This is a genomic window from Geodermatophilus sabuli, assembly GCF_900215145.1.
GTDB lineage: Bacteria > Actinomycetota > Actinomycetes > Mycobacteriales > Geodermatophilaceae > Geodermatophilus > Geodermatophilus sabuli.
In genome coordinates, this window is record NZ_OBDO01000016.1 from 1 (window position 1) to 55750 (window position 55750).

Below are 55750 nucleotides of genomic sequence, written 5' to 3' on the forward strand. Positions count from 1 at the left end.
AAGCGCCTCCTGCAGCAAGCCCACGACAACCTCCCGTCCACTGCGGAAACGTCGTCAGGACGTTCCCGCGGAAACGGGGTCAACGGCTATCAGCTAGGGGTTCGGCCGCCCCGGCGCCGACCACTCCGCGAGGAAGGCGTCGGGGTCCAGCCGCTCCAGCTGCCCCTGGACGAAGCGCAGCATGTCCCCGGGCACGGTCGGGTCGCCCGCCTCGACGCGCAGCACCTCGCCGCCGTCGTCCCGCCGGCGGACGACGACGTCGCTCACCGACGGCGACGGCAGCAGCCCCCACGCCAGCTCCGACACGAACGCGGCGAACAGCCGCGCGCTGCGCACCAGCCGGCCCCCGGTGCGGGGTTCCAGGCCTGCCACATACACCTGCGCGGCCCGCGGCGGCTCGGTCACGTCCGCCACGGCCCCTTGCAGGGGCCCGCCGCGAGCCTGCGAGTGGTGGGGGGCACGGGGTCCTCTCTCAGACGAGCCCGTGGGCGTGCACCGCCTCGGCCACCTGCAGGAAGCCGGCGACGTTGGCACCCAGGACGAGGTCCCCGGGGGACCCGTACTCCTCAGCGGTGGCGTGGCAGCGGGTGTGGATGTCGCGCATGATCTCCTCCAGCCGGGCCTCGGTGTGCTCGAAGGTCCAGCGGTCGCGGGAGGCGTTCTGCTGCATCTCCAGCGCCGAGGTGGCCACCCCGCCGGCGTTGGCGGCCTTGCCGGGCGCGAAGGCGACGCCGGAGTCGCGGAAGACCCGCACCGCCTCGGGGGTCGCGGGCATGTTGGCGCCCTCGACGACGTACCGGCAGCCGTTGCGGGCCAGGACGGCGGCGGCGTCGCCGTCCAGCTCGTTCTGCGTCGCGCTGGGGACGGCGACCTCGCAGGGGACGTCCCAGATGCTGCCGGCGTCCACGAAGGAGGCGCCCGCCACCCGTTCGGCGTAGTCGGCGATCCGCCCGCGCTCGACCTCCTTGACCTGCTTGAGGACGTCGAGGTCGATGCCCTTGTCGTCGACGACGTAGCCGGTGGAGTCCGAGCAGGCGACGACGGTCCCGCCGAGCTGGTGCACCTTCTCGATGCCGTAGACGGCGACGTTGCCCGAACCGCTGATGGTGACGCGCTTGCCGTCGAAGGACTCCCCGGCCGTCTCCATCATCGCCTGGGCGAAGAAGGCCGCGCCGTAGCCGGTGGCCTCGGTGCGGACCAGCGCACCGCCCCAGCCCAGGCCCTTGCCGGTGATGACCCCGGACTCGTAGCGGTTGGTGATCCGCTTGTACTGGCCGAACAGGTAGCCGATCTCCCGGGCACCGACGCCGATGTCCCCGGCGGGGACGTCGGTGTACTCGCCCAGGTGCCGGTAGAGCTCGGTCATGAACGACTGGCAGAACCGCATGACCTCGGCGTCCGACCGGCCCTTGGGGTCGAAGTCGGAACCGCCCTTCCCGCCGCCGATCGGCATGCCGGTGAGCGCGTTCTTGAAGACCTGCTCGAAGCCGAGGAACTTCACGATGCCCAGGTCCACCGAGGGGTGGAAGCGCAGGCCGCCCTTGTACGGGCCGAGCGCGGAGTTGAACTCCACGCGGAAGCCACGGTTGATGTGCACCTCGCCGCGGTCGTCCTGCCACGGCACGCGGAAGATGATCTGCCGCTCGGGCTCGCAGATCCGCTGCACGGTCTTCATCTCGGCGTACTCGCTGTGCCGGTCCAGGACGACCGCGAGGGACTCCAGCACCTCGCGGACCGCCTGGTGGAACTCGGTCTCGCCGCGGTTGCGCCGCAGCACCTCGTCGTAGATGCCCTGCACCGTGGCAGGAACCTCACCGCTCACCCTGGTCCTCCTCCGGTCGGGTCCGACCGGGGAACGCTACGGAACCGGTCCGGGCGGGCTGGACGCCGGGGGCATCCGGGAGCGACGATCCCGCCCGTGACGCTGCCGACCGACCTGCCGGTGCGGGCCTTCCGCGACCGGGCCGAGCTGGAGGCGTGGCTGGAGGCCGAGCACGCCACGGCACCTGGGCTCTACGTACAGCTCGCGAAGAAGGGCGCCGGGGTGCCGTCGGTGACCCGGGACGAGCTCGTGGAGCTGCTGCTGTGCTTCGGCTGGATCGACGGCAAGGCGCAGCGGCTCGACGACCGGTTCCACCTGCAGCGGATCACCCCGCGCCGGCCGCGGAGCATCTGGTCGCAGAAGAACGTCGCGGCGGTCGAGGCCCTGATCGCCGCCGGGCGGATGCGCCCGGCCGGGCTGGCCGCGGTCCAGGCGGCGCAGGCCGACGGGCGCTGGGAGCGGGCCTACGCCGGCCCGGCGACGGCCACCGTGCCCGACGACCTCGCCGCCGCCCTGGCGGCCGAGCCGGCGGCGCAGCGGCAGTTCGAGTCGCTGGACGGCCGCAACCGCTACGCCGTCCTCCACCGGGTCACCACGGCGGCGACGCCGGCCACCCGGGCGCGGCGGGTCGCGGCGCTGGTGCAACTGCTCGCCGAGGGCCGCCGCCTCCACTGATCGGTGCCGTGCGCCCTGGCAAGGCGGCCACGCGCCCCTCCCGGCTTCCGCTCCTGGGACCGGAACGGACCGGGCCGATGCCGGGTCGGCCGACATCGGCCGCGCCCCGGGACGGCTCTGCGGTCAGCCGGAGCGAGGGTCGCGCGGTACCTCGTCGAGTCGGCTGAGCGGGAGCAGCGGGACAGCCGTCCCCGCCCGCAGGCGACCGACGAGCCACGCCAGGTCCCCGTCGTCGGCCCTCGACGGGCCCTCGGCGTCGGCGTAGTAGTCGAGCACGAAGTCCTCGAGCACCGACGCCGTGACGCTGCTCCCGGCGCCCACGTCTGTGACCACGGACGGCTCGGCGTGGAAGACCAGGAGCAGGAAGTGGCGCGCACGGCCAGCACCGCGTCGCACCTCGGGCTGGACGAACGGCAGGGCGAGCGCACGAGCCCCCATCTCGTCGTACAGCTGCACCCGGCTCCACGCCCAGGGGTCGGTGCTCGCGTGGTACCGCGGGTCGTGCACCTCGGCCAGGATCAGCTTCGCCTCGAGCCCTGCCCATCGCAGTCGCGCCTGATCCACGAGGTGCCTGCCGAGGCCCCCCTGCCGCAGATCCGGTCGAACGGCGAGATAGGCGACGAGGAGCACCTGCGAGCGAGCGAACAACGTGGCCACGACGCCGCCGATCGCCCGACCGGTCTGTGTGTCCACCGCGACGAGAGCGTGGAGCTGGACACCATCGAGCCGCGCGAGCCCGTGGGACAGATCGGACTCGGGACTGAGCTCTTCGGGAGAGAAGGACGGGACGAGAACGCTGCTGTAGAAGTCGCCGAGGACGTCCGGGTCCGGGTGAGCGCGCAGGTCATGCAGGACGGTCGGACGCATGTTCCGCCTTTCCCGGGTGGGACCGCTGCCATGACGCGCGGCTGAGGACCACGATGAGGACGATCCCCAGTCCGATGACCGCGAGCTCCGCCCACGGAGCCCACCCCCACCTCGTCCGGACTCCGAAGGAGTTGTCCAGCCAGCCGAACAGCTCTGCTAGGGCGGTCACACCCACGAAGGCCAGCAGGACGTTGAGTCGGCCCTGTTGCACCCTCCGGGCCTCCTCCTCCCTCTGGCGGTCCAGCGCGTCCTGGCGTTCTCGCTCCTCCCTACTATGCTGCTCCTCTCGTCGCCGACTCGACACGACGGCGTCGACCACCCGCGTCAGCCGGTCGTGCTGATGGCTGAGGACCGCGAGCTGACGGTGGAGGTCCGACTCCATCCCCCGCACCACGGCTCGGTCCATGACCGCGTCGAGGAACTGCCGATGGCTGCTCGACTGGCACAGCCGAGGCGACTTCAGCAGCGCCACCAAGCGTTCGGACTCCGCCTCGAGGTGGTGCACCTCGAACTGGCGCTCATAGAGCGGAGTCAGGTCCGGGCCCGGCAACTGGTGGAGGCGCTGTCTCAGGTCGGGGACCTCCTTGTCGAGTCGCTCCGAGAGGTCGACGAGCCGGGACTCCAGGCCCGCGAAGAGCGGGGGGAGTGCGGCGACGAACTCGGCCATCTCCTCGTATCCGAGGTGCACCCAGCTGGGGGCGTTGGGCATGTAGAGCACGGTCGTGTTGGAGGTACGTATGCCGAGGTCCTCGCAGAACCCGATGCCCGCGAAGAGGTTCTCGGGTTCCTTGAAGTCGTACATCACCCATTCCTCGAGTGCGACGGCGGCGGGACGCAACGGCGAGCTCAGCAGCGAGTACCCCGTGGCGTCCGGGAGGTCGCTGCCGGTGGCCCGGACCCGCCCCCCGTCGGGTGCGACCAGGACGATGCTCCTGGCAGACAACAGGACCGTGAAGAACCGTTCGACGTCGACGACGAGCTGCGCACCGTACTGAGCTGTCGGACCCTCGTCTGAGCCCCGTCCGTCCGCCAGAGCGGTGAGAGCGACGGCGCACTCGCGGATGACCCGGTCGGCATAGTCGCCGCACTTCGTCCAACGGAGGCCCGCACTGTCGATGTGCTCCTCTCCCATGAGCATCGACGCGCGGCGGAGCGTCTGGTTGACCACGTGGATGTCGGCGTCCAGCAGGCGCGTCTCCATGCGGAGGTAGTGGTTGCCGAGCCTGCTGATCCTCATCTCCACGTCGTACTGCACGACCTGGCCGGCGAGTGTGGTGACTCGAAGAGGCGCGAGGACCAGGCGGACGCCACCATGCGACCGGCCGCGCTCGTCGTTGCTCCGCCAGACATCGGTCAGCTTGAGGTCGTCCACCTGCTCGACCTGGACGCCGCCGAACGATCGTCCACCCAGCGATCCGGCCAGTTCCACAGCCAGGCCCGGGCTCATCCGCGGGAGGCTGAACGGATAGCAGTAGGTCACGGTCGCGTCCTCGACGTGGATGCGGCGCCGGCCGAGTTGTCGGTGCAGGGCCTCGAGCGCGAGGCGGTGCGATCTCGCCTCCGTGCCGTACACGTCGTTCCGCAGGACTCCCTGCTCGGCGTACCGGATGGCCTCCTCGGCCTGCGACAAGCGTTCGTCGATGTCATCCGCGCCGCCGATCCACGCCTCGACGACGGCGGCAGCCCTCTGCACACAGTCGAAGTAGGCGGCCAGCACCCTGGCGTCCTGGGTGAGGAGGTCGGCGACCGGCCTGAGCTCGGGGTCACCCGGCTCGCGCCGGCCCAGGACGTCGAGGACCGGCCGCACCCGATCGAGGACGGCTGCGCCCTCCTGCTGGGCGGTGACCGGGCACGAGCAGTTGAACGCGTTCTCCGTCGCCATGCTCGGTTCCTGCGCCTCGGCGAGGGCGACCGCCGCGCGCAGCAACGCGTCCCCGGCCTCGGACCCGGAGACGACCGGGGCCTCCTCCGCAAGCGCGTCGAGGACGACGGTGATGCGCGCGTATCCGGTACTCAGCTCCCAGGTCTCGAGGCAGAGGCTGTAGGTGTAGAGCGTGAGGAGCAGTGCGCCGTGCGGTTGCTCCGCGACGACGGTGAAGAGGTGGCCCATGCGTCGGCGCGCCTCGTCCTCGTTGACGGCCCCGGATGCGGATATCCGGAGCATCTCCTCCAGGAGGTCGAGATCGGCCGGGGACAGGTACAGGAGCAGCGCCCCCCGCAGGGTGTCGTTCTTGCGCACCCGCCACTCGTCAGCGACCTGCTCCCAATCGACCGTCAGGGCGGCTGCCACGGCTCTCATCCCCCGGGTACGAGCAGCTGCTGGAGTCCCGTCGACAGTACGGCGCTGCGGCGCCGTGCGCTCCCGCGCACGGGCCCGTCAGAGGATGCGGCGGGCTCCGGCGTAGCCGCGCTGGTCGACGCTGGTGACGGCCACCGGCTGGCCGAAGGTGCGGGCGTGCACCATCTTGCCGTCGCCGATGTAGATGCCGACGTGGCTGACCGGGGAGTAGAAGTACACGATGTCGCCGGGCTGTAGCTGGGCCCGCGGGACCTCCTGGCCCATGCGGGACTGCGCGCGGCTGGAGTGCGGCAGCGAGACCCCGGCCGTCTGGTAGGCGAAGCTGGTCAGGCCCGAGCAGTCGAACCCGGCCGGACCCGACGAGCCCCACACGTAGGGCTTGCCCACCTGGGCCAGCGCCGCCTGGAGGATCGACGCGACGGCCTCGCTGGGGGCGGCGGCGATCACCGCCGAGGTGGACGGCGCCGCGAGCGCGGGCCCGGCCAGGCGCGCCGTGACGGCGGCCTGCTCCGCGGCCGAGAGGCGCTCGAAGTCGGCCTCGTAGGCGTCCACGCGCGCCTGCACGTCGGCCTGCTGGCGCTCCAGCTCGGTGAGGGCGGCGGTCGCCTGTGCCGAGGCGGCGTCGGCCTGCGCCTGCGCCTCCTCGGCGGCGGAGTGGGCGGCCGCGACCTCGGTGAGCAGCCCCGCGGTGTGGCTGGCGATCAGGTCCAGCGTCGTCATCTGCTGGACGACGTCGGCCGCCGAGTCACTGGTCAGGAAGGCGGCGACGCGGGATTGGGAGTGGCTGGTCCAGCCGCTCTGCGCGAAGGCCCGCAGGCGCGGCTCGTACTGGGCGACCGCGGCGTGCGCCTGGGCGGCGGTCTGCGCGGCCGCGGCGGCCACCTGCTGCTGCTCGGCGACGAGGAGGCGCGCCTGGTGCACCTGCTCGTCGAGGTCGGTGAGCTGCTGGGCGGTCTCGGTCACCAGGCGCTGGGCGTCCGCGGCCGACGTGGGCGCGGCGCCGGCGGTGGCCGGGGCCAGGACGACGGCCGCGGCGGCGCCCAGGGCGAGGGTGGCTCCGGACCAGCGTGCCCTCGTCGTCCGGTTGCGCCGCATCGCCGGCCCCCTCTCGCCGCGCGCCCCGCCCCCGGAAAGTGGGCGGTGTTCCACGCGCGTCTGTACGCACGGTAGGGAGACGGTGCCGGCTGGTGAGGGGTGGCGCGCGGGCTGTGGGGCAGGAGGCGCGGCTCATCCGTCACACGGACCCCAGCAGGCCCCCGCGTCCCGCCGCGAGGCCGGAACTGTCAGCAGGAGGGGTCAGCGGGACGGGCACGCCGTGCGGGCAGTGGGCTGCCGGTGCGGGACTGCGACGAGGGGGATGGGCCGGCGGCTACCGCCGACGGGGCGGCGCGGCCCCGGAGCGGTTGCGGTCGGGCGCGAGGGGGACCAGCCGGTCGGCGACGGCGCCGGTGACGAACGAGTAGAGGGCCTTGCCGCCGAGGTCGACGACGCGGTCGCGGCGCGACCAGGTCCACGGCGGCGCCCCGACACCGGTGGCGTTCTCCAGCGTCTGGTCGGTGGCCAGTCGCACGGAGGTGTGCCAGGCCGAGGCCCGCCAGCCGCGCAGCCCGCTGGCCGACCAGATCCCGCGGAGGGCGCCGACGGCGGCGCCGGTCCCCCAGTGCATGACGTGGTTGCGCACCGGCGGACGTTCGGTGCCCGGCAGCCGCCGCCGGGTCGCCAGGGCGGTCAGGGTGCGCCCGGGGACGTAGGAGTCCGGCCGGTGCGTGAACGACTGCTCGACCTTCTCGCCGAGCGTCATGGCGGCGGTGCCGGCCAGCCCGGCCAGGGCACCGCGGAGGGCAGCTCGTCCCAGCATGGGTGCGGCCCTACCCGGCTCGGGCCGGCCCTACCCGCGCCGGCCCACGGGACGACGGGGGTGCCGGCTCAGCCGGCGAGGGGCTCCTGCGCGTCGAGGCTGGTGACCATCTGCAGGTCGTTGAGCACGGCGCTGAGCTCGGCGGCGGTCCACGGCTCGCAGCAGTCGCAGCCGCCGTCGCGGTAGCACTCGAGGCCGAGCAGGCCCGCGGCGTGGTCCTCGGCGATCGAGAGGTGACCGGCGGAGGGGTGGCGGTGGCAGGCGCAGGCGGCGGCACACAGCCCCAGGCCCCAGCCCGAGACGACGACGGTGTCGCCGTCGTCCCAGACCTGACCGACCTGGAACACCGACGGCTTCTGACCTCTGGCCATGGGACTCCCCTCACCGGCCCCGGAGTTCCACGGGACCTGCCTGCGGCCGGACGGTGAAAGCGCCCGAGCCACGTCTCGTCAGTTGTGCGGGGAGGTACCTGGCGGTGTTGCGGTCCGTGCGGCCCACCCGACAGGACTCACGGTATTGGAGCGTTTGCAGAACGTCACGGTCACGATCCGCCAACACTGTGACGGAACGGTTGTCACACGACCACTGACCGTGGTTGCCCTGGCGCCGCCACGCCGGAGGCCCGTCGACCGGTCAACTGGCGGGCGACACGCTGCTCATGTTGAAGTCCGGCACCCGCACCGGCGGCATCGCCGCCCGCGTGAACCAGTCGTTCCACTCCCGCGGCAGCGTCCGCTGCGTCCGGCCGGCCTCGGTGATGCGGGCCAGCAGGTCGATCGGCGACTCGTTGAAGCGGAAGTTGTTCACCGCGCCGGTCACCTCCCCGCCCTCGACGAGGAAGACGCCGTCCCGGGTGAGCCCGGTGAGCAGCAGCGTCTGCGGATCGACCTCGCGGATGTACCAGAGGGTGGTCAGCAGCAGCCCGCGCTCCGTGGCGGCCACCATCTCCTCCTGGCTCGCGGTCGCCCCCGGCACCTCCAGGACCAGGTTGTCGACGGCGGCCGTCGCCGGCGCCGTCGTCCTCAGGGCCCAGGCCCGCGGCCGGATCAGGTTGGTGAGGACGCCACCGGAGATCCAGTCGACCGCCGGCGTCGCCATCCCGTTGTCGAAGACCGAAGCCGACCCCGACGACCCGCTGACCACCTGGAACGGGCACGCCTCCAGCCCCGGCTCGAACGGGTCGCTGCGCAGGGTCAGCGGGAGTGCGGCCAGCCGCTCGCCGACGCGGTTGCCGCCACCGGGCCGGGCGTAGACGTTGCGGCCCTCGTCGGCGTCCCGGGCCTCCATCGTCCAGTAGGCGTAGATCATCAGGTCGCTGACCGCGGACGGCGGCAGCAGCGTCTCGTAGCGGCCGGCCGGCAGCTCCACCCGGCGCCGCGACCACTCCAGCTTGCGGGCCACCTCGCCGGCCAGCGCCTCCACCGAGACGTCGGCGAAGTCGCGGGTGCCGGTGCCGGCCCACACCGAGCGGCCCATGTCGGCGCTCTTGCCGTTGAGCTCCACCCGGCCGGTCGGCTGGTCGTGCCGCAGCCGCAGGCCGGTCGACGTCCCCAGGTACGTGGTCGACATCGCGTGCTCGGCGTAGCCGAAGAGCAGCTCGTCGCGGCCGCGCGCCTCCCCGAAGGCCTGCCCGAGCGCCGGCGCGAAGTCGGCGAACACGTCGATCGAGGTCTGCGCGGGGTCGGCGTCCCAGTCGCCGGAGCCCGGCGGGGTCTCCGACACCAGCGGCATCGCGTCCTCGGCGGGGCCAGCGTCGCGGGCGGCCTGCTCGCTGGCCGCCACCAGCTCGTCGATGTCCGGCTGGCCCGTGCGCGCCACCGTGCCCGCGGCCATGCCGGCGCCGCCGTCGACGAAGGAGACGACGACGACCTGCCGGGAGCGCATCGCCCCGTTGGTGGTCAGGCTGTTGGACGCCCAGCGCAGGTTGGCCTCGGAGCTCTCCACGACGAAGGCGACCTGCCCGTCGGCCGTCGAGGCGGCCAGCGCCTTCTCGACGACGTCCTGCGGCGTCCACTGACTCATCGCTCCGCTCCTCGCTCGCTGGCGCTCGCTGCGATGCTCACAGCCCGCTCGCTGGCGCTCGCACCGCTCATCGCTCCGCTCCTCGCTCGCCGGCGCTCGCTGCGATGCTCACAGCCCGCTCGCTGGCGCTCGCACCGCTCATCGCTCCACTCCTCGCTCGCCGGCGCTCGCTGCGATGCTCACAGCCCGCTCGCTGGCGCTCGCACCGCTCATCGCCCGGCCTCCTGCACCGTGTTGAGGATGGTGACGTTCTCGAACAGCGCCACCGGGCAGCCGTGGCTGACCGGGGCGGCCTGACCGGGCTGCCCCTTGCCGCAGTTGAAGGCGCCGCCGAGGACGTGGGTCTGCGGCCCGCCCACGACGGCCATCGAGCCCCAGAAGTCCGTCGTCGTCGCCTGGTAGGCGACATCGCGCAGCTGGCCGGCGAGCCGGCCGTTCTCGATCCGGTAGAACCGCTGGCCGGTGAACTGGAAGTTGTAGCGCTGCATGTCGATCGACCAGCTCTTGTCGCCGACGACGTAGATGCCGCGCTCGACCCCGGCGATGACCTCGTCGGTGGAGGGGCCGTCGGGTGCCGACTGCAGCGAGACGTTGGCCATCCGCTGCACCGGCACGTGCCGCGGCGAGTCGGCGAAGGAGCAGCCGTTGGAGCGCGGCATCCGCCCGAGACGGGCCGTGTTGCGGTCGACCTGATAGCCGACGAGGACACCGTCGCGGACGATGTCCCACTGCTGGCCGGCCACGCCCTCGTCGTCCCAGCCGATGGTGGACAACCCGTGCTCGGCGGTGCGGTCCCCGGTCACGTTCATGATCGGCGAGCCGTAGCGGAGGGTCCCCAGCTTGTCGACGGTCGCGAACGACGTGCCGGCGTAGGCCGCCTCGTAGCCCAGCGCCCGGTCCAGCTCGGTGGCGTGGCCGATGGACTCGTGGATGGTCAGCCACAGATTCGACGGGTCGACGACGAGGTCGTAGCGGCCGGCGTCCACCGAGGGGGCCTTGGTCTTCTCGCGGAGCAGCTCGGGGATCCGGGCCAGCTCACCGCGCCAGTCCCACCCCGTGCCGGTCAGGTACTCCCAGCCCCGGCCGGCCGGCGGCGCGAGGGTGCGCATGCTCTCGAACGCGCCGGTGCCGCGGTCGACGGTGAGCGCGGTGAGGTCGGGGTGGATGCGGACGCGCTGCTGGCGGGTGCGGGTGCCGGCGGTGTCGGCGTAGTACTTCTGCTCCTTCACCGCCGTGCAGCCGGTCTGCACGTGCTCGACGCCGTCGGCGGCCAGCAGCTGCTCGGAGAACTCGGTGAGGAGGCCGGTCTTCTCCGCGTCGGGCACGGTGAAGGGGTCGACGTCGTAGTCGGAGACCCAGACGGCATCGCCGTACACCGGCTCGGGGGCGAGCTCGACGCGGTCGCTGTTCACCGCGGCGGACACCTTCGCGACCGCGACGGCCTCCTCGGCCAGCCGCACCGCCTCGGCGGCGGTCAGGACGACGCCCGCGGCGAACCCCCAGGTGCCCTCGTGGACCACCCGCACGGCCAGCCCGAGGTCCTCACCATCGGCCAGGGCCTCCAGCCGGGCGTCGCGCAGGCTGATGGTCTGCGTGCGGATCCGCTCGACCCGCAGGTCGGCGTGCTCGCAGCCCAGGTCGAGCGCGCGGGTGAGCGCCGCGTCGGTCAGCGCGGAGAGCGGGAGGTCGAGGAAGGACGCGTCCACGTCGCGGGAACCGGCCACCGGCCTTGTCTACCAGCCGCGCCTGACACCGCCCCTGCGCCGGTTTCCGCGGAAACCGTCGGGAGGGGGCGGCGGTTCCCGCGGAAACCGGCGGTCGGCGTGGGGGCGGAGGGGCCCGGGTAGTCGCGGGGCATGGCCTCGCGCGCGCCGTCCGACGACGTCACCCTCACCTTCGGCGGGAACGCCACCACGCTGCTGCGGATCGGCGGGTTCACCCTGCTGACCGACCCCAACTTCCTGCACCGGGGCCAGCGCGCCTACCTCGGCAAGGGGCTGTGGACCAAGCGGCTCACCGAACCCGCCCTGCTGCCCACCCAGCTCCCGGTGCTCGACTCGATCCTGCTGTCCCACCTGCACGCCGACCACTGGGACCGCATCGCCACCCGCACCCTCGACAAGGACACGCCGGTGGTGACGACGCCGTCGGCGGCCGCCGCGCTGGGCCGCCGCGGCTTCCGTTCGACCCTCGACCTGCGCCCCTGGCAGCGGCACGAGCTCACCCGGGACGGCGAGACGCTGCGGATCACGTCGGTGCCCGGCGTCCACGGGCCGGGGCCGATGGCGAAGGTGCTGCCGCCGGTGATGGGCAGCGTGCTGGAGCTGGTCCGCGGCGGGGAGGTGAGCTGGCGCGGCTACATCAGCGGCGACACGATCTTCCGACCCTGGCTCAGTGAGGTGCTGCAGCGCTGCGGCCCGCTCGACGTGCTCATCCCGCACCTGGGCGGCACCCGGGCCCTCGGCGTCACGGTGACGATGGACGGCCGGCAGGGCGCGGACCTCGTGGAGCTGCTGGAGCCGCCGGTCACCGTGCCGGTCCACTTCGACGACTACGACCGCTTCAAGTCCCCGCTCGGCGACTTCGTCCGCGAGGTCGCCGAGCGCCGAGCGCCCGGGGAGATCCGCACCGTCGTCCGCGGGGAGACCATCTCGCTGCGCCCGTAGCGGTCGGTGGTCACGCGCCCAGCGGCCGCGCGGCCGCCCAGCCGGCCCGCACCGAGCGGGCGGCCCGCTCCTCGCGGTCGCCGGCGGCGACGCACAGCGCGGTGACCATCGCGGGGGCGTGCGCGTCCAGGGCCTCGACGGGGAGCGCACCGGTGAGCACCAGCATGGCCAGCCCGTGTCCGGCCGCCCAGATCCGCGTCGCGACGGCCTCCGGGTCGCTCTCCCCGGCGAACCGCCCGCCGTCCCTGGCCCGCGCGGCGCTGGCCACCAGCGTCCGGAACGGCGCCTCCGCGGCGCCCGGGTCCTCGAGGTCGGCCGCGGCGTCGAACATGGCGCGGTAGAGGGCCGGGCCCGCGAGGGCGTTGGCCACGTACGCCGCCCCGAGGGCGGCGAGGTCCTGGACCGGGTCGGACCCGGCCGGGACGGTCGAGAGCCGGGCGGCCAGCCGGGTGAAGCCCTCCTGGCGCACCGCCCGCCACAGGCCCGGCATCCCGCCGAAGTGCGTGTAGACGGCCATCGTCGACGCGCCCGTGCCCTCGACCAGCGCGCGCAGCGTCACCGGCTCGCGGCGGGCCAGCATCTCCGCGGCCCGCTCGACGAGCTGGGCCCGCAGGGCGGGCGAAGGAGTCCGTGGCACTTGACCATCGTGCCATAGCGGCGCTATACATAGCAGCGTCATGCATCGATGGAGGAGGACGGGATGAGCATCGAACTGATCGACCCGCCGGGGCTGCCCACGCCGGTCATGTACCGCCAGATGGCCGTGGCCTCGGGGTCACGGACGGTCCACCTCTCCGGCCAGGTGGCGCGCACCGCCGACGGGGAGCCGGTCGGCACCGGCGACCTCGCCGCCCAGGTGGAGCAGGCCTACCGGAACGTCGCGACCGCGCTGGCCGCGGTCGGGGGCAGCTTCGACGACATCGCGAAGCTCACCGTCTACGTCGTCGACTGGGCGCCGGAGAAGCTGGCCGACCTCGGCGCCGGCGCCGCCCGGGTCGCCGAGTCGCTCGGCGTCGACGTCGTCAAGCCGGTGACCCTGCTGGGGGTGACCGCCCTGGGCGAGCCGGACCTGCTCGTCGAGGTCGAGGCGATCGCCGTGCTCGACTGACCCCCCGCCTCCACCCGGAGGACGAGGTGCCGACCGGCGGAGATCATCCCGCCGGCGGACGCCCGCTGACACCCGCGTGCCCGACGCTCGTCCGGCCACCGACCGGTGGCCGGCGAGAGGGAGGTCCACGGTGGTCAGCAGGGCGGGGAAGGCGGTCCTCGGCGCGGTCGGAGGGGCGGTCGCGGTGGCGGCGACGGCGGTCGCCGGCGTCGTCGTCGCGATGCCGGACGGCGTCGACGGACCCGGCGCGGTGCTGGCCGAGCTCCAGGGCCACACCGACACCACCGCCTACGCCGACGCCGACCGGGCGCCGGTCGACCTCGTCCCCGGGTGGACCCGTGCGGTGGGGCACGACGTGGTGGTCGTCCGGCCCGGGGACGCCTCGGGGGACGACGGCGGGAGCGTCCGCGCGGACATGGCCCTGGACGCCGGTGTCGGCCTGCCGGCGGCCTGCACCCCGCTGGACGTGCCCGGCATGCCGTGGGACGGCGGCGGTTCGTGGCCGGACCTGGGATCGGAGCGGCAGCTGTGCGAGGGGTGGGTCACCGTCCGGCTGGGGGAGCACCTGTACGTCTGGACCGACGACGCCCTGCGCGGCTGAGCCCGGGGTCGACGGCGCCGCTCAGCGGCGGGCCAGCTTCGCGGCGCGCTCGGCGACCTCGGCCCGCAGCGCCTCGGCGTCCACCGTGGTGCAGACGCCGTCGCGCACCACCTGCCGCCCGCCCACCCAGGTGTCGCGCACCAGCCGGGAGGCGCCGGACCACACCAGGTGGGTGAGCACGTCCTCCACGTCGCCGACCGGCTCGAACAGCAGGTCCCGGGTGTCGACGTGCACCAGGTCGGCCCGACGGCCGGCGGCCAGCTGCCCGAGGTCGGGGCGGCCGATCGCGTCGGCGGCGGCGCCGGTGGCCAGCCAGAACGCCTCGGCCGCGGTCAGCGCGGTGGCCGAGCCGGTCGACAGCCGGGCCAGCTGCGCGGCCAGCCGGACGTCGGCCAGCAGGTCCAGCCCGTCGTTGGACGCCGGTCCGTCGGTGCCCAGCCCGACCCGGATGCCGCGGTCGAGCATGGCCCGCACCGGCGCGATGCCGCTGGCGAGCTTGGCATTGCTGGCCGGGCAGTGCGCGACGGCGACGTCGTACTCGCGCCACAGCTCCAGGTCGCCGTCGTCGAGGTGCACGCAGTGCGCGGCCAGCACCCGGCCGCCGAGGACGTCGTGGGCGGCCAGCAGCGCCGGCGTCGACAGCCCGTGGGTGGCCAGCAGGTCGGCGTCCTCCACGACCGTCTCGGCCACGTGCAGGTGCAGCAGCAGCCCGTGCTGGCGGGCGGCGGCTGCGGCGTCGCGCAGCACCGGCAGCGGGATCGTGTAGGCGGCGTGCGGCCCGAGGCCGTACTCGACGGTGCCGTCCCCCGGTCCGCCGGCGGCCAGCGCGACGGCGTCGGCGAGCTGCTCGGCCAGCGGCGGCATCCCGGGCAGCGGCAGCAGCGGGGTGGCGACGACGGCCCGCGCGCCGGTCCGGCCGACCGCGGCGGCGATCCGCTCGGGCGAGAAGTACATCTCCACGCTGGTGGTCACCCCGCCGCGCAGCATCTCCGCCGAGGCCGCGGTCATGGCGGCCTCGACGTCGTCGGCGGTCAGCCGGGCCTCCCGCGGCCAGATCACCTCACGCAGCCAGCGCTCCAGCGGCAGCCCCTCGGCCTGCCCGCGGAAGAGCACCATCGGCGCGTGCGAGTGGGTGTTGACCAGCCCGGGCACCAGCACCCCGGGAACGGCGACCACCTCGGCGTCCCCGGCCGGCGGGGCGTCCGCCGCCGGGCCGACCCACGAGATCGAGCCGTCGACGACGTCGACCACGGCGTCGGGGACCACCGTCCCGGCCCGGTCCCCCACGACGACGGCCCGAGCGGTGAAGCGCTGGCGCATGAGTGGCGAAGCTACCCTGCCACCGGCGGCTCCCCCGTGACCGCGCCGTTACCGTGGACCGCATGTCGTTCCTCGCCGCCGCCGCATCCGACGAGGGCGGGATCACCGGCTTCCTGCTCGATCTCGTGGAGAAGCTCGGGCCGATCGGCGTGGGGTTGTCGATCCTCGCCGAGACCGTCGTCCCGCCCATCCCCAGCGAGGCCGTCCTGGGCGCGGCGGGGGTGCTGATCAACGAGGGCCGGATGTCGGTCGTCCCGGTCGTCCTGTGCGCCACCATCGGGTCGGTCCTCGGCGCGATCTTCTTCTACTACGTCGGCCGGGCACTGGGCCCGCGTCGCTCGCACGCCTTCCTCGACCGGCTGCCGCTGGTGGAGACGGCCGACGTCGACAAGACCTTCGCCTGGTTCGAGCGGCACGGGCGGTCGGCGGTCTTCTTCGGCCGCATGGTGCCGATCGTGCGCAGCTTCATCTCGGTGCCCGCCGGCGTCGTCCGGATGCCCTTCGGGCAGTTCCTGCTCTTCACCGCCGGCGGCAGCCTGATCTGGAACAGCCTGCTCATCGGGCTCGGCGTCGCGGCCGGCGACTTCGTCCGGGACAACCTCAGGTACCTGGACTACGCGGTGGTCGCCGTCGTCGTCCTGGGGCTGGGCTGGCTGGTCTACAAGCGGTTCCAGGACGTCCGGCGGCACCGGCGCGCCCGCACGGCGACCGGCCGCACCACGGCCGACCGGGCCGCGGACGACGACGCCGACCGGCGGCAGGTGTGAGCGGGCTGCGCCGTCCGGAGGTCATCGCCTTCGACGTGAACGAGACCCTGCTCGACCTCGCGCCCGTGCGGGCCTCGCTCGTGGAGCTCGGCGAGCCGGCCGACCTGCTCGGCACCGTCTTCACCCGCACCCTGCTCACCGGGTTCGCGAGCGCGGCCGCCGGCACCTGGTGCCGGTTCCGGGACGCCTTCGACGCCGCCCTGACCCAGGTCAGCGACCTCTCGGCCGCCGACCGCGGCCGGGTGGCCGAGGCCTTCCTCGAGCTGGCGCCGCACCCCGACGTCGAGCCCGCGCTGCGGCGCCTCACCGCCGCCGGCGTCCGGGTGGTGACCCTCACCCACGGCTCCCCCGGTGTCGCCGAGGCCGGCGTCGAGCGTGGCGGGATCGCGCCGCTGGTCGAGCGGTCGATGTCCAGCGAGGTGATCCGGGCCTGGAAGCCCGCCCGGGAGGTCTACCTGTGGGCGGCCGGGGTCTGCGACGTCGCCCCCGAGCGGATGGCGCTGGTCGCCGCCCACGGGTGGGACGTGCACGGGGCGCTGCGGGCCGGCCTGGGCGGGGCCTGGTTCCCGCGGACCGAGCGCGCCTACCCCGGCGTCTACGACCCGGCCGCGCTCGTCGCCGGTGACCTGGCCGGTGCGGTGGACGCGCTGCTCGCCCTCCCCGCATGACCGAGTTGGACACCCCGCTCGGCCCGGCCCGGGTCACCGCCACCGAACCGGCCGACGGCACCGTCGGCACCCTGGTGCTGGGGCACGGCGCCGGCGGTGGCATCGAGTCCGCCGACCTGCTGGCCGTCACCACCTCCGCAGCGGCCGCCGGCTGGCGGGTGCTGCGCGTGGAGCAGCCGTGGCGGGTCGCGGGGAAGCGGATCGCGCCGGCCCCGGCACGGCTGGACGTCGCCTGGACCGCCGTCCTGGACGCGCTGCGCGACGACGGCCGGCTGACCGGCCCGCTGGTGCTCGGCGGCCGCAGCGCGGGCGCGCGCGTGGCGTGCCGGACGGCGGCGGAGCACGAGGCCGCGGCGGTGCTGTGCCTGGCGTTCCCGCTGCACCCGCCGGGGAAGCCGGAGAAGAGCCGGGCGGACGAGCTCGCCGCCGTCGGCGTGCCGCTGGTGGTGGTGCAGGGCGAACGGGACGCGTTCGGCCGCCCGGACGAACTGGCCGCGGTGCTGTCGGGCCAGTCGGGCGCGTCGCTCTACGGCGTCCCCGGGGACCACGCGCTCACCGCGAACCCGGACGTCGTGGCCGCCGCGGCCGTGGACGGGCTGGGTGGGGTCGCCGGCTGACCTGCCCGGCGACCCCACCCGACGAGCTCAGCGGCGGCGACGCCGGCGCACGATGAGCGCCACCACGAGCAGCGCCGCGGCGACGCCGGCGAGCGGCGCCGCGTAGCGGGCCATCGCCGCACCGCCGGCGACCTCGAGCAGGTCGATCGGCTCCGGCTCCGCGGCGGCCGAGCGGGCCGGCGTGCTGGCCTGGGTCGCGGCCGGCCCGGCCGGCGTGGTGGTCGTGCCGGCGGTGGTCGGGGCCGCCGCGCCCGGTGCCGCGGTGGCCGGCTCCGCCGGGGTGGAGGCGGGCGTCGCCGCAGGACCGGCCGGGGTGGTCACCGACGCGCCGTCCGCGCTGGCCGCGGCGGACTGCCGGGTCGCGGCCGCGGCCTTCTTCACCGGAGCGGGCGCGCCCGACGTCTCCGCCGACGCCGCGATCTCCTCGACCGCGCCCGCGGCGGTCGCCGCAGCACCCGGCGCGGGCGGGGTCGTCGCGGCAGCGGCGCCGGCGGGCACCAGCCCCTCGTCACCGGCGCCGAGCTGGGCGGCCAGCTTGTCGGCGAACTGGCCGAGCAGCTTGTTGCCGACGTCGGTCATGACGCCGCGGCCGAACTGGGCGGGCCGGCCGGTGATGTTGAGGTCGGTGAGGACGTCGACCCGCGTGGTGTCCCCCTCGGCCTTCAACTGGGCGGTGATGAGCGCGGACGCGGTGCCGTTGCCGCGCTGGTCCTTGCCTCGACCGTCGATGACCGCCTTGTGCGCGGCCTCGTCCTTCTCGATGAAGGACGCCTTGCCCTGGTAGGTGAGGTTGATCGGGCCGAGCTTGACCTTCACCCGGCCGGTGAAGTCGTCGCCGGTCACCGAGTCGAGCGCGGCGCCGGGCATGCACGGCGCGATCCGTTCGATGTCCAGCAGCACCCGCCAGGCCTCGTCGATGGGCACGGGGACGGTGAACGAGTTCTCCAACTGCACGGTGCGACCTCCTGGGTCTACGTGGCTCGGCCGGTCCGCCCCGAGGGGGCGGGCCGGCCGAGTGGACTGGGCGGTACCGAGGGGCTGGTGACCGACGCTACAACCCGGCGGCGGCGGTCACCGCACGACGAGTCAGCACCTGCGCAAGGTGCCGGCGGTAGTCGGCCTGGCCGTTGAGGTCGCTGCTCGGGCTGGTGCCCTCCGCGGCGGACTGCGCGGCCGCCGCGATGGCGTCCGCGCTGGCCGCCGCCCCGGCCAGCGCGGCCTCGGCCGCGCGCGCCCGCAGTGGCGTCGGGCCCATGTTGGTCAGCCCGATCCGGGCCTCCGCGATCTGCCCGTCCTCCCGCCGGACGGCCGCCGCCACCGCGACGATCGACCACGCCTGCGCCACCCGGTTGAACTTCTCGTAGTGCATGCCCCACTCGCCGGCCAGCTTGGGGACGCGGATCTCGACGAGCAGCTCCCCCTCCTCCAGCGCGGTGGTGAGGTAGTCGACGAAGAAGTCCGCCGCCGGCACCGTCCGCCGGGCGCCACCGGGCCCGGCGATCACGAACTCGGCGTCGAGGGCCAGGGCCACCGCCGGCAGGTCACCGGCCGGGTCGGCGTGGGCCAGCGCCCCACCGAAGGTGCCCCGGGCCCGCACCTGCCGGTCGGCCACCGTCTCGGTCGCCTCGGCGATCAGCGGCGCGTGCTGGGCGATCAGGGGATCGACCAGGACGTCGTGGTGCGTGGTCATGGCGCCGATGACGATCGCGTCGCCGTCGTCCCGGACGCCGCGCAGCTCGGCGACCTTCGACAGGTCGACGACGGTCTCCGGCGCGGCCAGGCGCAGCCGCATGACGGGGATCAGCGACTGGCCGCCGGCCATGATCTTCACGTCCTCGCCGCCGTCGGCGATGGCCTGCAGGGCCTCGTCGACGGTCGTCGGCCGGGCGTACGCGAACGGGGCGGGGATCACGGCGCTTCTCCTTCGTCGAAGCTGGTCATGGCTGGTCTCCCCTGTCGCCTCGGCGCGATCACCGGTCACCTCCGAGAGAGGACTGCGGGGTGGAGACGCCGGCGGTGGTCTCGGTCTGCGCCCCGCCGTAGGCGTTGGTGCCGGCGGTCGCACGGGCGCCGCCGTCCCCACCCTCGTGGAGAGCCCGCCAGACCCGTTCCGGGGTCAGCGGCATGCGGATGTCGCTGACCCCGAGGTGGCGGACGGCGTCGAGCGCGGCGTTGACCACCGCCGGGGTGCTGGCGATGCAGCCGGCCTCGCCGACCCCCTTGGCGCCGATGGGGTTGCCCGGTGCCGCGTGCACCGTGTTGCCGGTGTCGAAGTGCGGCAGGTCGGCCGCCGACGGGACGAGGTAGTCGACGAACGTGCCGGTGGTGAGGTTGCCGTCGGCGTCGTAGACGGCCTCCTCGTACAGTGCCTGCGCGATGCCCTGGGCCAGCCCGCCGTGGATCTGGCCCTCGACGATGAGCGGGTTCACGATCGTGCCGACGTCGTCCACGCAGGCGTACTTGCGGATCTTCACCATGCCGGTCTCGGTGTCGACCTCCATGGCGCAGATGTGCGTGCCGTGGGGGAAGGAGAAGTTCACCGGGTCGAAGGTGGCGTCGGCGTCGATCGAGGGCTCGACGTCCTCCGGGTAGTTGTGCGCCGCGAAGACCGCCAGGGCGATCTCCTGGATGCCCATGCTCGTGCCGGGCGTGCCGCGCACCGAGAACTTCCCGTCGGCGAACTCCAGGTCGTCCTCGCTGGCCTCGAGCAGGTGCGCGGCGACCTTGCGGGCCTTCGCGACCACCTTCTCCGCGGCCTTGACCACCGCCGTCCCGCCGACCACCAGCGACCGGGAGCCGTAGGTGTCCATGCCGCGGGGCGACACCGCGGTGTCGCCGTGCAGCACCTCGACGTCCTCGAACGGCACGCCCAGCTGGTCGGCGACCAGCTGGCTCCACGCCGTCTCGTGCCCCTGGCCGTGCGGCGTGGAGCCGGTGACCACCTCGACCTTGCCGGTGGGCAGCATCCGGATGGACGCCGCCTCCCAGCCGCCGGCCCCGTAGGACAGCGAGCCGAGCACCCGGGACGGCGCCAGGCCGCACATCTCGGTGAAGGTGGAGAACCCGATGCCCAGCTGGACCGGGTCGTTCGACTCGCGGCGGCGGCGCTGCTCGGCCCGCAGCTCGTCGTAGCCGATGAGCTCCAACGCCTGCTGGGTGGCGGCGTCGTAGTCGCCGCTGTCGTACTCCAGCCCCGCGACGGTGGTGAACGGGAACTCCTGGGCCTGGATCCAGTTCCTGCGGCGCAGCTCCAGCGGGTCCATGCCCAGCTCGACGGCGAGCTCATCCATGATCCGCTCGATGGCGAACGTCGCCTCCGGGCGGCCGGCGCCGCGGTAGGCGTCGGTGGGCACCTTGTTGGTGAAGATGCCGTCGCACTCGAACCGGTAGGCGGGGAACTTGTAGATCGCCGGGAACATGAAGGCGCCCAGCGCCGGCACACCCGGGGTGATCAGCCGCAGGTAGGCGCCCATGTCGGCCAGCAGCCGCACCCGCAGGGCCTTGACGTTGCCCTCACGGTCGGCGGCGACGTCGATGTACTGGATCTGGTCGCGGCCGTGGTGGGCGGTCATCAGCGACTCGCTGCGGGTCTCGGTCCACTTGACCGGCTTGCCCAGTCTCCGGGCCACCAGGAGTGCGATGACCTCCTCCGGGTTCACCTGCAGCTTGCCGCCGAACCCGCCACCGACGTCGGGGGCGATGACGCGGAGCTTGTGCTCCGGGATGCCGGTGACCATCGCCAGCATCACCCGCAGCACGTGCGGGATCTGGGTGGCCGACCACATCGTGAAGTTGTCGCCCTGCGGCTGGACGACGACCGAGCGCGGCTCCATGAACGCCGGGATCAGCCGCTGGTTGACGAAGCGGCGGCTGACCACGACGTCGGCGTCGGCGAACGCCTGCTCGGTGTCGGCGCCGGTGCCGGCCTCGCCCGCGTCGAAGACGAAGTGGTAGGCGGTGTTGGACTCGATGTGGTCGTGGCAGAGGTCCGCCTCGCCCTTGACCGCCTCCTCCATGTCCAGCACCGGGGGCAGCAGGTCGTAGTCGACGTCGACCAGCTCGAGCGCGTCCGCCGCGGCGGTGCGGCTGCGGGCGACGATGACGGCGACGGCCTCACCGACGTGGTTGACCTCCTCGACCGCGATCGAGGGGTGGCCGGGGTTCACCATGTCGGGGGTCACCGGCCAGGCGCAGGGGATGGAGCCCTGCTCCTCGGCGAAGTCCGCGCCGGTGTAGACGGCGATGATGCCGGGGGCCTGCTTCGCGGCCGAGACGTCGACGTTGGTGATCTTGGCGTGCGCGACCGGGCTGCGGACGACGGCGATGTGCAGCATCCCCGGGAGGACCATGTTGTCGGTCCACGTCGTCCGGCCGGTGATCAGCCGGGCGTCCTCCTTGCGCCGGCGGGCCTTGCCGACCTCCTTGGCGGGGGCCAGGTCGGCGGCGTCCTCGGTGACCGTCATCGCGCCTCCTCGCCGGCGCTCGTCGGCGCGATGCCGGACCGTGCCGTGCCCTCTCCTGACCTCGCGAGCTCGGTCACGACTGCGCTCCCGTCGTCTCGGCGGCCGGCGCGGAGCCGGCCATCTCACCGGCGGCCTGCTGGACCGCGCGGACGATGTTCTGGTAGCCGGTGCAGCGGCAGAGGTTGCCCTCGATGCCCTCGCGGACCTCGGTCTCGCTGGGGTTCGGGTTCTCCTTGAGCAGGTCGATCGAGGCCATGATCATCCCCGGGGTGCAGTAGCCGCACTGGAGGCCGTGCATCTCGTGGAAGGCCTTCTGCACCGGGTGCAGGACGCCCTCCTGGGCGATCCCCTCGATGGTGGTGACCTCCCCGCCGTCGGCCTGGACGGCGAGGACGGTGCACGACTTCACGGCCGCACCGTCGAGGTGCACGGTGCAGGCACCGCAGTTGCTGGTGTCGCAGCCGACGACGGTGCCCACCTTGCCGAGTTGTTCGCGCAGGTAGTGGACGAGCAGGGTCCGCGGTTCGACGTCGTCGGTGTTGGACACCCCGTCGACCCGCACGTTGATCTGTGTCACGGATCCTCCGCTTCGTTGCAGGGGTTCGTGTGGCAGAGCCACCTGAGGCGGAGTCTGGCAACGCGGGAGTGACTTAGGCCACGCTTACCTGCGCGGATGGGGTACCCCGCTCCGTGGATGCGGTCGAGAAGATCGTGCTGACCCGCATCTGCGCACGTCGGGCAGGCGTGTCGTCCGGAGCCGCACCCGCGGGCAACGTTGCAGCGCCGTTGCAGGTCGCGGCGGCGACCCCCGTGGCCTGGCCGCGACGACGCCGGTGTTAGGTGAGCCTGCCCTACCGCTCGTCCCCGAGGAGTCCCGATGCGTTCCCGTCCCGTCCTACGTGGCGCCGCGCTGCTCGCCGTCGCCGTCCTGGCCACCAGCTGCGGCTCCGACCCGGCCGACGACGGCGCCGACGCCGCGACGTCCTCCGGTGGGTCGTCCGGCGCGTTCCCGGTGACCGTGCCGACGGCGTTCGGCGAGGTCACCGTCGAGGAGGAGCCGGCCCGCGTCGTCGCGCTGGGCTGGTCGGACGCCGAGACGGCGCTGGCGCTCGGCGTCCAGCCGGTCGGCGCCAGCGACTGGCTGGGCTTCGGCGGTGAGGGCGTCGGGCCGTGGGCGGAGGGCCTCTACGACGAGGCGCCGGAGCTGATCGACACCCTCGAGCCGAGCCTCGAGGCGATCGCCGCGCTGGAGCCCGACCTCATCCTCGACACCCGCTCGGCCGCCACCCAGGACCGCTACGACCTGCTCAGCCAGATCGCGCCGACGATCAGCCAGCCCGAGGGGGTCGGCCCGTACCAGACCACCTGGCAGCAGCAGCTGGAGCTGGTCGGTCAGGCGCTGGGCAAGGAGGACGAGGCGGCCCAGCTCGAGGACGACGTCGAACAGCGGTTCGCCGACGCCGCCGCGGACCACCCCGAGTTCGAGGGCACCGAGGTCGCCGTGGCCGCCTACACGTCGGAGGGCTTCGGCGCCTACGTCCGCGGCGACTCGCGGGTGGACTTCATGGAGCAGCTGGGCTTCGTCAACAAGCCGGCCATCCAGGAGCTGTCCGGGACCAACTTCTTCGTCCCCGTGAGCGACGAGGAGGTCTCGCTGCTCGACGCGCCGCTGACCGTCGTCTTCCCGATCTTCGTGGAGGTCAGCGCGATCACCGCCAACCCCGTCTGGGGGACGCTGCCGTCGGTCCAGCAGGGCCACGCCCTCGTCCTGGAGGACCAGGACCTCGTCAGCGCCTTCTCCAGCGGCACCCCGCTGGGCATCGAGTACGCGCTGGACAACGCCGTCCCGCTGTTCGCCGATGCGCTGTAACGGGCGCCTCCGCGGGGAGGCATCTCCGTCGGCCCCCCTGCAGGGTCCCGCCGCGAGCCTGCGAGCGGAGGGGGCAGGGGGTCCTTCTTCAGTGCAGGCGCAGCGGCGCGCGGGGCGCCCGGCGGAGCCGGTGCAGGTGGGCGGCGACCGCCGGCCGGTGCGGGGCTCCGGGCGGCAGCCACTCCAGGCAGGTCTGCCACACCGCGACGTCGTCCTGGGCCTCGGGCAGCCGGCTGTAGCGCAGCAGCAGCTCCGGGCGGCGGCTGGCCAGGACCGCCTGCCGGACGAGGGCGGCGACCCGCTCGCGGGCGGTCACGACGCCGGGGGCGGTCGAGCGCGGCAGCACCGCACCGGGATAGCGCTCCAGCGCGGCCCCGACGGCGCCGCGACCGAGCAGCCGCCGCACCTGGTCCAGGTCGGTCTCCAGGGGCGCGATCAGCCGGTAGGGACGCGAGCCGACCAGGTCGGCGCCGACCAGCCGGCGCAGGCGGGACAGCTCCGCCCGGACGGTCACCGGGGCGGCGTCCCCGCCGTGGTACTCGGCGGCCAGCTGCTCGGCGGTGCGCCCGCGACCGGCGACGGCGGCCTCGGCGAGCAGCAGCAGGAGCTCGGAGTGGCGCAGCGACAGCTCGACCGGGCCGGAGGGCAGCCGGAGCCGGGCACGCTCCCGGCCGAGGACGTCCAGCCGCGGGGCCGCCGGGCGCGGAGCCGGCGGGGTGGGGCGCCGGGCGAGCTGCTCGCGGTGCAGCCAGCGCAGCTCCGACTCGACCGCCGCCACGGTCGCGCGGACCAGGGTGAGCACGTGCGGGCTGGCCACGTGGTCGCCGCCGGTGACGTCGATGGCGCCGAGCAGCAAGCCGGTCACCGGGTCGTGCACCGGTGCCGCCGAGCAGCTCCAGTTCTGCACCGGACGGCGGTAGTGCTCGCTGCCGTGGATCTGGACGGCGTGGTCGAGGGCCAGGGCGGTGCCGGGGGCGTTGGTGCCGGCGACCTCCTCCGACCACCGCGCGCCCTCGACGAAGTTCACGCCCTCCGCCCGGGACCGCAGCCGGCGGTCGCCCTCGACCCACAGCATCCGGCCGGCGGCGTCGGTGACCGCGACGATCATCTGGTCGGCCTCGGCGTCCTCCACCAGCAGCCGGCGGATCACCGGCAGCACCGGGGCGAGCGGGTGCGCGGCGCGGTAGGCGAGCAGGTCGTCGTCGAGCAGGTCCACCGGGGGCGCGCTCCCGTCGGGGTCCACCCCGCTGCCGAGGCTGCGGCGCCAGGACTCCCAGACGACCGCGCGCACCTGCTGCCCGGCCGGCGGGCGCCCGCGGGTGACCAGGGCCTCGTGGGCGGCCCGGAGCCGGTGGGTGTGGGCGGGGTCGGGGCGGCCGTCGGGCAACGCGAGCCATGGGTTGACGGTGGTCACGGCGTCGTCCGGGTCCTCGGGCTCATCGCTCGCCCATCGTGGCCCTTCCTGCACGTTTCCACCAGGCAGGGCGCTCAGCGGGCGGCGGGACGGCGGGCCGGCCCCAGCGGCGGCGGGGTGGCGGGCAGGAGGGCGCGGGGGTCGCGGGCGCGCAGGGCGCCGGCCCACAGCCCGGTGCCGTAGGCGAGGTCCTCGAGCCGGCGGGCGGCGGCGAACCGGAGCGGGCCCACCTCCCGCCGGTGCGGCCACCAGGCGAGGACGGCGTCGACGGCAGCGGCCGCGAGCACCGTCCGGCGGGCGCGCCGGGAGACCACCGCCGCGGCCAGCGCGAGCGGCCAGTGGTGGCGGGTCGCGCTGCGGGCGAGGGTGCGTCCGGCCGCGGCGCTGCCCCGCAGCACGAGGGCGGCGGCCAGGCCGAGCGGCGGGCGCTCCCCGGGCCGGGCGAGGCGCCGGGCCAGCCGGCCGGTGGCGACGGCGAGCGCCGCACCGGCGGCGGCGACCGCGGGCCGCCGGCCGGTCAGGGCCAGCCCCCAGGCCAGCGCCGACCAGGGCGAGACGACGACGGGGGCGACCGCGGCGCCGTGCCGGGCGGCCAGCAGCGCCGCCCCGGTGCCGTAGAAGGCGCGGCGGCGCAGCCACTCCCCGGTCGCCGACGGGTGCTCGTGGGCGACCTCGGCCGCGGGCTCGTAGCGCACCCGCCAGCCGGCCGCGGCCAGCCGCCAGACGAGGTCGACGTCCTCGGCCACCCGCATGGTCTCGTCGAAGCCCGGGCCGAGGGCCGCGCGGCGGGCCAGCAGCGCGGCGCTGGGCACGTAGGAGACCGCCGTCCCGGCGGCCACCGGCGCGGGGTGCGGCCCCATGTCCAGTGCGCTGACCGCCGCCTCGTAGCGGTCCACCCACCCACCCGGGGCCGGGGACGGCCGGGCGTTCCCCGGCCGGAGGGCGGTGATGCGCGGGGCGACCAGGGCCAGCCGCGGGTCGGCCGCGTGCCGGGCGAGCACCGCGGCCCACCCGGGGCGCGGCACGCAGTCGGAGTCCAGGAAGGCGACCAGGTCGGTGGCGGCCGAGTCCAGCCCGGCGTTGCGGGCGGCCGCCGGGCCCCGGCTGGCCTCGTGCCGGAGCACCCGCGCACCGTGGCGCGCCGCGACCGACGCGAGCCCGGCCGCGTCGGCGGAGCCGTCGTCCACCACGACGACCGGCGCCGCAGCGGTGGCCGGGTCGGCCCGCAGCGCGGCCAGCAGCCGGTCGACCTCGGCCGGCCGGTCCTTGACGGGGACGACGACGGTGAGGTCGACCGCCCCGTCCCCGGGGAGGTCCGGGTGGGCGAGGCCGGCGTCGAGCAGCCGGGCGGCCAGCGCCGCGGTGGCCGCGTCCCCGACGACGATCCGGTCGCCGCGGAGCAGGTCCCGGGCCCTCGGCAGCAGGCGGAGCAGCCGCAGCGGGGAGCCGCCGAGCAGCGCCGTCCCGCCGTCCCGCCGGCGGGTTCGCGGGTCGAGCCGGACGGCGAAGCCGTCGGGGAGCCGGTCGGGGGGCGGCGCCGGGATGGCGGGCGTCATCCCTCCGCGAGGACCTCGGCGGTCGTGGTCACCTCGACCAGGGGCGCGTAGCAACCGAGGATCCGCATGGTGTCGTCGTGGGCCTCGTCGCTGGCGCCGGCGCACGCGTCGGAGACCACCCGCACCGGGACGCCGGCGTCGGCCGCGGGCAGCACGGTGGACAGCACGCAGCAGTCGGTGGCGACGCCGGCGACGGTGACCGGCCCCTCGCCGACCAGCTCGGCGACGTCGGGCACCCACTTGCCGAAGGTCGGGGCGTCGACGACGGGGTGCTCGCCCGGGTCCTCGGACAGCTGGAACAGCGGGATGGCGTGCGCCTCGGTGAAGTAGGAGTACTCCTCGTAGTAGTCCACCCACGCCCCGACCGGCTTCTCGGGCACCACGAACCGGGTGAAGACCACGCGCTCGCCGAAGGCCTCCACCAGCGTCCGGATGCGCGGCCGGATCTCGTCGAACCGGGGCGTGGTCCACGGTGAGGTGGTGTCGCGGAAGACCTCCTGGTAGTCGACGACGACCAGCCATCCCTCGGGCGCTGCCATGCTCTCGACACTAACGACCGCCCGGAGGACACCCGCCGAGGAGGCCTCGTGCCCGAGTACCCGCAGTCGCTCGTCCCCGCCGGCTCCGTCGCGCCCGCGCCGCGGCGCGTCCGTGCCGTCCTCGCCGGCCGGACGGTCCTGGACACCGTGCGCGCCCGGTACGTGTGGGAGTGGCCGCCCTACCCCCAGTACTACGTCCCGCTGGCCGACGTCGACACCTCGCTGCTGCTCGACGAGGGCACGTCGGAGCAGACCCCGCGCGGAACGGCCCGGCACGCGGCGCTGGTCGTGGGCGACGTGCACCGGCCCGGCGCGGCCGCACTCCACGGTGCCGACGCCCCGGAACAGCTCCGGGACACCGTGCGCTTCGAGTGGTCGGCGCTGGACGCATGGTTCGAGGAGGACGAGGAGGTCTTCGTGCACCCCCGCAACCCCTACGCGCGGGTCGACGCGGTGCGCTCCACCCGCCACGTGCGCGTCGAGCTCGACGGCGTCGTGCTCGCCGAGTCCGGCGCACCGGTCATGGTCTTCGAGACCGGGCTGCCCCCGCGCACCTACTTCCCCCGCTCGGCGGTCGACTCCACCCACCTCGTGCCCAGCACGACCCGGACGCAGTGCCCGTACAAGGGCCACACCAGCGCGTACTGGTCGGTCGAGGTCGGTGGCACCGTCCACCCCGACCTGGCGTGGTCCTACGACTTCCCCACCCGTGACGTGCTCCCGATCGCCGGGATGGTGGCCTTCTTCGACGAGAAGGTCGACGTCGTGGTCGACGGGCAGCGCCAGGAGCGGCCGCACACCCCGTTCTCCGACTAACCGCGCAGCCGCCCCGCGGGGTCGACGTCCCAGGTCCGGACGGCGGCGGCGAGCCGGGCGGCCATGGTCGCCAGCAGCTGCGCGCCCTCCGCGGCCGAGGCCCCCGCCGGGTCGCCGAGCACCCCGGTCGGGCTCACCCCGCGCACCCCCTCGGCCCGCAGCCGCGGCAACAGCTCGGCGATGGGGGTCGTGTCCCCCGCGACGGCCCGGCCGGCGCGGACCAGCGCTGGTTCCACGTGCAACACCAGTGAGGTCTCGGTGCGCCCGGCGTGCGCGTCGGCCCCGGGGACGCCGCACGGGAACCAGGCGACGTCCCGCCCCTCGGAGCGCAGCTGCCGCCCGGCGGTCCGCAGCGCGTCGAGGTTGCCCCCGTGACCGTTGACCAGCACCAGGCGGCCGGCCCACCGGCAGGCCGAGCGGCCGTACTCCACGAGCAGGCCGGTGAGCGCCTCGGTGCCGATGGAGATCGTCCCGGGGAAGCCCTCGTGCTCGCCGCTGGCGCCGTACGCGAGGGCAGGGGCGAGCAGTGCGCCGTCCAGGTCGCCGGCCGCGGCCTCGGCCACCGTGCAGGCCACCGTGGTGTCGGTGGCCAGCGGGAGGTGGTGGCCGTGCTGCTCGACCGCGCCGAGCGGCACGAGCAGCAGTGGACGCTCGGGGAGCTCGGGCCACACGGCACCGGCGAGGGACGTCACCGGCCCCACCCTATGGGCGGCCCGGGCGGGGTCCGCTCACTCCGTCGTCCTGAACACCCGCGCCGCCAGCGTGACCAGTCCCAGGGTGATGACGGCGACGGTGAGCAGCTGGACACCCACCGGCACCTCCCAGCCCCACCAGGTGAGCACCGGCAGCAGCCGCTGCTGCTCCTCGGCGGTCAGCGACAGGTGCGACAGCGTGAGGTGCCGCATCGGCTGGACGACGTAGGTCAGCGGGTTGAGGCGGGTCAGGACGGCGAGCCAGTCCGGCAGCCCGGAGACGGGGAACAGCGCCCCCGACAGGAACATCATCGGCATGATCAGCAGCTGGCTGACCGGCATCGCCGTTTGGATGGTCTTGATCCGGGTGGACAGCAGCACGCCGAGCGCGGTCAGCAGCAGCGACCCGAGGAACAGGCACCCCACCAGCGCGAGCAGCAGGGTCGGGGAGTAGGGGATGCCGACGGTGCCGACCAGGGCCAGCAGGACCAGGCTCTGCGCGGTGGCGACGACGGCCCCGCCCAGGCACTTGCCCCAGATGATCGCGCTGCGGGAGATCGGCGCGACCATCATCTCGCGCAGGAAGCCGAACTCCCGGTCCCAGACCAGCGAGATGCCGGCGAACGCCGCGGTGAACAGCACCGACGTCGCCAGGACGCCGGGGAACAGGAAGGTCTGGAAGCTGACGTCGCCCCCGGTGTCGACGATGCTGGCCAGCCCGGTGCCCATCACGAAGATGAACAGGACCGGCTGCAGCAGCATGGTCAGCATCCGGGCGCGGTCCTGGCGCAGCCGGGTCAGTTCGCGACGCATGACGACCCAGGTCGCCCGCAGTTCGTGGGCCAGGTCGCTGCGCACCTCGCCCAGCGGCGCGGGGGCGGGGGTCGCCGTGACGGCGGTCTCGCGGGTCGTCATGTCTCATCGCCTCCCGGCGAACGGGGACCCCGCCGGGCCGGCGCCCTCGGAGTCGCGGATGGTGCGGCCGGTGTAGGTGAGGAAGACGTCGTCCAGGCTGGGCCGGGTCACGGTCACCGAGCGGATGCCGACGCCGAGCTCGGTGAACAGCCGGGGCACGACCTGGGCGCCCTCGGCGACGGCGAGGGTCACCTGCCCCTCGTGGACGCCGGCCTCGACACCCAGCCGCTCCCGGATCCGGGCGATGGCCAACTCGTCGTCGTCGGTGCGCAGGGCGATCCGGTCGGTGCCGATGCTGGACTTCAGCGCCTCCGGGGTGTCCTCCACGACGACCTCGCCGTTGTCCATGATCGCGATCCGGTCGCAGTGCTCGGCCTCGTCCATGTAGTGCGTGGTGACGAAGACGGTGATCTCCGTCGTCCGCCGCAGGTCGTGCAGGTAGGCCCAGATCGCGGCGCGGGTCTGCGGGTCCAGGCCGATGGTGGGCTCGTCGAGGAAGAGCACCTGCGGGGCGTGCACCAGGCCGCGGGCGATCTCCAGGCGGCGCTTCATGCCGCCGGAGAACTTCTGGACGGTGTCCGAGCGACGGTCGGCCAGCGCGACCATCTCCAGCACCTCGTCGATCCGCCGGTCGGCGTCGGCCCGGGACAGCCCGTAGAGCTCGGCGTGGAAGCGGAGGTTCTGCTCGGCGGTGAGCTGCAGGTCCAGCGTCTGCTGCTGGAACACCAGGCCGATGCGCCGGCGCACCTGGTCCCGCTCGCGGACGACGTCGTAGCCGGCGACCCGGGCGGTGCCGGAGGTGGGGTTCCGGATGGTGCACAGCATCTCGATGGTCGTGGACTTGCCTGCACCGTTCGGGCCGAGGAAGCCGTAGGTCTGCCCCGTCTCCACCCGCAGGTCGATGCCCTTGACCGCCTCGACCACGGTGTCGCCGGTCTTGTAGCGCTTGGTCAGCCCGGTCACCTCGATGGCGGGCCCGTTCACGGCGTCAGACACGGCGGGAACAGTTCTCTAACGGCGTTAGAGTGTCAAGCGTGAATCCCGAGGCGGCGACGGAGCGGGCGCCGGTGACCCGCGAGGCGGTGGTCGACGCGGCGCTGGCGTTGCTCGCCGACGGCGGCCTGGAGGCGGTGTCCTTCCGGCGGATCGCCGCCCGGCTGGGCGTCTCCGGCCCGACCCTGTACTGGCACGTCGACAACAAGCGCCAGCTCATGGACCTCATGGCCGAGGAACTGTTCCGCCGGGCCGGCGTCGACCACGCAGCACCGGCGCCCGGCCAGCCGTGGTGGGAGTGGCTGCGGGAGGACGCCCGGGCGATGTTCGCCGCGCTCGTCGGCACGCGCGACGCGCCCCGCGTGCTGGCCGGCAACCGGCCCGGGCGGGAGAGCCTGGCGCGGATCGAGCGGTCCCTGGGCGTCCTGGTCGAGGCGGGGCTCACGCCGGGTGGGGCCCAGCACGTGCTGTTCGCGATCGGCTCGTACGTGATCGGCAGCGCGACCGAGTGGCAGGCGGAGGCCGAGCGCAGCCGCACCACCCCGCTTCCCGGAGCCGACGACGAGGACGCCAACGCGCGGCGGGCGGAGGTCCTCGCCGACCAGCCCGTGCTGCTCGCCGCGATCACCGAGGTGCTCGGCCAGCCGCACGAGACGACGTTCGAGTTCGGCCTGGACCTGATCATCGAGGGGCTGCGGGCCCGCTACGCGCCGGACGCCTGACCCCGGCGATCACAGCGCCGCGCCCACCCGCTCGCCGTCCAGGGTGGCCGCCGAGGCCCGCCGCGGCGCCAGGCAGTCCCCGACCCGGTGCACCTCCAGGCCGCTGTCGGCCAGGGCGCGCCACAGTTCGTCGTCGGCCCGGGCGGGCGTGGCCGCGACGACCCAGTCGACGGTGCGCTCCTCCCGCGTGCCGGTCGGGTGGTGCAGCAGCCGGACGACCCGCCCCTCGACGCCCTCGACCACGCGGTCGGTGCTCTGCCGGATGCCGAGCTCGGTCGCGCGCCGCCGCCAGCGGGGCGCGTCCAGTGTCAGCCCGAGGTCCTGCCCGACGACCATCGCCGCCGTCGTCACCTCGACGGTGCAGCCGCGGCCGGCCAGCAACTCGGCGACCGACGGCGCCGCGGAGGCACCCAGGTCGTCGACGACGAGGACGTCGCCGGTCGGGGCGACCCGGCCGGCCAGCACGTCCCGGACGTCGACCACCCGCTCGCCCGGACCCGCCCACGCCGGACGGGCGGGGCGGGCACCGGTGGCGAGCACGACGGCGTCGGGCGCCTCGGCTCGGACCAGCTCCGCCGTGGCGCGGACCCCCGTGCGGACCTCCACCCCCGCCCGCGCGCACTCGGCCGCCAGGTCGTCCACCAGGGGCCGCAGCCCGTGCCGGCCGGGGGCGGACGCCGCGAGCACGACCGCGCCGCCCGTCGCGGCCGCCCGCTCCAGGAGGGTCACCGCGTGGCCCCGCTGCGCGGCGGTGGCGGCCGCACGGAGCCCGGCCGGGCCGCCGCCGACGACGAGCACCCGCCGCCGCCGGACCGGGGTCGGCAGCGGCGCCTCGCGGCCGGCGCGCGGGTTGGTCACGCAGCCCAGGGGTCGGTTGAGGCCCACCCGGCCCACGCACTCCTGGTTGCAGCCCAGGCAGGTGCGGATCTCACCGGCCCGCCCGCCGAACGCCTTGGCCGCGAACTCCGGGTCGGCGATCTGCCCGCGGGCGACGCCGACCAGGTCGCAGTCGCCGTCGGCCAGCGCCCGCTCGGCCTGCTCCGGCGTGAGGAACCGGCCGACGCCGATGACCGGCACCCCGGCGGCGGCGCGGATCGCGGCGGAGACGGGACGCGCGTAGCCGGGCGGGGTGGTCATCGGCGGGATGACGCGCTCCAGGGTCGCCGTCGCGACGCCGACCGTGGTGCTCACGTAGTCGACGAGGCCGCGGCCGCCCAGCAACCCGGCGGTGGCGGCGGCCTCGGCGAGCGTCGTCCCGCCGTCCACGGCCTCGTCGCCGGCGAGGCGGACGCCGAGCGCGCGGCCGGGCCCGATCGCCTCCCGGACCGCGGTGAGCACCTCCACGAGGAAGCGGGCACGGCCCGCCAGCTCGCCGCCGTAGCCGTCAGTCCGCCGGTTGGTGGCGCGGGAGAGGAACTGGCGGGCGAGGGAGGACTGCGAGGCCTGGACCTCGACGCCGTCGAAGCCGCCGAGGACGCAGCGGGCGGCGACGTCGGCGTAGCCGGCGACCAGCCGCGCGATCTCCGCGGTGGACACCTCGCGCGGGACCTCGCGGAACAGCGGGTCGGGCACCGCCGACGGCGCGCTGACCGGCGCCCGGGTGTGCCGGCCGTCGGACTGGCCGCCGTTGTGGTTGAGCTGGGCGAACACCAGCGCCCCGTGCGCGTGGACGGCGTCGGTGACCCGGCGGTAGCCGGGCACGACCGCGGGGTCGTACCCGCGGAGGAGCTTCTCGTAGGGCCGGTCGGCGGGGTCCGTCGACGACTCCTCGACCACGACCAGCCCGGCTCCTCCGGCCGCCCGCGCGCCGTAGTAGGCGGCGTGCCGCTCGGTGGGCAGTCCGTCGACGGCGTAGTTGGTGAGATGGGCAGGGAAGACGACCCGGTTGGGGAGGGTCACCGGCCCCACGCGCAGCGGGGCCACCAGCCGCTCGAAGCCCACCCGCACCTCCTCGTCCGGTCTCCCGCGCCCGCGCCCGCCGAAGAGTAGGCGGCCGGGGAGACTCGGCCCATGGCTCCTCGACGCTGCCCCTGCGGAACCGGGCTGCCGTACGCCGAGTGCTGCGGCCGGCTGCACGACGGGACGACGGCCGCGGGCACCGCCGAGCAGCTGATGCGGTCGCGGTACAGCGCGTTCGCCGTCGGGGACGCGGCCTACCTGCTGGCCACCTGGCACCCGGCCACCCGGCCGGCGTCGCTGGAGCTGGACCCGTCGGTGCGCTGGACCGGCCTGGACGTGATCGGCGTCACCGGCGGTGGGCTGCTGGCGCGGGAGGCGACGGTGGAGTTCCGCGCCTGGTACCGGCACGACGGGGACACCGGCAGCCGGCACGAGGTGAGCCGGTTCGTCCGCGAGGACGGCGCCTGGCGCTACGTCGACGCCGTCTGACGGCCCGCCGCCGCGGTTCCGGACCGACGGCGTCCGCGACGTCCGGTGTCGGCGCGCCCCCGGCGGGGCAGGGAGGGAGGGACACCCGTTCCCGCCCGACGAGAGGACGCCATGACCACCGAGGACACCCGCAAGGTCGCCGAGCTGATCAAGGGGGAGCGGTTCGCCTTCCTCACCACCGTCGCCCCCGAGGGGAAACTGACCAGCCGCCCCATGACGCTGCAGGAGGTCGAGTTCGACGGCGACCTGTGGTTCTTCGCCGAGCGCGGCAGCGACTGGCTGACCCACATCGCCACCTCCCCGCAGGTCAACGTCGGCGTGGGGTCCGGAGGCACCTGGGTGTCGCTCACCGGGCACGCCTCGGTCGTGGACGACGTGGCGAAGAAGAAGGAGCTGTGGAACAGCGGGGTCGAGGCCTGGCTGCCGCAGGGTCCCGAGGACCCCTCCGCCGTGCTGATCAAGGTCGACGCCGACTCGGCGGAGTACTGGGACACCCCGGGTGGCCGCCTGGCGACCGCCTTCAGCTTCGTGAAGGCCAAGGCCACCGGGGAGCGCATGGAGGCCGGCGAGAGCCACAAGGTCGACCTCTAGGCCACCGGCGGCCGCGGCTCCTCCGGCCGCCGCTCCCCCGGCCACCCCTCCAGCACCGCCCGCGCCGCGCGCCGGCCCTCGAGCACGGCCTCGAGCACGGTGCGCGGCGCGACGACGTCCCCGGCGGGGACCGTCGCGTCCGGCGCCGTCCCGGGCAGCGGCGGTGCGGCGTCCACCACGACCGCGCAGGGCACCCGGCGCTCGGCGCCGGTCCAGCGGTCGGCGAGCACCGCGACGCCGCCACCGGCGGCGCGGAGGACGCACCCGGTCTCGCGCCGGACCCCAGCGCGCAGCAGGCGCGTGTTGGCCGGCGCGAGGTCACCGGCCAGCCGCACGCCGACGACCTCGTCCGGCGTGACCACGGTGACCTCGCGACCGGCCGCGGCGAGCAGCTCCGCCACCCCCGTGCCGGCCGGCCCGCCGGCGGGATCGTGCACGACCACGGGCCCCGGCGGTGGGTCGGTGCCGGCCAGCACGTCCGCGGCCAGGAGCAGCCACGCGTCGTCGGCGACGTCGAACCCCGGCGGGCGGGGCCGGGCCCCGGTGGCGACGACGTCGCCGTCGTCCGCCGTGACACCCAGCTCGACACGCACCCCGAGCCGCCGCACCTCCCCCTCCAGCCAGTCGGCGAGGTCGGCGAAGCGCGCGCGCCCGGGCAGCGCGGCGACCAGCCGCAGCCCGCCCCCGAGCCGGCCGGAGCGCTCGACGAGCCGGACGTCGGCACCCGCCCCGGCCAGCACGCGGGCGGCCTCCAGCCCGGCCGGGCCCCCGCCGACGACGGTCACCCGCCGCCCGGCGCCGGCGGGGACGCCCGCCGGCTCCCCGGTCTCGTGGCCGCTGCGGGGGTCGGCCACGCAGCTGACCGGCGGGTTGCGGACGTCGAGCACCTGGCAGGCCTGGTTGCACAGCGTGCACGGGCGCACCGGGACGCCGGCCCGGGTCCTGGCCACCAGGTCGGCGTCGGCGATCTGGGCGCGGGTCATCTCCGCCGCGTCGGCGACACCTCCGGCGAGGGCGGCCTCCGCGGCGGCGACGTCCACCACCGAGCCCTGCAGCACCACCGGCGTCCCGCCGGCCGCCGCCCGTACCGCCGCGGTGAGCTCGCGGTTGGAGCCGGGCGCGGTGTGCCCGTCGGGCCGGTACGCCGAGGCGGCCAGGCCGCTGCCGCGGACCACGACCAGCAGGTCCACCAGCGGGGCCAGCTCGGCCACGGCGGTGACCGCGGACGCCGGGGTGATCCCGGCCCACGGTGCCTGCTCGTCGCAGGACAGCCGCAGCGCCAGCACCCGGCCGGACCCCAGGTCCGCGCGGACGGCGGCCAGCACCTCGCGCAGCAGCCGCAGCCGGTCGGTGCCGTGGACGTCGGTGCGGGTGTTGGTGAGGCCGGAGGCGAACTGGCGCAGCAGCGCCCGTGGGCCGGCGTCGACCTCCACCCCGTCGAGGTCGGCGGCCACCGCGGTGCGGGTCGCGGCCCGGAACCCGGCGACGAGCGCGGCGATCTCGGCCGGCGCCATCTCCGCGGGCACCTCGCGGGTGACGACGTCCGGCACCGCCGACGGCCCCCACAGCGCCGCCCGGGTGTGCGCGCTGGTCCCCTGCGCCCCGGTGTGCCCCAGCGAGGCGAGCACGAGCGCACCGGAGGGCCGGCACGCGGCGACGACGTCGGCCCAGCCCGGGCCACAGTCGGCGGCCAGCGGCGCGCGCTCGTAGGGGTGGTCCGACTCGTGCACCGACGCGGTCTCGGTGACCACGATCCCGCAGCCGCCCACGGCGCGGCGGGCGTAGTAGGCGACGTGCCGCTCCGACAGCGACCGGCCGTGGCCGAGGTTGGTCTCGTGCGGGCCGAACAGCACCCGGGAGGGCGCCGTCCGGCCCGCCAGGACCAGCGGCTCGAGCAGCCTCAGCGCAGGTCGAGCCCGGCCAGGGGGGACTCGTCGCAGATCTTCGCCGGGATGCTGGGCATGCCCAGCAGCGTGGGCTGGCCGCGGACCGGCCCCTTGTGCGAGTGGTCGATGTGGCTCTTCGGCGTGACCAGGTCGAGGTCGCGGGCGGCCAGGGCGCTCTCGCCGTAGCCCTGCACGCACTCCGGGTCCGGGCCGTCCAGCGGCAGGCCGGTGAAGAACTTGGCCGCCATGCAGCCGCCCCGGCAGGCGTCGAAGTGGGCGCACTTGGTGCAGGCGCCGCCGGTCTGCGGGCTGCGCAGCTCGGCGAAGAGCTCCGACTGCTGCCACACCCGCTGGAAGCCGCCCTCGTCGCGGACGTTGCCGGCGAGGAAGTTCTCGTGGATGGCGAACGGGCAGGCGTAGACGTCACCCACCGGGTCGATCAGGCAGACGACCCGGCCCGCGCCGCACAGGTTCAGCCCGGGCAGGGCCTCGCCGAACGCCGACAGGTGGAAGAAGGAGTCACCGGTCAGGACGTTGTCGCCGTTGGTCAGCAGCCAGGAGTAGAGGTCCTTCTGCTGCTGCTGGGTCGGGTGCAGCTCGTCCCAGACGTCGGCGCCCCGGCCGGACGGGCGCAGCCGGGTGATCCGCAGCTGGGCGCCGAAGGAGTCGGTCAGCGCCTTGAACGCGTCGAGCTGCCCGGCGTTCTCGCGGGTGACGACGACGGAGACCTTGAAGTCCTTCATCCCGGCCTCGGCCAGGTTCTCCAGGGCCCGGATGGCGGTGGCGTACGAGCCGGTGCCGCGGACCCGGTCGTTGACCTCGGCGGTCGCGCCGTCGAGGGAGATCTGCACGTCGACGTAGTCGGTGCGGGCCAGCTGCGCGGCGCGGGTCTTGTCCAGCTTCACGCCGTTGGTGGAGAACTTGACGCCGACGTCGTGGCCGATGGCGTAGTCGAGCAGGTGCCAGAAGTCCGGGCGGACCGTGGGCTCGCCGCCGCCGACGTTGACGTAGAAGACCTGCATGCGCTGCAGCTCGTCGATGACCGCCTCGGCCTCGGCGGTGGACAGCTCGCGCGGGTCCCGCCGTCCCGAGGAGGACAGGCAGTGCGCGCACGCCAGGTTGCAGGCGTAGGTGAGTTCCCACGTCAGGCAGATCGGCGCGTCCAGCCCGTACTCGAACTGGTCGATCAGGCGCCCGCCGACGGGGCGCTCGGGCGCGGGCGTGCGGGGCGGCAGGACGGCCGTCACCGCGGGTCCCCCGCGGCGTCGTGGAGCGGAGCGGAGCAACGTCGTCGGGTGCTCATGTGGAACTCTCCCGGAGTTCGATCATCTGCGAACGTGCGAGGTCGGCCAGCGCCTTGACGTAGGCGGCCCGCTGGGCCTCGGGGACCCCGCACGCGACGAGGGTGGCCAGGGCGCTGGGGTGCTCGGCCAGCGTCTCGACGACGGTGACCAGCGTCTTCGACTTCAGGAACGACAGCTTCCGGTTGCCGAAGTGGTAGACCAGCGCACCGAACGGCTCGGGGCGGAGCGCCACCGAGCGGGCCCGCCGCCAGGGCAGCGACGGGTCGAAGGCGGGCCCGGGAGCGCCGGAGCCCGGAGGTGGAGCGGCGCCGGCGTCGCTCATCGGCTCAGCCGGCGCCGCGACGGGGGCGTCGATCAGTACACCCCGCACATGCCGTCGATGGAGACCTCCTCGACGAGCGACTCCTCGACCAGGGTCTCCTCGGCAGCCGGGGCCTCGGTGGCCTGGGTGTCGGTGGTCTCGGGCATGGCGCCTCCTGTGATCGGGATTACCAACGTGGGGTGGACGTTAGTGACACCCAGTGCCACCGGCAACACCGGGGGGCGGACACGCCGCGCAGGTCAGCGCCGTGCAACCGGCCGGCACGCACCCCGGAGGCCCCGTCCGGGGGACGCGGCGCGCAGACCGCCCGGACGGTCGCTCCCGTGGCCCAAGATGTACCCGTGACCACCCTGCTGCCCGACGCGCGCGCGGACACCCGTGCCCGGATCGAGCAGGCCGCCCTCGAGCTGTTCGCCCGCACCGGGTTCGAGCAGGTCACCACCGACGAGATCGCCGACGCCGCCGGCATCAGCCGCCGCACGTTCTTCCGCTACTTCGCCACCAAGGCCGACGCGGTGTGGGGCGACTTCGCCTCCCACGTGGAGCGGCTCGAGCAGCTGCTCGGGGCGGCGCGGCCAGACCAGCCGGTCCTCGCCTCCATCTGCGCGGCCTACGTCGAGGTCAACGACTACTCGGCGGCCGACCTGCCGATGCTGCGCCAGCGGATGGCGCTCATCCTGGGCGAGCCGGCGCTGCAGGCGCACTCGCAGGTGCGGTACGCCGACGTCGACCGGGTGGTCGCCGAGTACGTCGCCCGGCGCAGCGGGGAGCGGCCCGACGCGCTGCTCCCGCGCCTGGTGGCCACCACCACGCGGGCGGCGGCGACGACGGCGTTCGAGGTGTGGCTGGCCGGCGGGACGACGTCCCTCGGCGACGACCTGCACGCCGCCTTCGACCAGCTCGCCGCCGGCTTCCCCACCCTGCGCACCGCCTGACGCCCCGTCGGTGACGAGCAGCCGAGCTGCCCGTCACCGGGGGTGGCCCCCACCCAGAACCGGGTCGTCATGTCATGGCCCTCGTGCGTGAGGTCGTGGCAGCGGGACCACGGGTCCGCTCAGGCGGCGAGCCACTCCCCCAGGCCGGCCAGCAGGCGGTCGACGTCCGCGTCGTCGTTGTAGGGCGCCAGCCCCACCCGCAGGCCCCCGGCGTCGCCGAGCCCCAGCCACCGGGACGCCTCGATGGCGTAGAACGAGCCCGCGGGGGCGTTGACCCCGCGCTCGGCGAGGAAACGGTACCCGTCGGCGGCGTCCCGCCCCTCGAAGGTCATCAGCAGGGTGGGCGTGCGCCGCCGCGCCCGCGACCACACCGTGACACCGGGCAGGGCGCGGACGCCGTCCTCGATGCGCTCCCGCAGCCGGTCCTCGTGCTCCTCCACCGCGGCCATCCCGACCTCGAGCCGCGCCCGCCGGTCCCCCTCCGGACCGCCGAGGCCGGCCAGGAAGTCCACCGCCGCGGTGGTGCCGGCGAGCAGCTCGTAGGGCAGCGTGCCCAGCTCGAACCGCTCCGGGACGGCGTCGGTGGAGGGCAGCAGCTTGTCCGGTCGCAACGTCTCCAGCAACGCGGGTGCGGCGACGACGCAGCCGCAGTGCGGGCCGAGGAACTTGTAGGGCGAGCAGGCGTAGAGGTCGGCACCGAGCGCGGCGACGTCGACCGCGGCGTGCGCGGTGAGGTGCACGCCGTCGACGTACGTGAGCGCTCCGGCGTCGTGGGCCTGCGCGGTGATCGTGGCGAGGTCGGGCCGGGTGCCGATGAGGTTGGACGCCCCGGTGACCGCGACCAGCCGGGTGCGCTCGGAGAGGACGGCGGCGACGGCCTCGGGCGCGAGCTCACCGGTGGCCGGGTCGAACCCGGCCCAGCGGACCGTCGCCCCGCGGGCTGCGGCGGCCTGCACCCACGGCCGGACGTTGGCGTCGTGGTCCAGCCGGGTCACCACCACCTCGTCGCCCGGGCCCCACCCGGCCGACAGCACGCGGGAGAGGTCGTAGGTCAGCTGGGTGGCGCTGCGGCCGAAGACGACCCCGCCGGGGTCGCCGGCGACCAGGTCGGCCACCGCCCGGCGCGCCGCGAGGACGACGTCGTCGGCGTTCCGCTCGGCCTGCGTCACCCGGCCGCGGTTGGCGATCGGCGCGGTCAGGGTGGCCGCGACCGCCGCGGCGACCGACTCGGGGACCTGCGAGCCGCCCGGCCCGTCGAAGTGCGCGGCGCCGGCACGCAGGGCGGGGAAGCAGGCACGGACGGCCTCGACGTCGTAGCTCACCGCGACAGCATGCCCAGACCACCGCCGCCCCCTGCCACCGGCCGTCGTCGGGGCGGTCGTCAGCGGGCCGACGCGACGATCCGGTCGGGCCGGACGACGACGGTGGTCGCCCGCGCACCGCGCAGCCAGGCGGTGAGGACGCCGTCGACATCGGCCACCGCGACCTCCGCACCGCCCGCCGGCCGCACCGCCACCCGCCCCGGCGCGAGCAGCCGCAGCCGCGCCGCCCCGTGGCCGAGCACGTCGTCCACCGGGCACCGCCGCCCGCCGGCCGCCACCGGGGCGCGGGGCAGCAGGGTGCCGGCCAGCCGCCGTCCGGCCCGGCCGCGGCGCACCACGAGCGGGCCCGGGCGCAGCGGCGGCGTCCGGCTGTCGGTGGCGAACGCCGCGACCGCCGGGACCCGGCCGACGGCGGCCAGCAGCGCCCGCCGCAGCACCGCCCCGCCGACGCCGCCGCCGGTCATGAGCCGGCCGACCAGGAGCGCCAGGCGCACCAGCGCCCGGGCGTGCGGTGCGCGCTCGGCCTGGTGGGTGTCGAGCAGGCGGTCGTCGGCCGCGCCGGTGAGCACCGCGGCCAGCTTCCAGGCCAGCTGGTGGACGTCGCGCAGCCCGAGCCCCAGCCCCTGGCCGATGAACGGCGGGGTGAGGTGGGCGGCGTCCCCGGCCAGCAGCACCCGGCCCGCCCGCCAGCGGTCGGCGACCTGCGCCCGGTACACGTACTCCGCGACGCGCACCACCTCCGCGCCGTCCGCACCGGCGGGGGCCAGCAGCGCCGGGAGCGCCTCGGCCAGCGCCTCGCGGCTCTCCCCCGGCCGCAGCCGGAACTCCCAGCGGTAGCGGTCCCCGGCGACCGGCATGAACGTCGCGGGCCGGTGCGGGTCGCAGACCTGGTGCACCCCGTTCCAGACCGGCAGCGGCGCGGCCGAGCGGAGGTCGGCGACCAGCCAGCGGTCGGGGCGCCCGAGGTCGGTCATGGCGGCCCCGATGAGCCCGCGCACCGTGCTGTTCGCGCCGTCGCAGCCGAGCACCGCGGCCGCGGGCAGGTCCGACGGCTCGCCGCCGCCCGACGGCCGCACGGTGACCCCGCCGTCTCGGGCCAGCCCCACCACCTCGACGCCGGTCCGCAGGCCGATGCCCGGCGCCGCCGCCACGGCGGCCAGCAGCGCCGCCTCCAGGTCGGGCTGGTGGAACATCGACCCCTGCGGCCAGCCGTGCGCGCCGGCGGACGGCGAGCGGCGGAACTCGGCGAGGGTGCGCAACCGGCCGTCCAGCAGCCGCAGCCCGCTCATCGGCCGGCTCGCCCGCAGGAACGCCTCGGCGACCCCGGCGTCGGCCAGCGCCCGCAACGCCTCGTCGTCCAGGTGCACCGCGCGCGGCCGGGCGTAGGGAGCCGGCTGCCGCTCGAGGACCAGCACGGACAGCCCGCGGCGGGCCATCAGCAGGGCCGCGGTGAGCCCCACCGGCCCGGCGCCGACGACGACCACCGGCGCCCCTGACACGGCTCCAGTCTCCCAGTGAGCGGAAGCCGGGGTAGCGGCAATGTTGCACATCGCTTCCCCTGGTGTGAGGCACGTCATAACGTGCCGGTCACGGTCATGCACCCTGCATGCAAGCAGCCCTCGACGGCGAGGGCGACGAGGAGGTCACTGTGCCCGTGAACACCCGCGGCGCGATCCTGCGCTCAGCTCCCGGCAAGTGGGAGGTCACCGACCTGGTCGCGGACGACCCGCGCCAGGGCGAACTCCAGGTCAAGTTGGCGGCGTCCGGTCTGTGCCACTCGGACGACCACATCGCCACCGGCGACATGACGGTCGGCCACTACCCGTTCCTCGGCGGCCACGAGGGCGCCGGCGTCGTCACGGCGGTCGGCCCCGGCACCCCGGGCTTCAAGGAGGGCGACCACGTCGTCTTCTCGTTCCTGCCCGGCTGCGGCCGCTGTCGCTACTGCGCCAACGGTCAGCAGTACATCTGCGACTCCGGCGCCAACCTGCTCGTCGGCTCGCGGTGGGACGACGCGGAGAGCTTCCGCTTCCAGACCTCCGATGGCACGCCGGTCGGCCAGATGTGCGGCCTGGGCACCTTCGCCGAGGTGACCACGGTCGACGTCCGCTCGACGGTGAAGATCCCCGACGACATCCCGCTGGACGTCGCCTGCCTCGTCGGCTGCGGCGTCGGCACCGGCTGGGGCACGGCGGTCCAGGCCGGCGAGGTCAAGGCCGGCGACACGGTCATCGTCATGGGGATCGGCGGCATCGGCATCAACGCGGTGCAGGGCGCCTCGAACGCCGGGGCGAGCCACGTCATCGCCGTCGACCCGGTCGCCTTCAAGCGCGAGAAGGCGATGGAGCTCGGCGCCACCCACGCCTTCGAGAGCATCGAGGAGGCCGCCGAGTTCGGCCGCAGCGTCACCAACGGCCAGGGCGCGGACAAGGTGCTGATCACCGTCGGCATCCTGAAGGGCGAGCACGTCGCCCAGGGTGTCGAGGCGCTCGGCAAGGGCGGGCGGGTCGTCATCACCGGTCTCGGAGACCTCACCGACGTGGGGATCCCGATCAACCCCAGCATGCTCGCGCTGTTCACCAAGGAGATCCGCGGCGCGCTGTTCGGCGACCAGAACCCCAGCGCCGACATGCTCAAGATGCTGCGGCTCTACCAGGAGGGCCAGATCAAGCTCGACGAGCTGATCACCAACCGCTACAAGCTCGACGACGTCAACCAGGGCTACGAGGACATGAAGGCCGGCAAGAACATCCGCGGCGTCATCATCTACGACTGAGGAAGGACCACCCTTCCCCCCGCGCCTCGCAGGCTCGGCGCGGGTCCCTGAAGGGTGGCCGTTCCAGCACGTCACCGGGGCCGGGGCGTCCCCCTCTCTGCGGGGGCGCCCCGGTCGCGCGTCCCCCACCCGAAGGAGAACCGTGAGCACCACCACCGCCCGGCGGCTCGACGTCACCGGCATGGTCCGGGTCGCCCGTGAGCGGGTCGTCGCCCGCATCCGCGAGGCCGAGGTCGTGGCCGCCGCCCTGTCGGCCGGCCGCAACGTCCTCCTGGAGGGCCCGCCCGGCACCGGCAAGACGACGCTGCTGCGCTCCCTGGCCGACGGCGCGGGCGTGCCCCTGGTGCTGGTGGAGGGCAACGCCGAGCTCACCCCCACCCGGCTGGTCGGCCACCACGACGCCTCACGGGTGCTCACCGAGGACTACCGCGCCGAGAACTTCGTGCCCGGCCCGCTCACCCGGGCGATGACCGACGGCGCGATCCTCTACGTCGAGGAGTTCAACCGGGTGCCCGAGGAGACGATGAACGTCCTCCTCGGCGTCCTGTCCGAGCGCGAGATGCACGTGCCGCGGTTCGGCCGGGTGAGCGCCCGTCCCACGTTCCGGCTGGTCGCGGCGATGAACCCGTTCGACGCCGTCGGCACCGCCCGGGTCACCCCCGCGCTCTACGACCGCTCCTGCCGGGTCGCCATGGGCTACCAGGACGAGGAGGCCGAGCTGTCCGTCGTCGCGACGGCCACCGGCGGCCCCGAGGCGCTCGTCGCCCAGGCGGTGCGGACCGTCCGGATCACCCGCGACCACCCCGAGCTGCGGATCGGCTCCTCGGTGCGCGGCGCCATCGACACCGTGCTCATCGCGCTGGAGCTGGCGACCGTCCGCGGGCAGACGGCCACCTCCGACGACCCGATCGATGAGAGCACCGGCGTCGACGCCGCGCTGGCCGCCCTCACCGGCAAGGTCACCCTCGCCGACGGCACGGCCCGCCCCGTGGAGGACGTCGTCGCCGACATCTGGCACCGGGCGGGTGAGGAGCTGGGAAAAGCCTGACGCCCGAGGAGTCGGGCGCCCCCGCCGACGAGGCCGAGCCACCGCCGCCTCCGCCGCCCCCGCCCGGTCCGGGCGGCCTCCAGGACCCGCCCGGCCGCCGCCCGCCGCAGCCCGCGCCGGTGGAGGACGCCGATGACGTCGAGCAGATGCTCAAGCAGCACGCCGCCCGCAAGGCCGGCCGCGACGAGCTCGCCCGGGCGCACCCGGACTTCCAGCAGGTCTCCCCGCAGCTCGGTGAGCTGGACGAGGAGGCGATGGCCGACCTCACCGCGCGCGACCCCGACGCCGCCAACCGGCTGCTCACCGCCATGGGCCGGGCCTTCGACCCCGGGCTGCGGGCGGCCGCGCGGGCGCTGGCCTGCCGGCTGCCGGTGGGCACCCCGCGGGCCGGCGTCCCCGACCGCTCCGGCACCCGCCGCGTGGTGACCCGCCGCGACGACACCGGCAGCGACATCGACCTCGACGCCACCCTGGCCGCCCGCGGCGCGGAGCCGCACTGGCGGGCCGAGCACCTGCACACCCGCGGCTGGCGCTCGACCGGCCGGGCCTGCGTGCTGCTCGTCGACGCCTCCGGGTCGGTGGCCGGCGACGAGCTGTCGGTCGCCGTCCTCACCGCCTCGGCGCTGGCCCAGCGGATGCGGCCGGGAGACGAGCTGGCCGTGGTGGCGTTCTGGTCGCAGGCGGTGGTGCTGCGGCCGCTGTCGACCGACCCGCGCACCGACGTCGTCATCGACCGGCTGTTCGACCTCGACGGCGGCGGGACGACCGACCTCGACCTGGGGCTGCGCACCGCCGCGGTCCAGCTGGCCCGGTCCCGCGCGGCCGCCCGCGACGTGCTGCTGCTGTCCGACGGCATGCCGACCGACAGCCCCGACCCGCTGCCCGCCGCGGCGGCGCTCGCCCGTGCCGGCGCGCACCTGCACGTGCTCTCGCTGTCCGACGAGCCGGAGTCGGTGGCCAACTGCGCCGCGCTCGCCGCCACGGGCGACGGCCGGGTGGCCCCGCTGCACCGGCCCACCCAGGCGCCGGAGGCGGTGCGCACGGTCCTGGGCTGACCCTCGACTTCGCTCAGCGCGGTCGCGGGGCCAGCGTCACGGCGTCGCCCGCCCGGGCGGGGTCCAGCGGGACGGCGGAGGTGAGGACGGCGGGCCCGAGCCGCAGCACGCCGTCGGACAGCGCGGCGCAGCGCACCCCGCCCCGCCCCCGCAGCCCGCGGTGCGCCCCAGGTGCGAGGACGACGTCCATCCACGCGCACGGGTTCGCCGGCCGGCCGCCGCGCAGCCGCACCGCGCCGGTGCCGCTGTCGAGGGCGAACTGCTGCCCGCGCAGCGCCTCCACCTGCGCGCCGCGCAGGACGACGGTGCGCCGGGTCAGCAGCGGGTCGAACGGCGGCACCCCGAGCTCGGCGGCCAGCGCCTCCAGGCCCTCGACGGCGAGCACGGTGAGCTGGGCGTCGCGGTGGGCCGGGCGGCCGGCGTAGCGGTCACCCACCACGCCGTAGCCGGTGCGCACCTCGATCTCCGCCCGCCGGTCGTCGTCCACCGGGGGGACGGCACCGCCGGGCCGGCCGTCGTAGCGGTGCACCGGGGAGGCGAGCAGCCCGACGACCTCGACGTCGTACCGGTACGGCAGGGCGGTCAGCGGGCCGGCTCGGCGGCGTCGAGCAGCCCGTAGGCGCGGGCCTCGGGGACGTCGAGCAGGGTTCCGGCCCGCAGGTCGGCGGCGACCTGCTCGACCGGACGGCGGCACGCCTCGGCCAGCCGCTCGTGCAGCCGGTGCAGCTGCCGGGCGTGCTCCGCCGCCCAGGCCTCCACCTCGCGGCCCGGGAGCCCGCGGGGTGCCCGCGGCTCGCAGAGGTGCACGGTGGCATGCGCGCCGGCGACCCGCCGGTCGGCCACGGCGAGGACCGCGACGGCCGGGCCGGTGAGCGTGCCCAGCAGGGTGGCGTGCACGGGGACGCCCATGAGGTCGAGCGCGTCCACCAGGGTGAGCGCGGCGTCGAGGTCGGCGCCCACCCCGGAGAGCTGCAGCCGGACCGGTTCGTCCCCGCTGGCGTCGAGCAGGGCCAGCTCCGCGACCGTGCGGTTGGCCACCTCGGCGTCCAGGTGTCCGGAGAGGACGACCACGCGCTGCTGGAGCAGCCGCTCGGCGAGCCAGTCCGTCGTGTCGACGACGACCGTGGCGGACGCCGACGACGGGGCCGGGGCCGGGGCCGGCGGGCGGGGTTCCGGGCTCCACGGGGTCCGCGGCCAGTCCGGCGGCCGCGGGGGGAACGGCGGGTCGGGGGGACCGGGCGGAACGGGTGGCCAGGTGCCCATGGGTCGGCTCATCGGGACTCCTCGCTCGGGGCGGTGGGACGGGTGGACGGCCCGGACGGTCGGACCTGCCAGTCGACGGTGCGGCCGAGCGCCGCCGCGTAGCGCTCGAGCGTGGACAGCCGCGCGTCGAGCCCACCGCTCTCCAGCCGGGCGACGGCCGACTGCGACGTCCCCATGCGTGCGGCGACGTCGGTCTGGCTCAGCTCGCTCTCCTGGCGGAGCCGGACCAGATCCTCGATCAGCTGCCGCCGGCGGTCGGCCGGACCGTCCAGGCCCGGGAACCGGCTGCGACGTGACGACGGTGGCATACCAGAAACGGTATACCTCATCCGCTATGACCGGGAGGCCCTCCCGTTGATCGTGATCACCACCGGGGCAGGCCGGGAGGGGCGGAAATGGCCATTTCTGCCCCTCCCGGGCCTCAGCGGTCGGCGGTCCGGTGGATCGGGCCGTCGATGCCGGTCAGCCGCTCGCCGGAGCCGCCCCACCGCCCGGCGATGATCTCCGCCGCGATGGAGATCGCCGTCTCCTCCGGGGTGCGGGCGCCGAGGTCGAGTCCGATCGGGGAGGACAGGGTGGCCAGCTCCTCCTTGGACAGGCCCGCCTCGGCCAGCCGCTCGAGCCGTTCGGTGTGCGTCCGCCGGGAACCCATCGCGCCGACGTAGGCCACCGGGATGCGCAGCGCGACCTCCAGCAGCGGGACGTCGAACTTCGGGTCGTGGGTGAGCACGCACAGCACGGTGCGCTCGTCGATGCGGCCGGCGTCCACCTCGGCCTGCAGGTAGCGGTGCGGCCACTCCACGACCACCTCGTGGGCATCGGGGAAGCGCTTGGGCGTCGCGAACACCGGGCGGGCGTCGCAGACGGTGACCCGGTAGCCGAGGAACGCCCCCACCCGGGCGACGGCGGCGGCGAAGTCGATCGCGCCGAAGACGATCATCCGGGCGGCCGGGGCGAAGGAGTTGACGAACAGCGACAGGTCGTCTCCGCGGCGCTCGCCGTCGTGGCCGACGTGCAGCATCCCGGTGCGGCCGGCGGCGAGCATGCCGCGGGCGTCGGCGGCGACGGCATCGTCCAGGCGCTGCAGGCCGAGGGTCCCGGAGGCGCGGTCGGGCCAGATGACCAGCCGCTTGCCGACCCGGTCCTCCGGGCCGGCGACACAGGTGACGACGGCGACCGGCTCGTGCGCGGCGACGGACTCGGCGACCTCCCCCAGCTCGGGGAACGACTCGCGGGAGACGCGCTCCACGAAGACGTCGAGGATGCCGCCGCAGGTCAGGCCCACGGCGAAGGCGTCGTCGTCACTGACGCCGTACCGCTCCAGGGTCGGGACGCCGGACTCGACGACGTCCTTGGCCTCCTCGTAGACCGCACCCTCGACGCAGCCGCCGGAGACGCTGCCCACGGCGGTGCCGTCGGGGCCGACCAACATCGACGCGCCCGCCGGCCGCGGGGCGGAGCGCCAGGTGGCGACCACCGTGCCCATCCCGACGGTCTCCCCCGCCTGCCACCAGCCGACCAGGTCCTCGAGCACGTCACGCATCGCTGCCTCTCCTCCGAGCGGAGTCCGGGAGTGCAGCAAACCTGCACCGTGGCACTCCGCTCAACGTCTCACGCACGCGAGATCACTCCCGCGAGCTCCTCGAACGCAGCCATGCTGTGCCCGGCGACGAAGTGGTCGACCGACGGCAGGGCCGCCTGCATGCCGCCGGTGAGCGGCTCGTAGCCCTCCCGGCCCTTGTGCGGGTTCACCCAGACGACCGCGTGGGCCAGCCGGTGCAGCCGCGCCATCTGCTCGGCCAGCACCTCGGTGCCGCCGCGCTCCCAGCCGTCGCTGCAGACGACGATGACCGCACCGCGGGCCGTGCCGCGCTGCCCCCAGCGGTCGAGGAACGCCTTGAGCACGTCGCCCAGGCGGGTGCCGCCGGACCAGTCGGGGATGGCGTGGCCGCTGGCCGCCAGCGCCTTGTCGGGGTCGCGCATCCGCAGCTCCCGGGTCACGCGGGTCAGCCGGGTGCCGATGGTGAACACCTCCGTGGCGGCCGGGTGCGCCCGGACCGCCGCGTGCGCGAATCGCAGCAGCGCGTCGGCGTAGGGGCTCATCGACCCCGAGACGTCGATCAGCAGGACGACGCGGCGCGGGCGGGGGCGCGCCCGCCGGTGCAGCAACCGGGTCACCTCCCCGCCGTCGTGCAGGGCGTGGCGCACGGTGCGCGAGGCGTGCACGGCGCCGTGCGCGCTGGGCCGGCGCCGCCGCGACGCGCGCATCGGGGCGGCCGGCACCAGCAGCGCGAACAGCCGGCGCAGGTGGTCCCGCTCCGCGAGGCTCATCTCGGCGACGTCGCGGTGGCGCAGCACCTCGTCCCCGCTCGCCGTCCCGGCCAGCTCGGGCGGCTGCTCGCCGTCGTCGCTCTCCCCGGTGCCGGGCTCCAGCGGCGCGGTCGTGGCCAACTGCCGGTCGGGCTGCGCGGCCGAGCGGCTCGGCCGCGGCGCCTCGCCACCGAAGTACGCCGCGAACGCGGCGTCGTAGCGGTCGAGGTCGTCCGGGCTGCCGCACAGGGTCAGCCGGCCGGCCCAGTACACGTCGGTGGCGTCGAGGACGTCGAGCGCGCCGACGGCGGCGAGCATCGCCTCCACCCGGTCCGGGGAGGCGGTCACCCCGGCGTGCCGGAGGGTCCGCGCGAAGCCCAGGACCGTGTCGACGACGTCCCGGGGTGGCCGGGTCCGGACGGCCCCGTCCCCGGTCCCGGTCCCGGTCCCGGTCCCGGTCCCGGTCCCGGTCCCGGTCCCGGTCCCCTGCAGGGTCCGACCGCGAGCGTGCGAGCGGGTGGGGGGCAGGGGGTCCTCCGACGAGGCGTGGGGAAGACGGGGTCCTGTCTCAGCCGCCACCGAAGAGCGCCCCCCGGGCGAGCGCGTGCACGCGGTCGGCGTCCTCCCGGTACTTGAGGACTGCGCCCAGCGTGCGGGCGGCGGTGTCGGGGTCGAGGGCGCGGGCGCCCAGGGTGTGCAGCGCGGTCGCCCAGTCCATGGCCTCGGCGACGCCGGGCGGCTTGAGCAGGTCGAGGGTGCGCAGCGTCGCCGTCGCCCGGGCCACCTCGCGGGCCAGCTGCTCGGTGACCTCCGGCAGCCGGCTGCGCAGGATCGCGACCTCGCGGTCGTAGTCCGGGTGCTGCAGCCAGTGGTACAGGCAGCGCCGCTTGAGGGCGTCGTGCACCTCGCGGGTGCGGTTGGAGGTCAGGATCACCAGCGGCGGGGTGGCCGCGCGGATCGTGCCGAGCTCCGGGATCGAGATGGTGAAGTCCGACAGCACCTCCAGCAGGAAGGCCTCGAACTCGTCGTCGGCGCGGTCGACCTCGTCGACCAGCAGCACGCTCGGGGAGTCCTCCAGTGCCTGCAGCAGCGGGCGGGCCAGGAGGAAGCGGCGGTCGTAGAGGGAGGCCTCGAGCGTCTCCGTGTCCCCTGTGGCGTGCGCCGCCTCCGCGGCCCGCAGGTGCAGCAGCTGCCGGCCGAAGTCCCAGTCGTAGAGCGCCTGGCTGGCCTCGAGCCCCTCGTAGCACTGCAGGCGGTAGAGCGGGCGGCCGGTCACCTGGGCCAGCGCCTGGGCGAGGGCGGTCTTACCCACGCCGGCCTCGCCCTCGAGGAACAGCGGCCGGTGCATCGCCAGCGCCAGGTACGCGGCGGTGGCCAGCCCCTCGTCGGGCAGGTACCCGGTGCCCCGGAGGGCCTCGGCCAGGTCGTCGGGGCCGGCGAACCCGCCGCGCGGGTCGGACACCGGCTCCAGCGCGGTCTCACTCACGCGGCGGCCCCGTCGGGGCTCGTCGTGGCACTGCCGTGGTCACCGCGTCCGCTCGCAAGCTCGCTCACGCTCCGAGCATCCCACCTGTGGTGCGGCACCTGCTCTGTGGCGGCGCCCCACCCCCTGACGGCAGGTGGCCGGCCGGAGAACTCGTCTCGGCCGGCCACCGCCGTGCTGGGCCCGGCCCACGGCCGGGCAGGGATCTCAGACGCGCCGGTCGCGGCCCGTGCCGCGCTCGGTGTCGCCGTCGACCTCGATCTGCTCCTTACGCAGGTCGGCGTTGACGGTCTCGGTGTCGGTGACCGTCTCGGTGTCCAGGCGCACGCGCTCGACGGGGACGGCCTCCTTCTCCACGACCGGACGCTCGGCGCGCAGCGTGACCTCGTGCTCCTCCTCGGAGATCGCGGGGCCGTCGAGGGCGTTGCCGATGTTGGCGTCGGTGATCGGCTCGCGCTCGACGCGCACCTCCTCGCGGGAGACCGGCACGGTCTCGGTCGCGTTCTCGGTGACGACGTACTTGCGCAGCCGGGCGCGGCCGACCTCCTCGGTCCGGGTGCCCACGTTCAGCTGCTCCTCCGAGCGCGTCATCGCGTTGTCCGTCGTGGGGCCCGAGGTGTCGCGGCCCACAGCACCGCGGGTGTCGACGCCGGCGGTGCCGGCCCGGTCGGTCCTGTCACGGTCGGTCATCCCGGCGGCCGCCATGCCGGTGGTCGACTCGGTGCCCGTGGTGGTCCCGGCGGTCGTCCCCGCACGGTCCGCGTGGCCGACGGTGGTGTCCGTCCGGCCGGTCGTGCCGGAGGTCGTACCGAGGTCGTAGTACCGGTAGAGCTCCTGCTCCTCCTGCGGCGACAGGTGCCCGTCGGTGTCGATCTTCGGGGCGTCCTTGACGGCGTCCTTGCTGACCGGTACCCGCAGGCCGTCGTCGGTCAGGTCGGCGTTGCGGAGGGGGACGAAGGACTCCTTGGTGCCGAACAGGCCGGTGCGCACGGTCACCCACTCGGGCTGGCCGGTCTCGTCGTCGAGGTAGACCTCCGAGGCCGACCCGATCTTCTGGCCACTCTGGTCGTAGACGTCCTTGCCGATCACACGGCTGATGGTTTCGGTACCGATCATCGTCGTCGCGGCTCCTCTCTGAGCACGGGGTGCAACGGTCACCCCGGTGGGTGACCCCCACCCGGCAGCCGAAACAGGACCCGTCCGCCGACACGCCCGGGGCCGACCGGAACGACCACCGCCGGACGACGGTCGTCGCGCCGTCTCCGGTGCGTCTGTGCTGGTCAGGCCCAAGAAGGTGACGCGCAACCGATCCCCGACGAGAGCCTGGCCAATCCGGTCACGCTCCGCGATCGCCTTGCCTCCGGGCGTGTCATGTCGACACCGGCCCCGGCGCGTCGCCGCCGTCCTCGGGGGTGGGGCTGCTCATCCTGGACGGCGTGCCTCCCCGCTCGCCGTACGACGACCTGGTCCACCCGCGCACCGTGAAGAAGCCGCCGCCCCAGGTGGAGGCGCTCGAGGACGTCGTCGTCGAGGACCCGAGCAGCGGGTTCGTCGGTGCCGTCGTGCGGTGCGAGAAGGACGCCGTCCACCTCGAGGACCGCTTCGGGAAGGTGCGGGCCTACCCGCTGGGCCCGGGCTTCTGGGTCGACGGCCGGCCGGTCGTGCTCGTGCGCCCCAAGCAGAACGCCCCGTCGGGCCCGCAGCGCAGCGCCTCCGGCTCGACCTACGTCGTCGGCGCGCGCGCCCGGGTGGCCCGCGAGGGCCGCATCTACGTCGAGGGCAAGCACGACGCCGAGCTGGTGGAGAAGGTCTGGGGCCACGACCTGCGGATCGAGGGCGTCGTCGTCGAGCCGCTGCACGGCGTCGACGACCTGCCGGCGATCGTGCGCGAGTTCCGGCCCTCCTCCGGGCGCCGCCTGGGCGTGCTCGTCGACCACCTGGTGACCGGCTCCAAGGAGTCGCGGATCGCCGGCCAGGTCACCGGGGCGCACGCGCTGGTCGTCGGGCACCCCTTCATCGACATCTGGCAGGCGGTCAAGCCGCAGGTGGTCGGCATCGGAGCCTGGCCCACGGTGCCCAAGGGCGAGCCGTGGAAGGAGGGCGTCTGCAGGCGCCTGGGCTGGGAGGACGACACCGGCTACGTGTGGGCGCAGCGGATCCTCGCCCGGGTGCGCACCTGGACCGACCTGGAACCGGCGCTGATCGGCCGGGTCGAGGAGCTCATCGACTTCGTCACCACCGACTGAGCCCGGGCGCGCAGGTCTTGCGCCGGTCGGCCATCGCGGTCATTGTGTCAATCCCTTGACTCAATGATCCAGTGGAGGATGCGTGGCCCTGCTGCCCCTCGTCGTGCTGCTCGTCCTCGCCGGCACGGTCGCGGTCGGCGCCGCGGTCTCGTGGCGCTCCCCGCCCAGCCGGGAGGCCACCGTGGCCGCCGCCCGCACGCACGGCGCCTGCGGGGCGGTCGCGGCCGTCCTGCTGGGGGCGGCCGCCGCGCTGTACGTCGGGCAGGCCGGGCTGGGCAACTCGTCGCCCGGCGGGCTGGGCGTCACCGCGCTCCTCGTGCCGGTCGCCTTCGGCGTCGTGCACACCGGCGTCCTGACCGTCGCCGAGCTCACCTGGCCGCGCCCCCGGGGGCAGGTGCGCCGGGCCCGGCTGGTGCGCAGAGGGGTGCTGGACGCCGCTCCGCGCTGGCTGGTCCGGCTGGCCGCGGCCGCGGCGCTCGCCGCGACGGTCCTGCTGGCCAGTGGGGCCGCGCTGGCCGACGGCAGCGGGCGCCGGTTCTCGTACGCGTACGGCGACACGGCGGGCGCGACGGCGACGGCGAGCCCGTTCCCCGGCGCCTTCTACGGGCAGCCGGCGGCATGGGGCCTCCTGCTGCTGGCCCTCACGACGGCTGCGGCGTTGTGGATCGTGGCCACCCGCCCGGCGGTGGCCACCGACGACGAGCGAGCCGAGAGGGCCCTGCGCCGCGCGTCGGCCCACCGGGTGCTGCGCGGTGCCGTCGCGGCGTCACTGGTCACTGTCGGGGGACTGACCGCCGTCGGTGGGCAGGCGGTGTGGAGCGCCGCCTCCCACCAGGGCGCCGGGCCCGTCGCCGTCACCGGTGCGGTGGCCGCCTTCCTCGGACTGGCCTCCCTGCTGGCCGGGGTGGTGGTGGCCTGCGTCCGGGCGCCCGGCATCCCGGCGGACCAGCCCGTGTCGGCCTGACCGCCGTGGCCCTGGACATCACGGTCGACGTCACGGCGGCGACTCCGCCGTACGAGCAGATCCGCAGCCAGGTCGCCGGCTACGTGCACGCGGGGCTGCTGCGCCCCGGCGACCGGCTGCCCACGATGCGCGCCCTCGCCGCCGACCTGGGCGTGGCCGTCGGCACGGTGGGGCGGGCCTACGCCGAGCTGGAGGCCGCCGGCCTGGTGGCCAGTCGCCGGCGCACGGGCACGGTGGTCACCAGCCGTTCGCCCGCCCCGGCCCCGGTGGAGGAGGAACTGCGGCGGGCCGCGACCGACCTCGCCGCCCAGGCTCGCGCGGCGGGGGTGGACGCCGAGACGGTGCTGGCCATCGTGCGGGCGGCCCTGCGCCAGCCCGCCGGGTGACGGAGTGGATCCCTCGGGGGTCACCCCGAGGGATCCACTCCGTCCGCGTCACTGCGGGATGTAGTTGAACGTGTCCGGGTCCGGGCCGGTGCGCTCGCCGCGGTCGAGGCCGGTGATCGCGGCCATGGCCGACTCGTCGAGCTCGAAGTCGAACAGGGCGAAGTTCTCCTCGACCCGCGAGCGGGTCACCGACTTCGGGAAGACGACGTCCCCTCGCTGGACGTGCCAGCGCAGCACCACCTGGGCCGGCGTGCGGTCGAGCTGCTCGGCGATCGTGGTGATCACCGGGTCGTCCAGCACCTTGCCCTGCGCGATCGGCGACCACACCTCGGTCACGATCTCGTGGTCGGCGTTGAACGCGCGCAGGTCGTCCTGGGCGAGGTAGGGGTGCACCTCGATCTGGTTGACCGCCGGGCGCACCTCGGTCTCGGCGAACAGCCGGCGCAGGTGGTGGGCCTGGAAGTTGGAGACGCCGATCGCGCGGCACCGGCCGCCGGCGTAGATCTCCTCCATCGCCTTCCACGTCTCGACGTAGTCGACGTCGATGCCGGGCAGCGGCCAGTGGACGAGGAACAGGTCCAGGTGGTCGGTGCCGAGGTCGGCCAGGGTCTGGTCGAAGGCGCGCAGCGCGTCGTCGCGGCGGTGGAGGCCGTTGTTCAGCTTGCTGGTGATGAAGACGTCGCCGCGGTCGACGCCGGACCGCCGGATGCCCTCCCCGACGCCCTTCTCGTTGCGGTACATCTCGGCGGTGTCGATGTGCCGGTAGCCGACCTCGAGTGCCGAGGCGACGGCGTCGGCGGTGTCCTCGGGCGGGACCTGGTAGACGCCGAACCCGAGCTGCGGGATCTCGACACCGTTGGTGAGCCGGATCGTGGGCACGCTGGCCACAGGTGCTCCTCTCGACGGATGGGGCGCCGCGCGCAACCGGGTGGCGCGCGACCTGCCGGCGGGGTCGCTACCCGGCCGCCTCGCGCTCAACCCGGGCACTTCCACCAGGTGGGAGGTCGGCGGCGGGACGGCGCAGGACCGGCGCCCCGGCCAGGGCCAGCACCACCGCCAGGGCGGCGGCCAGGGCCGGGACGGCGAAGGCGGTCTGCGCCCCCCAGGCGTCGACCGCCGCCCCGGCCAGCGCGGCGCCCGCGGTGACGCCGAGGGTGAGCCCGGTGGTGGTCCACGACAGCGCCTCGGTCAGCGACCCCCGGGGCACGCGCGACTCCACCAGCGAGGTCCCCGAGACGAGGACCGGCGCGATCGTCAGCCCGGCGAGGAACCCGACCCCCACCAGCACCACCAGGGAGCCCACGCCCCACAGCAGCTGCGCGGCCAGCCCGAAGGCCACCGCCGTGGCGAGGAACCGGCTGGTCAACGTGCCGGGCAGGCGGACGACGCCGTACAGCAGGCCGGCGACGAGGCTGCCTCCGGCGAAGACCGCCAGGGCGAGCCCGGCCAGGGCCGGGGCGCCCTCGGCGTCGGCGAACCCCACCACCACGACGTCCAGGGCACCGAAGACCACGCCGACGGCCACGTAGGCGGCCGCGACCACGAGCACGGTGGCGTTGAGAGCCGCCCAGCGGCGGGCCGGCGCCGCGGGGTCGGGCTCGTGCAGCGGCGGCTCGGTGCCGCGCTGGGCGGCCAACCAGAAGCCGCCGAGCGAGCCGAGCACGATGCCGGTGAGGAAGCCGACCGGCGGCGCGACCAGCGTGGCGAGCAGGGTGACCAGAGGCGGGCCGACGACGAAGACGACCTCGTCGACCACGGCCTCCAGCGCGAAGGCGGTCTGCCGGGGGCCGGCGTCCTCCAGCGCCGCCACCCAGCGGGCGCGCACCAGCGAGCCGATGTTCGGCCCGGCGGCACCGCACGCGGCCGCCAGGACGAACCACGACCAGTGCGGCGCCCCGGCGGTGACGGCCGTGACGAACGCGATCCCGGAGAGCAGGTAGACCGTCATCGCCCAGCGCAGGACGGTCCCCTGGCCGCGGCGGTCCATCATCCGGGCCCACTGCGGGCTGGCGACGGAGAAGCTGAGGGCCAGCGTGCCGGAGACCGCGCCGGCGAGGGCGTAGCTGCCGGTCTCGCCGGACACCAGGAGGACCGCTCCCAGGCCGAGCATCGGGATGGGCAGGCGGGCCACCCAGCCGGCGAAGGAGAACGCCACCGACCCGGGGACGGCGAACAGACGGACGTAGGGGCTGAACACGGTG

56 protein-coding genes (1 of these 56 cut by a window edge) are annotated in these 55750 nt (G+C 75.0%); 19 read left to right on the forward strand and 37 right to left on the reverse strand.

Going from position 1 to position 55750, the window contains the following annotated elements; translation table 11 throughout:
* Positions 1-93: 93 nt before the first annotated feature.
* Complete coding sequence (locus CRP39_RS25025; RefSeq protein ID WP_097209117.1) at positions 94-405, reverse strand: hypothetical protein; 312 nt, start codon at positions 403-405, stop codon at positions 94-96.
* A gap of 67 nt (positions 406-472) precedes the next feature.
* The gene (gdhA, locus tag CRP39_RS25030; protein ID WP_097209118.1) at positions 473-1822 is read right to left on the reverse strand and encodes an NADP-specific glutamate dehydrogenase; all 1350 of its coding nucleotides are present in this window, start codon (positions 1820-1822) and stop codon (positions 473-475) included.
* 96 nt (positions 1823-1918) lie between these two features.
* Here gdhA and CRP39_RS25035 point away from each other — a divergent pair, with 96 nt between their 5' ends.
* Positions 1919-2497: a YdeI/OmpD-associated family protein gene (locus tag CRP39_RS25035; protein WP_097209119.1), complete on the forward strand. Its 579-nt coding sequence runs from the start codon at positions 1919-1921 to the stop codon at positions 2495-2497.
* 123 nt (positions 2498-2620) lie between these two features.
* Here CRP39_RS25035 and CRP39_RS25040 read toward each other — a convergent pair whose 3' ends face one another.
* The 7 genes from CRP39_RS25040 to CRP39_RS25070 all read right to left on the reverse strand — a co-directional run bounded on the left by CRP39_RS25040 (position 2621) and on the right by CRP39_RS25070 (position 11267).
* Entirely contained in the window at positions 2621-3364 is a 744-nt protein-coding gene (locus CRP39_RS25040; protein ID WP_097209120.1) for a GNAT family N-acetyltransferase, read from the reverse strand.
* Complete coding sequence (locus CRP39_RS25045) at positions 3342-5654, reverse strand: hypothetical protein (protein WP_097209121.1); 2313 nt, start codon at positions 5652-5654, stop codon at positions 3342-3344. The genes CRP39_RS25040 and CRP39_RS25045 overlap by 23 nt, the downstream gene beginning before the upstream one ends.
* Before the next feature lie 87 nt (positions 5655-5741).
* Positions 5742-6758 carry a C40 family peptidase gene (locus tag CRP39_RS25050; RefSeq protein WP_097209122.1) on the reverse strand — a complete coding sequence of 339 codons (1017 nt, stop codon included), beginning with the start codon at positions 6756-6758 and terminating at the stop codon, positions 5742-5744.
* A gap of 274 nt (positions 6759-7032) precedes the next feature.
* A complete protein-coding gene (locus CRP39_RS25055) occupies positions 7033-7521 on the reverse strand; it encodes a hypothetical protein (protein WP_097209123.1) in 489 nt (162 codons plus the stop codon).
* A 68-nt stretch (positions 7522-7589) separates the two neighbouring features.
* The gene (locus tag CRP39_RS25060) at positions 7590-7892 is read right to left on the reverse strand and encodes a hypothetical protein (RefSeq protein ID WP_097209124.1); all 303 of its coding nucleotides are present in this window, start codon (positions 7890-7892) and stop codon (positions 7590-7592) included.
* A 262-nt stretch (positions 7893-8154) separates the two neighbouring features.
* On the reverse strand, positions 8155-9543 hold the full coding sequence (locus CRP39_RS25065; RefSeq protein WP_097209125.1) for a metallopeptidase TldD-related protein: 1389 nt from the start codon (positions 9541-9543) through the stop codon (positions 8155-8157).
* Positions 9544-9752: 209 nt separating this feature from the next.
* Complete coding sequence (locus CRP39_RS25070; RefSeq protein WP_097209126.1) at positions 9753-11267, reverse strand: TldD/PmbA family protein; 1515 nt, start codon at positions 11265-11267, stop codon at positions 9753-9755.
* A 132-nt stretch (positions 11268-11399) separates the two neighbouring features.
* Here CRP39_RS25070 and CRP39_RS25075 point away from each other — a divergent pair, with 132 nt between their 5' ends.
* Positions 11400-12209: an MBL fold metallo-hydrolase gene (locus CRP39_RS25075; protein ID WP_097209127.1), complete on the forward strand. Its 810-nt coding sequence runs from the start codon at positions 11400-11402 to the stop codon at positions 12207-12209.
* 10 nt (positions 12210-12219) lie between these two features.
* Here CRP39_RS25075 and CRP39_RS25080 read toward each other — a convergent pair whose 3' ends face one another.
* Positions 12220-12846 carry a TetR/AcrR family transcriptional regulator gene (locus CRP39_RS25080; RefSeq protein ID WP_245854101.1) on the reverse strand — a complete coding sequence of 209 codons (627 nt, stop codon included), beginning with the start codon at positions 12844-12846 and terminating at the stop codon, positions 12220-12222.
* Between the two features lie 63 nt (positions 12847-12909).
* Between CRP39_RS25080 and CRP39_RS25085 the strand changes: the two genes are divergently transcribed.
* Both CRP39_RS25085 and CRP39_RS25090 read left to right on the forward strand, forming a co-directional pair.
* The gene (locus CRP39_RS25085; protein WP_097209129.1) at positions 12910-13317 is read left to right on the forward strand and encodes a RidA family protein; all 408 of its coding nucleotides are present in this window, start codon (positions 12910-12912) and stop codon (positions 13315-13317) included.
* Between the two features lie 130 nt (positions 13318-13447).
* Positions 13448-13918, forward strand: coding sequence for a hypothetical protein (locus CRP39_RS25090; protein ID WP_097209130.1), 471 nt, complete (start codon positions 13448-13450; stop codon positions 13916-13918).
* A gap of 21 nt (positions 13919-13939) precedes the next feature.
* Here CRP39_RS25090 and CRP39_RS25095 read toward each other — a convergent pair whose 3' ends face one another.
* Entirely contained in the window at positions 13940-15238 is a 1299-nt protein-coding gene (locus CRP39_RS25095) for an amidohydrolase family protein (RefSeq protein WP_097209131.1), read from the reverse strand.
* Between the two features lie 62 nt (positions 15239-15300).
* On the opposite strand from CRP39_RS25095, the gene CRP39_RS25100 reads away from it, so the two are divergent.
* From CRP39_RS25100 to CRP39_RS25110, 3 genes are read left to right on the forward strand one after another with little or no spacing between them, the layout of a single operon-like run.
* On the forward strand, positions 15301-16005 hold the full coding sequence (locus CRP39_RS25100) for a DedA family protein (protein ID WP_097209132.1): 705 nt from the start codon (positions 15301-15303) through the stop codon (positions 16003-16005).
* Positions 16002-16673 carry an HAD-IA family hydrolase gene (locus CRP39_RS25105; RefSeq protein ID WP_245854102.1) on the forward strand — a complete coding sequence of 224 codons (672 nt, stop codon included), beginning with the start codon at positions 16002-16004 and terminating at the stop codon, positions 16671-16673. The genes CRP39_RS25100 and CRP39_RS25105 overlap by 4 nt, the downstream gene beginning before the upstream one ends.
* Positions 16670-17290 carry an alpha/beta hydrolase family protein gene (locus tag CRP39_RS25110; RefSeq protein WP_097209133.1) on the forward strand — a complete coding sequence of 207 codons (621 nt, stop codon included), beginning with the start codon at positions 16670-16672 and terminating at the stop codon, positions 17288-17290. The genes CRP39_RS25105 and CRP39_RS25110 overlap by 4 nt, the downstream gene beginning before the upstream one ends.
* A gap of 27 nt (positions 17291-17317) precedes the next feature.
* Here the strand turns inward: CRP39_RS25110 and CRP39_RS25115 are convergent, their stop codons facing one another.
* From CRP39_RS25115 to CRP39_RS25130, 4 genes are all read right to left on the reverse strand, one after another.
* Positions 17318-18244, reverse strand: a complete 927-nt coding sequence (locus CRP39_RS25115) for an SRPBCC family protein (protein ID WP_097209134.1) — start codon at positions 18242-18244, stop codon at positions 17318-17320.
* A gap of 97 nt (positions 18245-18341) precedes the next feature.
* Positions 18342-19202, reverse strand: coding sequence for an FAD binding domain-containing protein (locus tag CRP39_RS25120; protein WP_097209135.1), 861 nt, complete (start codon positions 19200-19202; stop codon positions 18342-18344).
* Between the two features lie 58 nt (positions 19203-19260).
* Positions 19261-21753 carry a xanthine dehydrogenase family protein molybdopterin-binding subunit gene (locus CRP39_RS25125; RefSeq protein ID WP_097209136.1) on the reverse strand — a complete coding sequence of 831 codons (2493 nt, stop codon included), beginning with the start codon at positions 21751-21753 and terminating at the stop codon, positions 19261-19263.
* A 73-nt stretch (positions 21754-21826) separates the two neighbouring features.
* The gene (locus CRP39_RS25130; RefSeq protein ID WP_097209137.1) at positions 21827-22330 is read right to left on the reverse strand and encodes a (2Fe-2S)-binding protein; all 504 of its coding nucleotides are present in this window, start codon (positions 22328-22330) and stop codon (positions 21827-21829) included.
* 300 nt (positions 22331-22630) lie between these two features.
* Here CRP39_RS25130 and CRP39_RS25135 point away from each other — a divergent pair, with 300 nt between their 5' ends.
* Complete coding sequence (locus tag CRP39_RS25135) at positions 22631-23623, forward strand: iron-siderophore ABC transporter substrate-binding protein (RefSeq protein ID WP_097209138.1); 993 nt, start codon at positions 22631-22633, stop codon at positions 23621-23623.
* Between the two features lie 88 nt (positions 23624-23711).
* Here the strand turns inward: CRP39_RS25135 and CRP39_RS25140 are convergent, their stop codons facing one another.
* The 3 genes from CRP39_RS25140 to CRP39_RS25150 form a co-directional block, all read right to left on the reverse strand.
* A complete protein-coding gene (locus CRP39_RS25140; RefSeq protein ID WP_097209139.1) occupies positions 23712-25037 on the reverse strand; it encodes a sigma-54-dependent transcriptional regulator family protein in 1326 nt (441 codons plus the stop codon).
* Positions 25038-25111: 74 nt separating this feature from the next.
* Positions 25112-26593, reverse strand: a complete 1482-nt coding sequence (gene mftF / locus CRP39_RS25145; protein ID WP_097209140.1) for a mycofactocin biosynthesis glycosyltransferase MftF — start codon at positions 26591-26593, stop codon at positions 25112-25114.
* The gene (locus CRP39_RS25150) at positions 26590-27132 is read right to left on the reverse strand and encodes a cysteine hydrolase family protein (protein WP_097209141.1); all 543 of its coding nucleotides are present in this window, start codon (positions 27130-27132) and stop codon (positions 26590-26592) included. The genes mftF and CRP39_RS25150 overlap by 4 nt, the downstream gene beginning before the upstream one ends.
* A gap of 48 nt (positions 27133-27180) precedes the next feature.
* On the opposite strand from CRP39_RS25150, the gene CRP39_RS25155 reads away from it, so the two are divergent.
* Positions 27181-27948 carry a DUF427 domain-containing protein gene (locus CRP39_RS25155; protein ID WP_097209142.1) on the forward strand — a complete coding sequence of 256 codons (768 nt, stop codon included), beginning with the start codon at positions 27181-27183 and terminating at the stop codon, positions 27946-27948.
* On the opposite strand, the gene mftE is transcribed toward CRP39_RS25155, so the two are convergent.
* The 3 genes from mftE to CRP39_RS25170 are packed head-to-tail and all read right to left on the reverse strand — an operon-like array spanning position 27945 to position 30551.
* Positions 27945-28640 carry a mycofactocin biosynthesis peptidyl-dipeptidase MftE gene (gene mftE, locus CRP39_RS25160; RefSeq protein WP_097209187.1) on the reverse strand — a complete coding sequence of 232 codons (696 nt, stop codon included), beginning with the start codon at positions 28638-28640 and terminating at the stop codon, positions 27945-27947. The genes CRP39_RS25155 and mftE overlap by 4 nt on opposite strands.
* A 36-nt stretch (positions 28641-28676) precedes the next feature.
* Entirely contained in the window at positions 28677-29555 is an 879-nt protein-coding gene (locus CRP39_RS25165) for an ABC transporter permease (RefSeq protein ID WP_097209143.1), read from the reverse strand.
* A 3-nt stretch (positions 29556-29558) separates the two neighbouring features.
* The gene (locus tag CRP39_RS25170) at positions 29559-30551 is read right to left on the reverse strand and encodes an ATP-binding cassette domain-containing protein (protein ID WP_216359921.1); all 993 of its coding nucleotides are present in this window, start codon (positions 30549-30551) and stop codon (positions 29559-29561) included.
* 38 nt (positions 30552-30589) lie between these two features.
* Between CRP39_RS25170 and CRP39_RS25175 the strand changes: the two genes are divergently transcribed.
* A complete protein-coding gene (locus CRP39_RS25175; protein WP_097209145.1) occupies positions 30590-31270 on the forward strand; it encodes a TetR/AcrR family transcriptional regulator C-terminal domain-containing protein in 681 nt (226 codons plus the stop codon).
* 9 nt (positions 31271-31279) lie between these two features.
* Here the strand turns inward: CRP39_RS25175 and CRP39_RS25180 are convergent, their stop codons facing one another.
* Positions 31280-33211, reverse strand: a complete 1932-nt coding sequence (locus CRP39_RS25180) for a mycofactocin system FadH/OYE family oxidoreductase 2 (protein ID WP_245854103.1) — start codon at positions 33209-33211, stop codon at positions 31280-31282.
* Positions 33212-33280: 69 nt separating this feature from the next.
* Here CRP39_RS25180 and CRP39_RS25185 point away from each other — a divergent pair, with 69 nt between their 5' ends.
* Both CRP39_RS25185 and CRP39_RS25190 read left to right on the forward strand, forming a co-directional pair.
* Complete coding sequence (locus CRP39_RS25185; RefSeq protein WP_097209147.1) at positions 33281-33658, forward strand: YchJ family protein; 378 nt, start codon at positions 33281-33283, stop codon at positions 33656-33658.
* A gap of 111 nt (positions 33659-33769) precedes the next feature.
* The gene (locus tag CRP39_RS25190) at positions 33770-34249 is read left to right on the forward strand and encodes a pyridoxamine 5'-phosphate oxidase family protein (RefSeq protein ID WP_097209148.1); all 480 of its coding nucleotides are present in this window, start codon (positions 33770-33772) and stop codon (positions 34247-34249) included.
* Here CRP39_RS25190 and CRP39_RS25195 read toward each other — a convergent pair.
* The 4 genes from CRP39_RS25195 to mftA are packed head-to-tail and all read right to left on the reverse strand — an operon-like array spanning position 34246 to position 37907.
* Positions 34246-36189 (reverse strand): mycofactocin system FadH/OYE family oxidoreductase 1, encoded by a 1944-nt coding sequence (locus CRP39_RS25195; RefSeq protein WP_342744249.1) that lies wholly within the window; start codon positions 36187-36189, stop codon positions 34246-34248. The two genes, CRP39_RS25190 and CRP39_RS25195, sit on opposite strands and share 4 nt — an antisense overlap.
* Positions 36150-37382 carry a mycofactocin radical SAM maturase gene (gene mftC, locus CRP39_RS25200; protein ID WP_097209149.1) on the reverse strand — a complete coding sequence of 411 codons (1233 nt, stop codon included), beginning with the start codon at positions 37380-37382 and terminating at the stop codon, positions 36150-36152. Before mftC ends, CRP39_RS25195 begins: the two co-directional genes overlap by 40 nt.
* 52 nt (positions 37383-37434) lie before the next feature.
* On the reverse strand, positions 37435-37761 hold the full coding sequence (gene mftB, locus CRP39_RS25205) for a mycofactocin biosynthesis chaperone MftB (protein ID WP_097209189.1): 327 nt from the start codon (positions 37759-37761) through the stop codon (positions 37435-37437).
* Positions 37762-37793: 32 nt separating this feature from the next.
* Positions 37794-37907: a mycofactocin precursor MftA gene (gene mftA, locus CRP39_RS25210; RefSeq protein WP_097209150.1), complete on the reverse strand. Its 114-nt coding sequence runs from the start codon at positions 37905-37907 to the stop codon at positions 37794-37796.
* 195 nt (positions 37908-38102) lie between these two features.
* Between mftA and mftR the strand changes: the two genes are divergently transcribed.
* Positions 38103-38696: a mycofactocin system transcriptional regulator gene (gene mftR / locus CRP39_RS25215; RefSeq protein ID WP_172442632.1), complete on the forward strand. Its 594-nt coding sequence runs from the start codon at positions 38103-38105 to the stop codon at positions 38694-38696.
* Between the two features lie 119 nt (positions 38697-38815).
* On the opposite strand, the gene CRP39_RS25220 is transcribed toward mftR, so the two are convergent.
* Together CRP39_RS25220 and CRP39_RS25225 are read right to left on the reverse strand one after the other, a co-directional pair.
* On the reverse strand, positions 38816-40018 hold the full coding sequence (locus CRP39_RS25220) for a cysteine desulfurase-like protein (protein WP_097209151.1): 1203 nt from the start codon (positions 40016-40018) through the stop codon (positions 38816-38818).
* A gap of 59 nt (positions 40019-40077) precedes the next feature.
* Positions 40078-41517 (reverse strand): bifunctional 3-(3-hydroxy-phenyl)propionate/3-hydroxycinnamic acid hydroxylase, encoded by a 1440-nt coding sequence (locus CRP39_RS25225; RefSeq protein WP_097209152.1) that lies wholly within the window; start codon positions 41515-41517, stop codon positions 40078-40080.
* A gap of 149 nt (positions 41518-41666) precedes the next feature.
* Here CRP39_RS25225 and CRP39_RS25230 point away from each other — a divergent pair, with 149 nt between their 5' ends.
* The 3 genes from CRP39_RS25230 to CRP39_RS25240 all read left to right on the forward strand — a co-directional run bounded on the left by CRP39_RS25230 (position 41667) and on the right by CRP39_RS25240 (position 44897).
* Positions 41667-42794 carry an NDMA-dependent alcohol dehydrogenase gene (locus CRP39_RS25230; RefSeq protein WP_097209153.1) on the forward strand — a complete coding sequence of 376 codons (1128 nt, stop codon included), beginning with the start codon at positions 41667-41669 and terminating at the stop codon, positions 42792-42794.
* Positions 42795-42936: 142 nt separating this feature from the next.
* Positions 42937-43842, forward strand: a complete 906-nt coding sequence (locus CRP39_RS25235; protein ID WP_245854105.1) for an AAA family ATPase — start codon at positions 42937-42939, stop codon at positions 43840-43842.
* Between the two features lie 119 nt (positions 43843-43961).
* Positions 43962-44897 (forward strand): vWA domain-containing protein, encoded by a 936-nt coding sequence (locus tag CRP39_RS25240; RefSeq protein WP_245854106.1) that lies wholly within the window; start codon positions 43962-43964, stop codon positions 44895-44897.
* 13 nt (positions 44898-44910) lie between these two features.
* Here the strand turns inward: CRP39_RS25240 and CRP39_RS25245 are convergent, their stop codons facing one another.
* The 7 genes from CRP39_RS25245 to CRP39_RS25275 form a co-directional block, all read right to left on the reverse strand.
* Positions 44911-45384, reverse strand: a complete 474-nt coding sequence (locus tag CRP39_RS25245; RefSeq protein ID WP_245854107.1) for an MOSC domain-containing protein — start codon at positions 45382-45384, stop codon at positions 44911-44913.
* A gap of 95 nt (positions 45385-45479) precedes the next feature.
* Positions 45480-46172, reverse strand: coding sequence for a ClpP family protease (locus tag CRP39_RS25250; RefSeq protein ID WP_216359922.1), 693 nt, complete (start codon positions 46170-46172; stop codon positions 45480-45482).
* Positions 46169-46468, reverse strand: coding sequence for a helix-turn-helix domain-containing protein (locus CRP39_RS25255; RefSeq protein ID WP_097209155.1), 300 nt, complete (start codon positions 46466-46468; stop codon positions 46169-46171). The genes CRP39_RS25250 and CRP39_RS25255 overlap by 4 nt, the downstream gene beginning before the upstream one ends.
* 113 nt (positions 46469-46581) lie before the next feature.
* Positions 46582-47703, reverse strand: a complete 1122-nt coding sequence (locus CRP39_RS25260; RefSeq protein WP_097209156.1) for an XdhC family protein — start codon at positions 47701-47703, stop codon at positions 46582-46584.
* A 68-nt stretch (positions 47704-47771) separates the two neighbouring features.
* Positions 47772-48818 carry a vWA domain-containing protein gene (locus CRP39_RS25265; protein WP_245854108.1) on the reverse strand — a complete coding sequence of 349 codons (1047 nt, stop codon included), beginning with the start codon at positions 48816-48818 and terminating at the stop codon, positions 47772-47774.
* A gap of 220 nt (positions 48819-49038) precedes the next feature.
* Positions 49039-49956 carry an AAA family ATPase gene (locus CRP39_RS25270; protein WP_097209157.1) on the reverse strand — a complete coding sequence of 306 codons (918 nt, stop codon included), beginning with the start codon at positions 49954-49956 and terminating at the stop codon, positions 49039-49041.
* A 204-nt stretch (positions 49957-50160) separates the two neighbouring features.
* Entirely contained in the window at positions 50161-51069 is a 909-nt protein-coding gene (locus tag CRP39_RS25275; protein ID WP_097209158.1) for a DUF2382 domain-containing protein, read from the reverse strand.
* Positions 51070-51365: 296 nt separating this feature from the next.
* Between CRP39_RS25275 and CRP39_RS25280 the strand changes: the two genes are divergently transcribed.
* From CRP39_RS25280 to CRP39_RS26260, 3 genes are all read left to right on the forward strand, one after another.
* Positions 51366-52199, forward strand: coding sequence for a DUF3097 domain-containing protein (locus tag CRP39_RS25280; RefSeq protein ID WP_245854109.1), 834 nt, complete (start codon positions 51366-51368; stop codon positions 52197-52199).
* Positions 52200-52281: 82 nt separating this feature from the next.
* A complete protein-coding gene (locus CRP39_RS27105) occupies positions 52282-53163 on the forward strand; it encodes a hypothetical protein (protein WP_172442634.1) in 882 nt (293 codons plus the stop codon).
* 5 nt (positions 53164-53168) lie between these two features.
* Positions 53169-53549 carry a GntR family transcriptional regulator gene (locus CRP39_RS26260; protein WP_101811081.1) on the forward strand — a complete coding sequence of 127 codons (381 nt, stop codon included), beginning with the start codon at positions 53169-53171 and terminating at the stop codon, positions 53547-53549.
* A gap of 48 nt (positions 53550-53597) precedes the next feature.
* On the opposite strand, the gene CRP39_RS25290 is transcribed toward CRP39_RS26260, so the two are convergent.
* Positions 53598-54437, reverse strand: a complete 840-nt coding sequence (locus CRP39_RS25290; RefSeq protein ID WP_097209159.1) for an aldo/keto reductase — start codon at positions 54435-54437, stop codon at positions 53598-53600.
* Between the two features lie 67 nt (positions 54438-54504).
* Positions 54505-55750, reverse strand: the 3' portion of a protein-coding gene (locus CRP39_RS25295) for an MFS transporter (protein ID WP_097209160.1). It continues 11 nt past the right edge of the window; the window shows 1246 of its 1257 coding nt (coding positions 12-1257); the start codon falls outside the window, past its right edge — the gene reads right to left on this strand; it ends in the stop codon at positions 54505-54507.

Excerpts from the sequence above, each read along its gene's own strand:
- CRP39_RS25040 (WP_097209120.1), bottom strand. The coding sequence starts at position 3,364 with ATGCGTCCGACCGTCCTGCATGACCTGCGCGCTCACCCGGACCCGGAC.
- CRP39_RS25050 (WP_097209122.1), bottom strand. The coding sequence starts at position 6,758 with ATGCGGCGCAACCGGACGACGAGGGCACGCTGGTCCGGAGCCACCCTC.
- CRP39_RS25055 (WP_097209123.1), bottom strand. The coding sequence starts at position 7,521 with ATGCTGGGACGAGCTGCCCTCCGCGGTGCCCTGGCCGGGCTGGCCGGC.
- CRP39_RS25060 (WP_097209124.1), bottom strand. The coding sequence starts at position 7,892 with ATGGCCAGAGGTCAGAAGCCGTCGGTGTTCCAGGTCGGTCAGGTCTGG.
- CRP39_RS25065 (WP_097209125.1), bottom strand. The coding sequence starts at position 9,543 with ATGAGTCAGTGGACGCCGCAGGACGTCGTCGAGAAGGCGCTGGCCGCC.
- CRP39_RS25075 (WP_097209127.1), top strand. The coding sequence starts at position 11,400 with ATGGCCTCGCGCGCGCCGTCCGACGACGTCACCCTCACCTTCGGCGGG.
- CRP39_RS25085 (WP_097209129.1), top strand. The coding sequence starts at position 12,910 with ATGAGCATCGAACTGATCGACCCGCCGGGGCTGCCCACGCCGGTCATG.
- CRP39_RS25095 (WP_097209131.1), bottom strand. The coding sequence starts at position 15,238 with ATGCGCCAGCGCTTCACCGCTCGGGCCGTCGTCGTGGGGGACCGGGCC.
- CRP39_RS25100 (WP_097209132.1), top strand. The coding sequence starts at position 15,301 with ATGTCGTTCCTCGCCGCCGCCGCATCCGACGAGGGCGGGATCACCGGC.
- CRP39_RS25110 (WP_097209133.1), top strand. The coding sequence starts at position 16,670 with ATGACCGAGTTGGACACCCCGCTCGGCCCGGCCCGGGTCACCGCCACC.
- CRP39_RS25125 (WP_097209136.1), bottom strand. The coding sequence starts at position 21,753 with ATGACGGTCACCGAGGACGCCGCCGACCTGGCCCCCGCCAAGGAGGTC.
- CRP39_RS25135 (WP_097209138.1), top strand. The coding sequence starts at position 22,631 with ATGCGTTCCCGTCCCGTCCTACGTGGCGCCGCGCTGCTCGCCGTCGCC.
- mftF (WP_097209140.1), bottom strand. The coding sequence starts at position 26,593 with ATGACGCCCGCCATCCCGGCGCCGCCCCCCGACCGGCTCCCCGACGGC.
- CRP39_RS25150 (WP_097209141.1), bottom strand. The coding sequence starts at position 27,132 with ATGGCAGCGCCCGAGGGATGGCTGGTCGTCGTCGACTACCAGGAGGTC.
- CRP39_RS25165 (WP_097209143.1), bottom strand. The coding sequence starts at position 29,555 with ATGACGACCCGCGAGACCGCCGTCACGGCGACCCCCGCCCCCGCGCCG.
- CRP39_RS25185 (WP_097209147.1), top strand. The coding sequence starts at position 33,281 with ATGGCTCCTCGACGCTGCCCCTGCGGAACCGGGCTGCCGTACGCCGAG.
- CRP39_RS25190 (WP_097209148.1), top strand. The coding sequence starts at position 33,770 with ATGACCACCGAGGACACCCGCAAGGTCGCCGAGCTGATCAAGGGGGAG.
- mftB (WP_097209189.1), bottom strand. The coding sequence starts at position 37,761 with ATGAGCGACGCCGGCGCCGCTCCACCTCCGGGCTCCGGCGCTCCCGGG.
- mftA (WP_097209150.1), bottom strand. The coding sequence starts at position 37,907 with ATGCCCGAGACCACCGACACCCAGGCCACCGAGGCCCCGGCTGCCGAG.
- CRP39_RS25250 (WP_216359922.1), bottom strand. The coding sequence starts at position 46,172 with ATGAGCCGACCCATGGGCACCTGGCCACCCGTTCCGCCCGGTCCCCCC.
- CRP39_RS25255 (WP_097209155.1), bottom strand. The coding sequence starts at position 46,468 with ATGCCACCGTCGTCACGTCGCAGCCGGTTCCCGGGCCTGGACGGTCCG.
- CRP39_RS25260 (WP_097209156.1), bottom strand. The coding sequence starts at position 47,703 with ATGCGTGACGTGCTCGAGGACCTGGTCGGCTGGTGGCAGGCGGGGGAG.
- CRP39_RS25275 (WP_097209158.1), bottom strand. The coding sequence starts at position 51,069 with ATGATCGGTACCGAAACCATCAGCCGTGTGATCGGCAAGGACGTCTAC.